A 57,671-nucleotide genomic window follows, 5' to 3' on the forward strand; every position below is an offset into this window, starting at 1 on the left:
CTTCGATTGTTTATCATCGTATTGAAGATCGCATTCAGACAACCTGCTGCGGAAGGAGCTGCAACCTTGAAATATGCGCTGCTAGACCGGGGCGACCGGCTATCCCGCCAATTGGCGGAGCAGTTTCATACCCTTGCCCAGGAGCGCGGGCTCATAAGCGACGAGCAAGCCCCCGATATCGTGTTGTCGATCGGCGGCGACGGAACGCTGCTGCAAGCTTTTCACCGGTTTCGCGACAAAGTGAACAAGGTCGCTTTCGTGGGCGTCCACACCGGACACCTCGGGTTTTACGCCGACTGGCAAAAAAACGAACTGACCGAATTGGTCGAGCTGATGGCGACGACGGAGCCGAAAACCGTCCGCTATCCCCTCATCAAGGTGGAAATCGTCACCGACGGGGGCACCTCGGTGTATATGGCGCTCAACGAATTCACGCTGAAAAGCGTGGACGGAACGCTCGTCGCGCAGATCAACATCAACGACGAACCTTTCGAAATGTTCCGCGGCGACGGCATCGTCGTCTCCACTCCCTCCGGCAGCACCGCGTATAACAAAAGCGTCGGGGGAGCCGTCATCCATCCGCATCTCGAAGCGCTCCAGATCGCGGAAATCGCTTCGATCAACAATCGGGTGTATCGGACGCTCGGCTCTTCGTTCATTTTGCCGAAGCACCATCACTGCGACATCGCCACCGATCCGGAAGAGCCGCTGGCGATCGGCATCGACCACCTGATCATGCAATTTCACGAGGTGCGCTCGATCGTCTGCTCGGTTGCCGACGAAAAAGTGCGTTTCGCCCGTTACCGCCCGTTGCCGTTCTGGAATCGGGTGCGCGAAGCGTTCATCGGGCTCAACCGGGAGGACATGGCGCCGACCCAGAAGCGTCCGCGATAATGCCGGCTCGCGCTCCGATCGGCGAAAGCCGGCTGCCCGTCTTGTCAAAACGATTTCGGATCGGAAGCGATACTGAAAAGCGATATTTTGTATCGTCTCCGATCTGAAAAACGCCTGACGGCGTCCTTGAAAAGCGGGGGGCATGAGGTTGACAGCCGTCACGCGCCGTCGAACCTCAGCGAACGGTTTTCCTTGTACCTTTAACAGGAGTTTAGTGTGATGGCGCCAGAGGAGGCAGCATGCTAGTACTCAACAAATTTCCTGTGGGATGAGCGGGGAGTACGCAGGGTTGAGCGGGGTTTACGCTGGGTTTTGCGAAGCTTGGTTGGATTTTGTCCAATCAAAATCGTTTTTTTCACGAGACGCGTCATTTTCGTTGGATTTTGTCCAATCTGGCGTGGCCTTTTCCTCGTTTTCACCCAAATTCCAAGCTCCTCGTTGGATAAAATCCACTCTAGACAACGGTTTCCCCGTTTTCCGCTCCCTTGATTGGACAAAATCCACTATACATGCAATAAACCTAACGCGAAATCCAGTACCGAGTTGGTTTGTCATTATTATTTCCTTTGACCTAATATTTTACATGTCGTTTGGATGGGGAGAGGAAAAACGAGCAACAGGGGAGGAATCGCAGAAAAAATTGCCAAAAAAAGGTTTGGATCCAAATGGTTTCGTTACGGGACTAGAATCTTCACAACCTCACGTTCATTTTTGCCTCTGCCAGGTTGAATCCGAGGGACGGTCTTGGCTTGTTTTCGCTTTTGCCTTCCCCGACTGGTTCGTTCCGTAGGTTTATTCAAGATGGCGACGAACCGCTTCCACTGGTATTGGCTGTAATGACGCAAATAACGAACAAAGTTAAACAGGGTCAACTTGTTCGGCGTTTGCCGATGCACGAGCTGGCACAACAGATAGCTAATGACGCCCAGATACAACTGAGCCCATACGGCATTCGGATCATGGTTGTGAAAGGTGATCGTCGTCAGGTGTTGCTTGATCCACTTAAAAAACAACTCAATTTGCCATCTGCAGCGATAGACTTCCCCTACGTCCGCGGCGCTAAGATCGAAGCGGTTGGTCAGCAGCCTGTAGGTCCGACCCTTCTCGTCCTGGAACTCCACCAAGCGAAACGGCCGATGGGTTTTCGTCTTCTTGTCGTAGATCGTGACGGTTGCATCCCGCAGGATCGGCGTGTCGGCCTTCACAGGGTGCTCCTGCAATACCGTGAACGTGTTGGTCGTTTTAAGTCGGGCCACAAAGGTAATGCCGTCTTTCGCCCATGCACAAAAGCGCGTGTAATTCACGTAGCCCCGGTCCAAAATGTAGGTCAGATCCTTGCGTGTCACGAGCTCATCAACCGCCATCTGATCAGAGACCCCAACCGTGGACAAGACGATCCGGTCCGGAAAGGGATTTTCTTCGTCCAAGCATAGCAGCCGAGTGTGCATCTTCACCCCCTTGGTTCGATCCTGATAAAAGGCCCAATCGCCAAACACAAACGGAAGAAGGAAACTGCTTGAATCGATAGGGGCCAGTTTACCCAAATGACCAACTCCCTTGGCGCCTGGCATCAGTTGTTGCAGTCGGGAGGCTAATCGATTGAAGATGCACTGCAAGTATTCCAAGGGCAGTTTCGCCAGCTTTCGATTCAGCGTCGAGGCATGAACGGAAGACACGCCAGTCAGTTCTTGAAGATAGGGATCGGTAGCCAAATGGAGCTGAATATCTTCCAAGGTCCTTCGCTGTTGAATTTCCCCCTCGATACATAACAGGATGGCCGCGGTGATCGTCAATTTTTTTGAATAGCGATCCGCTAGAGGAAGTCTTCTTATATGGAGTTTAAGTTCTTTTAAACACTTGCGCATAACCGTTTTTTGGTGTATATTGCCCATGGGTTTGTTCTCCTTTGTAGGGAAATGGGCAATTTTGTCTGCTTCCTCTACAATAGGAGACTTTTTTTATTTTGGCTAGCTTCATGTCAGGTTTTTTGCATACGTAGTGGACAAAATCCAACCTAGGCTCCCTTCGTTTTCCCTCCGCTTGGGCGGCCCCTCTTCTGCCCCTAATTTTCCACCAGACTCTTGAATAAGTCGAAGAACTTAAACTTTCCGATGCGCTGAAAAAGGCTCTTCCGCAGCTTTCGCGGAAGAGCCTTTGAACGTTGAGCATCAGCGTTCGCCGCCGGACGGATTGCCAAGCTCCGGAGGCCGGCGCCCCCCTTCGGGACGCGGAGCGCCGCCGTCATGGCGGGGCCGGTTCGGCTTGCCGCCGTTATTGAAGCCGCTGCCGCGGCGGCGGTTTTTGCCGGACCAGCGGCCGCCCGAACGCGATTGCGAACCGTGCGCCGCCTCGGCCTGGACGGAACCGTCGTGGCCGTTCGCGCCGCTCCGCTCGCGCGGTTCCTTGCTCCCCCCGCCGTTATGGTGCTGCGGGGGCTTATGATGCGGGCCTCCGGACCTTTTGCCCTGTTCGGCCGAAGAGGAGCCGCCGCCGCGCGGGCCGCCGGCTTGCTGGGGCCGGCGGTCGCCGTTGCGGCCGCCGGAGGCGTCGGAAGGACGGGAAAACGTCCTTCCTGAACCGGCTTGTCCGCCGCCATCCTGCCCGGACCTGCGCGAAGCTTCCGACCGTCCGCCGACGGCCGGAGAGCTGCCGCCCGCCGCTTGCGCCTGGGCGGCCGCCCTGCGCTCCGCGCCTTCGGAAACCGCCCTCGCTACCGCCGACGGGCTCGTGCCCGGCACGCGCCCGATCGGCCGGTCCTTCAGCGGCCACCGAAGAATCAGGCCGTTGCCCTGCGCCGAAGCCGCCGCTTGCGAATCGTCATCGCCCTCGGACGATTCGGCGGCTTGTTCCGCCGCGGCGGTCAAATCGGTCACGAGCGACTCGGGCACCGATTTGGGATCGGTTTTCTCGAGCACGAAAAAAGCGCACCCGAAATTGCAATATTCGTTCAAATAATCCGCCAGATTGGAAATGACCGAATCTTTCGGACCTTTAGGGTTCGGTTCGCGAAAAAAACCTTTCAGTCGGAGTTGATTGTAGCCCCAGTCCCCGACGACATAATCGTAACGGTCCAGCACTTCGCTGTACCTTGCGCGAAACGCCTCGGGGTTCCACCCGTTTTTATGATCGTGGACGATCGTATAGGCGCTTCCTTCAGTCAAGTAGATCACGAATGCTTCTCCTCCCGAACGTCCGTCGAGTTGACCCCGTCATCAATCCGACTCCGCTGTAATATCAGCCCTGAGCTTTCGTGGCGGCGGCGGATTGCACTTGCTCGTGGGCATGATACGAGCTGCGAACGAACGGACCGGATTCCACATGGGAAAAGCCTCGCGCGAGGCCTTCTTTCTTCAGCCATGCGAAGTCGTCCGGATGAACGTATCGGTCGACCTCCAGATGGTTCGGGGTCGGCTGCAAATATTGTCCGAGCGTCAAAATATCGCAATCGACCGCTCTCAGGTCGTCCATCGCCTGCAGCACTTCCTCGTTCGTTTCGCCGACGCCGAGCATGATGCTCGATTTGGTCGGAATGTTCGGCGCCATCAGCTTGGCCTGCCGCAAAAGCTCGAGCGAACGGGGATATTTGGCTTTGGCCCGAACCCGGTCGCTCGTTCTCGCTACCGTCTCGATATTATGATTCAAAATATCCGGCTTGGCATCCATGACGGTTTTGAGCGCTTCCCAATTGCCCTGAAAATCGGGGATCAGCACTTCCACGCTGCAAAACGGCAGTCTGGCGCGGATCGCACGGATCGTAGCCGCGAAAATCGAAGCGCCTCCGTCCTTCAGATCGTCGCGCGCGACCGACGTCACGACGCAGTGGCGCAAATTCATCTGCTCCGCGGCTTCCGCCACCCGCTCCGGCTCCTGAAGATCCAGCTCCGTCGGGAGGCCGGTTTTGACGGCGCAAAAGCGGCAGGCGCGCGTGCAAATGTCGCCCAAAATCATAAACGTCGCGGTCCGATTCGCCCAACACTCGTATATATTCGGACAGCGCGCCTCCTCGCATACGGTATGGAGGGTCTTCGTCCTCATCATGTCCTTGATTTCGCGATAATTATCGCCTGTCGTAAGCTTGATGCGCAGCCAATCCGGCTTGCGCGGCTTAGCGCCCGTTGTCATCGGCATTCCCCTCTTTCTGTCCCCTTTATTATAACAGGTTTCACATAAAAACCAACGTTCTGCAAACCATATCCTTATGCGCAAAAGGAGGGGTTTCATGAAACGGAAAAACGTTCATTCGCCGTGCGGGCGCCGCATGTTCGCGAAACTTGCCGCAGTCGCAGCCGCGGGAACGATCGGCTTGTGCGCATTGATCAACGCGAACGATACCGCGGCCGCGCCGAAAGCCGAAGGAACGCCTCCCGAAACCAAAGAAGCAGCGCTTCGCCAGCTTTACGAACGCGTCGGGCTCATGACGGATTTGCCCTGGCATTCCATCGCCGCGATCGATCAGTACGAACGGACGCTGTCCCGGGCTCATCCGAAAAGCCGGCCGTTGCCCGAAAAAGCGCTTGCCGGCATTTATATTCCGGCCGAACAATGGGCCGGCCCTTTGAACCCGGACGCCGAGGACAAGAATCCGCTGTCCATCCGCTTGTTCCGCGGGATCGGCAGGGACGGCTCCGGAGACGGGATCGCGGACCGCGGGGACGCCGCCGACCTCCTCTATTCCGTCGCCGCGCGCATCCGGTCGCAGGGCGGCATATCCGGAGACGACTTTGCCATCGGACTGTGGGAATACTACCACAACACGAGAGCGGTGCAGCGCGTATTGCAATTTTCCCAGCTGTACGAGACGTTCGGAAAACTCGACTTGTCCGATCGCGCCTTCCCGCTGCCCATCGGTTCGGTATACTCCTACAGGAGCACCTGGGGCAACAGCCGCGGCTGGGGCGGGGCGCGGATACACGAAGGAACGGACATTTTCGCCGCCCACGGGATCCCCGTTCGCAGCACGGGCTACGGCATCGTCGAAGTGAAGGGCTGGAACCCGTACGGCGGCTGGCGAATCGGCATCCGCGACCTTGACAATCTGTATCATTATTACGCTCATCTGTCCGGCTTCGATAAAAAAATCAAGATCGGCGATGTCGTGAAAGCGGGCCAGGTCATCGGATGGGTCGGCAGCTCGGGTTACGGCCGCCCGGGAACCTCGGGCAAATTTCCGCCGCATTTGCATTATGGCGTCTACCGCGACCGAGGCCTCGTGGAATGGGCGTTCGACCCCTATCCGCTGCTTCGCAAATGGGAGCGTTCCGAACGGAACGCGCTGAAGGCGCATCGCCGCAAGTAGCTTGATTTGCGCCCGTTAATTCGCGGCCGCGTCCGCTTCGAGCAGACGGACGATATCGCCGCGTTCCGGAATCGACGATTGGGCTCCTTTTCGGCCGACGGCCAGCGCGGCCGCAGCGGAAGCGAAACGCAGCGCCTCGGAAGACGGCGTCCCGTTCGCGCAGGCGGCGGCAAACGCGCCGATAAACGTGTCCCCGGCGGCCGTCGTGTCGACGGGGGTTACGGAAAATGCCGGCGTAAAAAACGATTCTCCCTCGCCCCCCAGGCAAAGCGAGCCTTTCGCGCCGAGCGTTACGATGACGCAGCGGACGCCGCGGCGAAGCAATTCACGCGCCGCCGCTTCGGCATCCTCGCGATTTCCGACCTCGATGCCGGTCAGCGTTTCCGCTTCCGTCTCGTTCACGACGATGACGTCGATCAGCGGATACGCGTCCGCTTCGATCGGCCGGGCCGGAGCCGGATTGTACATGACCTTGGCGCCCAGGCCGCGGCATTGTTCGAGCACGTGGCGGTTGACCGCCCAAGGGATTTCGTTTTGCAGCAGCACCCAATCGGCCGACGCGAGCCGTTCCGCGGGGACGTCTTCGGGCGTCAGGCGGCCGTTGCTTCCGGCGGATAAAATGATTTGATTTTCCCCGCTGCCCGAAACGGTTATGAAAGCCAGGCCGGATGTGCCTTGCTTGACGGCCACCGACTCGGTTCCAACCCCCGAATTCCGCAAGGAAGCGAGCAGTTGTTGACCGAATGTGTCGTCCCCCACCGCGCCGACCATGCGCACGTCCCCGCCGGCTCTGGCGGCGGCCACCGCCTGGTTGGCGCCCTTTCCTCCGGGCAAATAATCGACTCCGCGACCGTGTATCGTTTCCCCGGGCAGCGGAAATTCGTCTACGTGATTGACCAAATCCATATTGATGCTTCCGACTACGAGCACTCGGTTCATAGGCCACCTCTTCTTAAGGTTATCGTTTTCTATGATGGACAAGCGGCCACCGGAATGCAACTGTTTTGTCGCCGGCTGTCCCTCGTTGGATGTTGTCCGATCGGGCGATTCCATTAAAAAATGCCTCTTGCTTCGGCCGAAGCCGAAGCGAGAGGCATTTGCCGCCGCCGGTTGTCCGGGCGGCGCGGCGGCCGGACAACCGGCGGCGGTTCAGCGAACCATCCATCCGCCGTCCACGCACAAGACGTGTCCGTTCATGTAGTCGGACGCGCGGGAAGCGAGCATGACGGCCGGACCGACCAGATCCTGGTCCGTCCCCCAGCGGCCCGCCGGAATCCGCTCCAAAATCTGGCGGCTCCGCACCGGGTCGTTGCGGAGCGCTTCCGTGTTGTCCGTGCTCATGTACCCGGGAGCGATCGCGTTGACCTGTACGTTTTTGGACGCCCACTCGTTGGCGAGCGCTTTCGTCAGCCCCGCCACGGCGTGCTTGCTCGCCGTGTAGCCCGGAACGTTGATGCCGCCCTGGAACGACAGCATCGAAGCGATGTTGACGATTTTGCCGGAGCCCTGCTCGATCATCGCCCGTCCGGCCAGCTGGGACAAGACGAAAACCGAGTTCAGATTGACGTCGAGAACCGCCTGCCAATCTTCGTAGCTGTGCTCGGCGGCCGGCGTGCGCCGGATAATGCCGGCATTGTTCACGAGCACGTCGATTCGGCCGAACGCGCCGAGCGTCTCGTCGATCAGCCCCGGCAGCGCGGCCCGATCGCTCACGTCGGCCGTCAGCGCGACGGCCTTGCGGCCGAGCGCCTCGATCTTGCTTTTCGTTTCTTCCGCCGGCGTGCGGTTCGTCACCAGCGCGACATCGGCGCCGGCGGCGGCAAGACCCACGGCGATCGCGGCGCCCAAGCCGCGGCCCGCTCCGGTGACGACCGCCGCGCGGCCCGTCAAATCAAACAGCTCTTTCAATGTTGACCGAACCTCCCTTGTAGCGCTTTTCGACCTCTTCGGACAATCCCGCGTCCGTGATCAGCAGGTCGATCTCCGCCAGCGATGCGAACGTCAGCAGCGCGGCGCGGTCGAATTTGCTGTGATCGGCGACGCAGTAAATTTCTTTGGCGCTTGCCATGTATGCTTTTTTCAATTCGATCAGCTCGTTCGTGAATACGGTCAGGCCGTATTTTTCGTGCACGCCCGTGGCGGACAGAAACAGCTTCTGCACGTTAAGCCGCGACAGCCAGTCCAGCACGTCGTTTCCGATCAGGACGTTTCGCTGGCGGTAGCCGCCAGGCACGACGAGCCGGATCCGATCCTTGCCGATCAGCTCGTGAATAATGAGCAAATCGTTCGTGATGACCGTCAGCGGCTCGTTGGGCAAACGCTTCGCGATTTCCAGCGTCGTGCTGCCCGCGTCGAGCGCGATGATATCGTCCCGCTTGATGTATTTCAACGCGTGGACGGCGATGCTGATTTTCTCGTCCGGATGCTTCGTGTTCGGAATTTGCAAAGGGAGCAGGGGCTCCGGCTCCTCCGCTGCGGCCACCGCGCCTCCGTGCGTCCTTTTCAGAAGGCCTTTTTCCTCCAGCTTCTCCAAATCCTCGCGAATCGTCTTTTTCGTGACGCCGAATCGTTCGCTCAGATCGGACACCTGGACGGTTCCGGCAGTCTGAAGCAGCTCCAGTATCGACTGTTGACGTGCAGCGGCCAGCATGATGCTCTTGTCCTCCCTTGCCAAACTCCCGCGAGATGAACTCGCGGTGCGCTCCAAAAGCGCGGCTTTCCTATTTTAATTCGCTCGGAGGAACGACGTCCATATCCGTAAACGTATAATTTTCGCCGGCCATCGCCCAAATGAACGTATAATTGCTCGTGCCCACGCCGGAGTGAATGGACCAGGCCGGCGAAATGATCGCCTGCTCGTTCGCGACGACCAGGTGGCGCGTCTCCTGCGGCTGCCCCATCATATGGAACACGCGGGCGTCTTCGGCAAGATCGAAATAGAGATAAGCTTCCATCCGGCGGTCATGGACGTGGGAAGGCATCGTGTTCCAGACGCTTCCCGGCTTCAGCACGGTGATGCCCATCATAAGCTGACAGCTTTGGATGCCGCCTCCGTGAATGATCTGGTTCAATTCGCGTTCGTTGGACGTCTCCTGCGAACCCAGGTAGAGCGTGTTCGCTTCCTGAATCGATACTTTGCGGGCCGGAATGACGGCATGCGCCGGAGCCGAGCAGAAGTACAGCTTCGCCGGGTTCGCCGCATCCTTGCTTGACAGCTTCACGTCGCGAACGCCTTTGCCGACGTACAGCGTATCGAGTCTGCCCAGCTCGTATCGTTCCCCGTCCGCCGTGACGACGGCGTCGCCGTGGCCGATGTTGACGAAGCCGATTTCGCGGCGTTCCAGGAAGTACTCGGTTTTCAATTGATCCCCGGCATCGAGCGCGATCGTTTCGTTGACCGGCTGCGCCCCCCCGATAATGAGTCGATCCTCATGCGAGTACGTCATATGAAGACGGTCCGCCTCGAAAAGCTTCTCGATCAAATAGTGCTTGCGGAGCTGCTCCGTGTCGTAACGCTTCATGTCGTCCGGATGAGTGGAATGGCGAATATCCAAAACGAACGCCTCCTTGTTTGATTTCGTTCGCTTTGAATTATATCACACATTTTAGAACATTTGTGAACGTTTTTTCGATCGATCCGAACGCCGTTAACGAATCGTCAATGCGCGGCGCCCGCTCCCGCGCTCGCCGACCCTTCGGTCGAAGACGGAGCGGGAGGCAGGGAAATGACCGGAGCCTGGGCCGCGCCGCTGCCGACCGGGTTGCCCGAGCCGTCGTAATAGTACATCGGGACGTCGCCGACGACCATCGCGTAGGAAAGCGGAATCTCCGTTTCGATCGGGTTCGATTCCTTGTCGAACGGAATGAGCACGTAAATGTTCGTTTTGATATGAATGTAAACCTCGACGAGCACGTTGTTGATGCCCGCGTTCGTCTGCCGCGTTCTCACCTCGGCCTGAACCGCGCTCGCAGGCTCGAACTTGACGGCGACGCTTGGGCCGATGGACGATATGATGGGGCTCTTGAGCGCATGCCCGATCGGAACCCGCGCGTACAGATGGCTTTGCTCTCGCAGCGCCTGTTCGACGATCCCGATCGTTTGGGCCGTGATGCGCATCTGCTCGTTGTAGTCGATCGCGAAGCCTCTCGTCTCCCCCGATTCGTCCAACTGCCATTTGATCATTCTGCTGCCGTCCGCCTGCGCCGATACATTGTTCTTGATCGCCTGATTGATCGCTTCGGTCGCCATCTGCGTCGTGCGGACTTTGGCCAGAAACATGAGCGGCTCCCGCAGCAGCTTGTCGAGCAGAACGACGGACTGGATGGATGCGAGCACCGCGATCAACAGCATGATGAGCCAAAAATGCCGCCGCTTCATCCGCTTGCGGGGACGGACCGCCCAGCCTTTCGGGCCGTTCGGGGACTTGAACGAAGCGCCGCCTCCCTTCGAAGGGCGGGCGACAAAGCCCCGGCTTCGCGGCACGAGACGATCGGCCGGCCCTTTCCACGTTCGGGGCCGGTTCCCTCCCCATCTGCGGACGGGCGGACTCCACTTCAGCCGCAGCGGCAGCGGCTTCCCCCACCTTTTTCGCAAATGGCCCTCCTCCTTCCGTTCGCTTCTGTCCCGGCAGGAGGGACAGTCCTCCTCATACTTATGCTTTCGGGCATTAAAAAAGAAGGCGCCCGTCCGGACGCCTTCCGTCAGCCGTATATCCTTCGGCTCAAGCTTTGGCCGCTTCGATTTCGATGGCGATTTTCACTTCGTCGCCGATCAGCACGCCGCCCGTTTCGAGCGCCGCGTTGTACGTCAAGCCGTAATCGCTCCGCTTCAGGCTGCCGGTCGCGCTAAAGCCCGCCTTTTCGTTGCCCCACGGGTCTTTGCCGACGCCCTCGAACGTAGCCGAGAACGTTTCCGAGCGGGTGACGCCATGCAGCGTGACGTCGCCCGTAATATCGTATTCGTCGTCGCCCGTGCGAACGATTTTCGTCGCTTTGAACAGCAGCTTCGGGTTCTTCTCGATATCGAAAAAGTCGGCCGATTTCAAGTGGTTGTCGCGGTCCGCGTTGCGGGTGTCGACGCTGGACAAATCGATCGCGAATTCGATGTCCGCCGTCGTCAAATCCGCCGGATCCGCTTCGATGCTGGCTTCGAAGCCGTGGAACGTGCCTTTCACTTTCGCGATCATCATGTGTTTTACCGAAAACCCGATTTCGCTGTGGGATACGTCTACCGTCCATTTTGCCTTTGCCATCTTCCGTTTCCTCCTCATCATTAACTAACTTTTGTATAGTAACATTAACTTGAATATAAACTATCGTCACAAATTTGTCAATGCGATTTTTGCGCTTTTGATTCCTTTTGGGCCCCGAAACAAAAAGACCGCTCCCTGTGGCCGTTGCCGGCCAAACGGTGCGGTCTTTTATCGTCACGATTCGACTTTGAACACGATATCGCCGTTTAGGCAATCGAGGGTGAGCTTTTTGTGCTCGAGAAACCAGACGTCCTTTTGTTCCATATAGAAGGTCAGCTCGCCTGCGGTCACCACGGCTGCCGGATCCATCGGATCGTCCTTCATGATGCCGAAACCGTACGGCTCGGTGCCCCCGCTGACATAACGAACAAATACGCGAATGCGGTCGCCGTGTTTATAGCCCCATTCCTGCTCGAAGCACTGCAAGGCGGACGGCGAAACGGCCATTTCCATTTCAGGCGCACCCCTTTCCTACGTATGAATCCCGCGTGCGGTCATTTCATTATACTGCTCGCTTGGCCGACCAACAAGGCCGCAGGCGGCGCTCGCCAACAAGCGCGTCAAAATCGCGCCATCAAGAAAATTGACAACGAACGAAAAATCATTTAAGATTCGCTTATAGCTTGATCTACAACTTCATACCCGGATGAAGGGGAGTAGCTGTTCAGTAAAGTCGTCATTACGAGATCAAATCTCCGGCTTTATTGGCAATAATCCATTGTTAGCGAGACCTTTGCCGCTGATTGTGAGACGCCTTTTTTGGCGATCTTAACAATTGGAGGCAAAGGTCTTTTTAATGATCATGAGTTGGATGAGGGAGGAAACGAGAAATGGATGTCGGGCTTTTGCTTGAGTATGGGTGGGTTTTGATTATTTTGGTGCTGCTGGAGGGGCTTTTGGCGGCGGACAACGCCCTGGTGCTGGCGATCATGGTCAAGCATCTGGACGAAAAGGAACGGAAAAAGGCTTTGTTCTACGGTTTGTTTGGAGCTTTCGTCTTCCGTTTCGCATCGCTGTTCATCATTTCCCTGCTCGTCGATGTTTGGCAAATCCAGGCCATCGGCGCGTTGTACCTGTTGTTCATTTCGATTCATAACATCGTGAAGTTCATTCGCAAAAAGAATGCGCAGGAAGCGGAAGCGGCGGAAAAAGAAAACCGCAAGCAGGCCGGCTTCTGGATGACCGTCCTCAAAGTCGAGCTTGCGGATATCGCCTTTGCGATCGACTCCATCCTGGCTGCGGTCGCGCTTGCGGTCGCCCTTCCGCCAAGCGGCATCCAGTCGATCGGGGGCATGGACGGCGGCCAGTTTATCGTCGTTTTGGCGGGCGGCATTATCGGACTCGTCATCATGCGGTTTGCCGCCAATTTCTTCGTCAAACTGCTTCACTCCCGTCCCGCGCTTGAACTGGCCGCGTTCGTCATCGTCGGCTGGGTCGGCGTCAAGCTCGCCGTTCATACGCTCGCCCACGACGCGCTGCACGTGCTCCCGCACTCGTTCGTGGAAAGCACCGGCTGGAAAGCGACGTTCTATATCGTGCTCGTGGCGATCGCCGTAACCGGCTGGTTCCTGTCGGGCAAATCGGCGGTTCCGAACGCGCATAAAGGCGACGAAGAACTGAAGGATACGATCAAGGAACAGCAAAAGCTGAGCTAATTCGTTATCGGTACGAGCGAATTCGCTCGCCGGTCCGAGCCGCAACGAATAACCCGCCGTCGGGCCCGTTGCGGCTCGGATGGCTTTGCAAGGAGGAAATCCCGTGTCCGAAACGTCCGAATTCGATCGCCTTCTGACGCAGCTGCCTTTATGGTTGGAAACGAGCAGGAAGCGCGCAGCCGAAGGCAAGGTCGCATCGTATATCCCGGAACTGTCCAAAATGCCCCAGTCCGCTCTCGGCATTGCCGTACTGGACGCGAACGGCCGAACCGCTTCGGCGGGAGACTGCGGCATCCCGTTTACGATGCAGAGCATTTCCAAAGTTTTTACGCTAATTCTCGCGCTAATGGATAATGGCGAAGCGGCCGTTTTCGACAAAGTGGGCATGGAGCCGACCGGCGACAACTTCAATTCGATGCTGAAGCTGGAGCTGGTGCGGCCCGGCATCCCGTTCAACCCGCTGATTAACGCGGGGGCGATCGCGGTGTCGTCGCTGATTGCCGGCGCGGATTCGGAGGAAAAATCATCTCGGATTTTGTCTTTCTTCCGCAAGCTGGCCGGCAACCCTTCGCTCGAACTGGACGAAGATGTTTACCGGTCGGAAGCCGCTACGGCCAACCTCAACCGTTCGATGGCCTATCTCCTAAAGGACAACGGCGTGCTGGAAGGCGGCGTCGACGAGGTGCTCGACGTGTACTTCCGCCATTGCTCGATCAAGGTCGCCTGCGCGGACATCGCCCGTATGGCGCTGGTGCTTGCTTTCGACGGCGCCGACCCGTTCACGGGCGAGAGCTTGATTCCGCGCCGCTACGTGCAGATCGCGAAGACGTTCATGATCACTTGCGGAATGTACAACGCCTCCGGCGAATTCGCCATCCAGGTCGGGCTTCCGGCCAAAAGCGGCGTCTCGGGCGGCATTTTGACGCTCGTTCCCGGACGTTACGGAATCGGCGTCGTCGGTCCGGCGCTCAACCGCAAAGGAAACAGCATCGCGGGCGTCCATCTGATGGAGACGCTGTCCCGGGAATTCGACTGGAGCATGTTTTGACCGATGGCTTTTGCTCTGGAAAACCATTCGAGAGGCGAGCCGACCTGCGACCGACGTCGCGGGTCGGCTCCTTCTGCATTGGCTGGGCTCAGCCGACCCGGCCCTTATTTATCCTTCCATCGCGGCACGGACAGGCTTAATCCTTGCGCTCCGGCCGCTTTCGTATAGGTCCGGTTCGCGATATCCGAGCCGTTGGCGTTCGCTTCGACCGATGCCCACGTTCCTCTCGTAAACTTGTACTGGATCGTCGTCCCGGTCGCCACGTCGAACGTAATGAAATACGTCCCGTCGCCGTTGCGCGTCATCCGGTAATCGCCGTCGGCGGGATTCCAGCCGTTGAACGATCCGGCGATGTACACCGAATCGGAAACGCTGGTGTTGGCCGGAACGCTTAGCGAAATCGTCAGGCTTTGACTGTTCGGATCAGGCGCTCCCGACACGATGCTGCCGCCGTCGAACGTCCAGACCCCTTGCTGGAACGTATAATTTTGGCCCCCATTGTTGTCCCAGACGCCGCTTCCGTTGTTGAACGCGGCCTTCAGGCTGGTCGCCGTTCCGATATCGACCGTAATGACGCTGTAGCCCGCGTGGTTCGGCGAAGGCTCCATCGCAAGGCCCGGAACGGCCGTCCATGCGCCGCCGGCCGGCATGTAATGGAAATACGGCGTCGCATATCCCCGCTTGTAATAAACGGTCGCCTGGTTCGTCGGAGGAGCGGCTCCAGTCGCGGCCGCGACCGCCTCGCTCGCTTCCGATACGTTGCCGGCGGCGTCGTACGCCTTTACGGTATACGAATATTCGGTTGACGCCGCCAGCCCGCTATCCGTATACGTCGTGCCGGCAGCATCGCCGACCTTGGCTCCGTCCCGGTAAATTTCGTACCCGGCGACGCCGATATTGTCCGTCGAAGCGTCCCAGATCAGCGTGATGGAGCTGCCGGTCGCTGCCGACGCCGACACGTTCGACGGAATCGAAGGCGCAACCGAATCCGTCGGATCGGCGATCCAGCCGTTGTCGTACCAGCCCTCCGCAGTCAGGACCAGGCCCGGCTGCTGCCGCCCCGGAATCTGGTTGCCGTTGTTGTCCTTGAAAATGACGCGGGCGCTTTCCGCATCCTCGATCGAATATGCATACCACCCGTTTCCTTCGCTGACCATTGCCGGCGACGTTGTCCAGACCGGTTCCGGGACTTCCGGCGACGTTTCATAATAATACAAATGCGGCGTTCCCCAGTTGGCCGGTTTTTTGAAATGGACCGTCAGGATGCTCCGTTCGGTTTTCGTGAAAACGTATTGTCTCGCATGTTCGGCCAAATCGTTGACCGCGTACAGCCGCAGCGCAACCGAGTCGCCGATCTCCATGCCGGCGCCGATCGCGATCGTCTGCCCGTTTTCAAACGGAATGCCGCCGTCTTTCGGATCGCTCCCGTCCAGCGTGTAGAAGCCCGTTTCGGCATTTCTCACGTTCAGGGTAACTTCCTTCGTTTCGGTGCTGAAGCTGCCGCCGGCGGGAGAGGCCGACACGCGGGCTTCGAGCGTCGGCGGTTCTTCGATGAGGATAACGCCGTTCGCGTGGGCGGCGAAGGTAACCTGGCCTCCCGTGACGACCGCCGATTGACCCGTATAAAAGTCCGTTACCGTCGTCCCGTCCTCGAATGCCGAACCGACGTTGACCGTAGTCGTTCCGCTTGCGCCGACGACGACCGCCACCTTGTCCTCGACGCCGCCGGAATTGTACGTCCGGCTGAACGCGTACGGCGACGATTGCAGCTGCCTGTGGCTTCCCGCCCCGACGGCGATATGCTTGCTGCGGAACTGGCCGAGCTTCTGCCAGTGGGACAAGACGCCCGCATCGATCGAACTCCAGTTCATGTCCGACCGCGTCGGCTGATCCCATGGCGCGGTTACCGGCGGTCTCGCCGTCTCGTCCCCGTAGAAAATCTGCACGCCTCCGGGCAGCATGAGCAGCGAGGTCCCCGCGTTGATCAGATTGCTGCGGTTAAAAAGCGAAGTGTCGTGCGACGAAATATAGCTCAGCATATTAAACGAATCGTCCGAGTTGATGCTGGCGGCGTAATTCGAATAAATCCCCTCCAAATTCGCCAGATTGCCCGCCGAGCCCTGGAACGAGAAGTTGATCATCGAATCGAAGCCGTTGTCGAAGTAGGCGCTTCGGCCAAGTCCGTGTCCCCACGCTTCGCCCGTCATCCAGAAATCGAGATCGTCGAGTTTTTTGTCCGGATGGGCCGCCTTCCAGTCCCGAAGCGCGATGACCGCTTCTTCCTTCAACGCTTTCCACACGTGCATTTCGACATGCTTGGCGGTATCGACGCGGAAACCGTCGATCCCGTACTCCCGGACCCAATCGGTAAGCCAACTGATCAGATGATTGCTGACCGTGCGAGGCTTGCCGGTGCGGGCGAAGAAAGCGTCCAGCTTCGCGTTTTCGGCCGCAAGCTTGGCGCTGCCCCACTTTTCGGCGAGAAACGGAGGAATGCCGACCGTTTGGGAGGATTCGGTTTTGAAATCCGGCAAGCCCGAAAGACACAAGGTCAAATCGGAGCCGCCGCAGCCGGAATACCCCGCGTAGCTTGAGCGGATCCAGTCCGGCCCCCACCAACGGGCCCAGCGGTTCGCGTCGGAGCTGGCGATGTAATCGGCGTACGTATCGTAGTGAGCCGCCGATTCCGGCTGATTATAGTAATAGTTTTGCCAGCCCCCGGCAAGCTCGCCGAAGTCGAACTCGTCCATGTCCTTCATCGTCTCGTAGCCGGCGTGGTTCAGGACGACATCCATGACGACCCGGATGCCATGCTCATGGGCGGTATCGACGAAATCGAGGCAGATCGCAAAACTTTGGATAAGCAGGGCGGTTTGCGCTTCAGTTCTTCGTTTCTCCCTCCTTTCCCTGTAAAAAAAGGCGTATTTGAATTGGAAGCGCATTCAAGATAACGAATCAAGACAAAATCACCCGGGAGTGCCTCGTTTCTTGAACAACTTAAACATAACCAATTTCTTCCGAATTGTACATAGGAAATTTAAAAAAATCGATCTCGGGACCGCGAAGCCCCCCGAACCCGGCTCCTTCCTCCGGCGCCGAGGGACCTCGGCTTTCAGGCCGTTTGCATTGCCGCGGACTTCATCGCCGATTCCGCAACCTCTTTACCCGCGCGGACGAATTCGAGGCAGAGCAGCCTTTTTCGTTATAAAACGCCGTTCGTATCGTTTCGGGGGCCCGTTTGCGGGTTTGGAGACGCGTTTCGAAACTTCTCGCGGTACTCGAACGTCGTCATGCCGACGCTTTTTTTGAAGATGCTGTAAAAATATTTGGTGTTCAGGTAGCCGACCTTTTCGGCGATGTCCTTGGCCGTATATTCGGTCTCGCGCAGCAGGCGTTTGGCCGCTTCCAGCCGGTAATGGAAAATGTAATCGGTCGGCGAGCAGCGGCAGACGTCCCTGAACAATTTGCGCAAATAGCTCGGAGAAAACTGCACGTGCTCCGCCACGATGTCGACCGTCAAATCGCTATTGCCGTAGTTTTGCGCGATAAATGCCTTGGCGGCTTTCATTTGCGCTTCCTTTTTCCGCTGATCGATCTGTTCCCTGGCTGCCAGTTGATCGACAAGCAGGTCCGCGAACAGCCGTTTTTTCTGCTCCAGCGTGTCCAGCCCATGCAAATCCCGGTGAAAGGCGCGCAGATCGAATTCCGCGAACGCCTCCGCCTGCGGCGAGGAATGCGAAAGCCGGCTCAACGATCCGCCCAGCTGCGTCAAAAACAGGCGAACCTCCTGCGCGCTGCCGTCCCGGACCGCTTCGAAAAACGCGTCCAGGCCCGCGACGGCGTGCTCGGGCTGGTTTTGCCGGATCCCCGTCAGCAGCGCCTGCTCCTCCTCGTAGGGAAAAGCGATTCGCGCGAGCTCGCGATCCTCGATATCGTCGTAGGCGACAACCGACCGCGGTCCGAAAAACATCCGATACTCGCTCGCCGTCAAGGCGTTCGAATAGCTTGTCCGGATCGCGCTCGCGCTCGCCGCGACCGTTCCGATTCCGGCGCTCGCGCTGAAGCGGAACAGCTCCTCGATTTGCGCAAGCGTCTCGGTCAGCTTGGCTCGAAGCAGGAGCATCCGGCTTTCCCCGAACGACGGCCCGTTCAGAATGACCGTGACGTGGTCCGGTCCGTTTTCCAGGGCTTCGCAGGCGAAATCCCTGCCCAGCAGTTCGAGCGCGATATTGACCATCGCGAACTTGAAAATCGAAATCCGGTGCGCCCTGCGGTCCGGTTCGAACTCGCGGAAATCGTCGAAGCGGATGACCGCGACCGCAAAGCGCCCGTCCGAAAATCCGATCCCGAACCGCTCGAACAGGGCCGGAAAATGTTCCGGGGTCGAGAAATCGTTATGCAGAAGCTTGTAAAGGATATACTTTTTAGCCGTGTCTTCGATTTCTTTGGCCACGGCGCCGGGAGGCCGTGAGCCGGAGAGGGGGGCCGCGCCGTTTGCCGCGGATACCGGATCGCCGCTGTCGGACAACATGAACATCCACTCCCCTCTCCGTCAGCCCAGCGTGCTGAGCATCTCTCGCGTAATCTCGTATTTCAGCGGCTCGCCGGCCAGAAACGCCCTGCATTCCTCGCACATGTACTCGCCCATCCGGGCGACTTCGCCGGCGAAGCTTCCGGAAATGCGGGCCGTCACAAAAGCGTTCTCGAGCGAAAACAGCGGATGATCGGCCGGAAGCGGCTCCGGGTCGGTTACGTCCAGCACGGCGGTAATCGTCTCGTTCTCCTTCAGGACCGCGACCAGATCGTCCGTAACGATCTGGGGGCCGTTGCCGGTATTGATGAACGTCGTATAGTCGTTCATCTGGCTCAGATAGTCGTAGTTGACGATGCCCGCCGTCTGTTCGTTGTCCGCCAGGTGGTTGGAAATGACGTGGCACGTGCTGAAAATGATGTCCAGCGGCGCTTTCGTCACGCCCAGCCGCTTCGCTTCCTCCGCCGACAGAAACGGATCGAACACGAACACGTCCATGTCGAACGGCTTCAGCAGCTCGATGACCTTCCGGCCGATTCTTCCGGCGCCGAGCAATCCGACGCGGGCGTTGAAATTGCCTTCGTACCGGTCCGTATAGCTTCGCGCCGCGTGGTAGCCCAGCTTCTTGTACCTTTGGGGGGCGCGCAGAGCGCCTTTGTTGGCCAGCAAAATATGGGCGAGCGTGAATTCGGCGACGGGCACCGCGTTGGCGGCCTGGGAGCTGAAGACGCGGACGCCGCAATCGAAGAAGGGACGGGCGAAATATTTGACGGAGCCGGCCGCGTAAAACACGGCCTTAAGCCGGGGAAAATACTCGCGAATTTCCCGCTCCGAGAGCGTCCCGAAGCCCCAGGTCGAAAAGATCAGCTCCGTTCGGGCAAGCAGGGGCGCATTTTCCTCCAGCCGGTTTTTGTCGACGATGGACGGACTGATGTCGATGATTTCCGACAGCTTTTCCATCGTGTATTCGTTGAAGATGCTGTAAAATTTGGACGAATCGAACGAAGGACTGGATTTGGCCGCCAAAAAAATTCCTTTCATCCTAGCCCTCCTCACCGAACGCATAATCGGGCCGACCCCGGGACGCGTTCGCGTCTTTTCCGGAAATCGGCCCCTTATTCGCCATTATAAAACATTTTGTTCCGTTTATCACCCGTTACCAGATAAGAAAATGCTTCTCCTTCAGCCTGAGCAGCGCCTCGATGAAGAAATAGTCGCCGTAAATGATCGGCACCCCGTAGTCCCCGTGCCTGCCGTGGTAGGACCCCGTTCCGTTCCCTACGATGGCGTCCTCGTCGACGTTCCAGTTGCAGAACCGCCGGTCCGTCGCCTGCAAAATTTGCACCGCCGCGTTCGCGTACAGCGGCTTCTCGAGCTCGGATACGGCTTCGGCGAGCTGCAGCATGCCGCAGGCGGCGCAAACGCCCGCCGTCGTATCGTAGCAGATCGGCTCGGCCGGAGCGCGGAAGTCCACCAGCGGAACGTAACCGGTCGTCGCGACGTTCGCGATGAAGTAGTGGGCGATTTTTTTCGCGGCTTGCAAATAGCGATCGTCGCCCGTATGGCGGTGGCTCAGGGCGAAACCGTACAGCGCCCACGCCTGCCCGCGCGACCAGGACGAGCCGGACTCGTAGCCTTGTCCGCCCGGCAGCTCCAGCAGCTCGCCGTTTTCGGGATTCAGGATCGCGATGTGGTTGCACGAGCCGTCCGGGCGCACGATTTTCTCCAGCGTCGTGTCCGCGTGATCCTTGGCGATATAAACGAAGCGCGGATCGTTCGTTTCTCTCGCGGCCCAGTACAGCAGCGGAATGTTCATCATGCAGTCGACGATCATCCAGCCGGCGCGGTCCTCGTTCCAGGCCCGAATAAACTTGCCGCGGGGATTGTAGCGCCCCGCCAGCACGTTGGCCGCGTGCAGCCCTCTCGTCTTCGACGTTTCGCTGCCGGTGAGGCGGTAATTGGCGACGGCGGAGTGCAGCCACATGAAGCCGACGTCGTGATGCAGGCCTTCGAATCCTTCGAGCGCCGCATCGAGCCGGCGCTCGACGCCTTCCGCCGCCGCCTTGTACTTCTCCTCCTTCGTCGCGTTGTACATCTGCCACAGCATGCCCGGCCAGAAGCCGTTCGTCCACCAGTAAATGTCGGTTTCGCCCTTGTCTTCCGCGTACTTGCCGTCGACCGGGATGTACGGGATGCGGTCGCCGACCCGCTCGACTTCCGCGGACATTTTGGCTTTCGTCTTCTCCCACGTTTCGTCCAGCCACGTGCCGAGCTGCGACTTCATTTCCACGCTCATGATTTTTACCCCGCATTCTTCCGAATTTGGCTGCTTCCTTCAACGCCACTATAAGCCGCCGCTCGGACGCCGGGCAAGGAGCAAAAATCAAGCCGCGCGGAAAAAGCGAATTTTAAACCCGCTGGCGGTTCGATCCGTTATCAGGAATCGATCCGCATCATCATCTCTTCCAGAATGCGGATGCGGGACAGCGACGCGCGCAGCAGGCCGATGCCGATTTCCGGATACAGCCGGACGAGTCGCGTCACCTCCTGCCGCCGCAGCGACAGCACGCTCGCTTCGCCGAAAAAAGCCTGCGCCGTCACCGTGGACGGCGATTCCTCCAGCGCGGACGCGGCGCCGCACACTTCGCCCGGGCCGAGCACGCCCAGCGTCGCTTCCCAGCCGGCCGCGGACACGCTTTTCAGCTCCACGTTGCCGGCGACAATGACGTACATCGCGTCGTTGCGCTCGCCTCTCTTGAGGAGCAGCTCCCCGTCCGCGAACGTCCGTTCCTCGGCCGCTTTCGCAATGAGCCCGAGCTCCTCCAAGGAAAGGTTCGCAAAGAAAGGCACCTTTTTCAAATAGACGACTTTGCCCAGCCGACCCAACATTTGATTCGCGTCCGTCATGCCGTTTCTCCCCTCTTCCCGCAAAGAAGCCTCGCGACCGATTTCCCGCCACCAGTCGTCCTTCGAACCGGCCGCCTCGGCGATCAGCTCGAGAGCCTGCCCGTCCTCCAGCGTTCCGGAAAAGCCGCGTTCCCTCTGCAGCACCGCGGCAAGCCGCTGCGACAGCCTTCGCTCGCCGAGCCCTTCCGCCAACACCTCCAGCCCGCTGCTTTGCATTTCCTCGTCGTCGCTTTCCGCCGCCCGCCGGACGGAGCCCGCTACCCGTTCGTCCGTCAGCCGCTCCAGCACCCGCCAAACGGCGTCCATGACGGAGCCGTGCAGCTCCGCCTGCCGCAGCGCCGCCAGCTCGGCCAAATCCGGATGCCCGGCCGCTTCCAGCGCCGCCGGATAACGAGCGGCGGATTCCTGCTCGGTCACCTTCTCCGCCGCAAGCCCGGCCAGCCAGCCCCGAACCTCCTCGTCCGGAAGAAGTCCGGAGAGGGCGGATACGGCCGCCTGCCATGTCTTGGGCTGGGCCTCGGCCAAGCTCCTCTTCAGCGGTTCGACGGCCGGCTCGCCCATGTCCGCGAGCGCCTTCACCGTCGTCCGGTACAGCTCCTGATCGGCCGTCGGCAGCCGATCCAGCATGAGCGGGAGCGCTTCGACCCGCCGAAGCTCGCCGAGGCATCGCGTCGCCGCCACCCGAACCGACGGATGCTCGTCGCGCAGCAGTTCGAGCATTTGCGGCGCAAATCGGTCGAGCCCAAGCTCCCCGACGACCCGGCAGATCGGGACCGCCGGCTCTCCGCCCTCGCGCAGCATGCGCCCGACGGTTTCGTAGCAAGCCGCGTAGCTTTTCTCGCTTTTCAGCAAATACAGCGCCTTGACCGCTTCGGCGACGACCTCCGGCGACGGGTCCGACAGCTTCGAACGCAAGAAATGGAACGCCCTCTCGGGCATATGCCGCATCTGCGCCAGCTTCCGGACGGCTTCCGCGCGCACGTCGGGGTCTTCGTCCTCGAATATCGGCACCGCCTTGGCCATCGTTTCCAGGTTCGCCCGGGACAAATCCAGCGCCCGAAGCGCCGCAAGCCGAACCCTGACGCTTTCGTCGCCCAGCCTGTCCGCGATTTCCCTTGCGTATCGGGAATCGGAAACGGCGCCTAGCACATCGAGCGCGATTTCCCGGGCTTCCTCCCGCGGATCGTCCAGCATGGCGCGGACGGCGGCCATCGCCCTCGCGTTGCCGGCCAGCTCGCGCAGCGACTCGGCAAGCTCCCGCTCCTCCGAGCTGATCGTTTGCACGCTATGTACCAGCGCCTTGACGTACAGCTGCCTGACGCCCCAGGCCAGTCCCAGCAGCGCCGCGGCCAGACCCGCTCCCGCGAGCGCCACGGCGGCAAAGCTCCACCCGAAGCCGCCATGCAGCAGTTGCAACCCTACGCCGAGAACGAGGCCGAGGAACGACGCCATTCCCTGGGCGGCATACCGGAAGCCGTCCCGCTCGCGCAGCGGCAGCGTCTTGTAAAAAATCTGGTACGACGGCTCCGCCGAGTAATAGACGAGCACGTTAAGCAGCATATAGACGCCCGCGGCCGCCGCCATTTCGAACGGCGTGTCGAACAAGGCGAAAGCCGCGGCGAAAAAGACGGCGAACAATGCCGAAATGCCGATCAGCATGCCGCTCGCTCCGAACCGGGCCGTCAGCTTTCCGGACACCAGCTGAAGCAGAAAGGCCAGAACGAACAGCAAGGTGGAGACGAGCCCGAACATCCTGCCGTATTCCGCTTCGTCCGGATAATGCGCGTGAGCCGTGTTGATAAACATATATTCGGCCAGAAAAAACAGCGCCGGCATGATCGTCATGATGCCCAGCACGCCGAGCAGAAACGGCGATCGAAGCGTGCCGCGAAAATAGCGCATGGAGGAGGAACGCGCCCCGTCCTTGTCCGCCTCGGCGGCCGCCGTTTCGCTCAGGGCGAGCGGCACGATAAATTGCGCGATCGCCTTGCGGTAATGAAAGGAAATGGCCAGAAGAAGCAAGGGTCCGGCCGCATAAACGACGTCGGCTCCCAGCGGACTGACGAGCTGCGTGACGATGCCGCCGAAAATGCCGCCGAGCGTCGCCGCCGAAACGATGACGGGCATGACCCGCTTCGCCTGCTGCGTCGGACAGATGTCGACCGCAAGCCCCCACAGCATCATCGTCTGCTGCCGCACCGCAAAGTTCGACGTAATGAACAGGATCGCGTAATAAAAGGGAACGTCGATCCCCGTCCCCCGCAAAAAAAGCAGCGCCGCCGCGTTCGCCAGCACGATGGCCGTAATGGCGGCGTACTGCAAGCGCATGAACGCCGGCTTGGACATGCGGCCGGCGAGTGCGCCCATGCCCCACGCTTCGATCGGCAGCAGCACGGCTTCGGCCATATACACGTATGGAAGAAACGAACCGCCCAGCCGCTGGTTGAACAGCGTCATCAGCCCGTTGTAATTCAGAACCTCGGCAATCTCGCATAAGAGAAAAATGGGCGCGATCAGCGCCAGCTTGCGCCAGTCGTCCGCCCGAAGCCCCATCCGTTCCCCTAATCGCTGCAAATTCATCATCGCTCTCTTCGTTCGGCAGTTCCGCTCTATACCGCCAACGTTCCGTTCCAGCCGGCCGAAGTGCCTTTTTGGTAATATTCGTCGCAAAGATAGAAATACAGCTTGGCCGCCTTGTCGAGGCGGTTTTGCTTGAGCACCTCCACGAACGTTTCGCGCGCGTCGTAAAAACGCCCTTCCTGGCAAAGCGCAAGTCCCCGTTCGAACAACGCCTTCGTCCGGTCTTTCGCTTTGCGCATCTCTTCCGGATCTCCCTCGTAAACGTCGATCAGCTCGATCGCTTCCTCCATGCCTTCCGGCCGGATTCGGCCGAGCCGCCGGTGGCGGTAACGCTCGGGATCGCGCAGCTGTCCGAAAAACTCCCGCGTGACGAGAACGGATGCCCCGAGCGTGTCGGACATTTGCTCCAGCAGCGCCGTCCGCTGCACGTCGTCGGAAATGACGTTGCCTTCCCAGCGCATTTCCTCCCCGATGATGCCCATCATGAGCGGGCCCCGGTGAATGGCGATGCCGATATCCACCGGCGCGTAGCCCGAGCTTTTCCGATGTTCGTTATAGGCGGAAAGCTCCTGCCGGATGGCGATCGCCGAGCGGATCGCCGCCTCGACGTGGCCGGGAAACAACGACATGAAGCCCGCCCCGGAGTATTTGCTGACCAGGCCGTCCTCCTTGCGGACGAGCGGTCCGAATCTCCGCAGGAACGAATTCATGAAATTGAAGTTTTCCTTCGGCGTCAGCGTGCTCGACAGCTGGCGAAAGCCCCGGATGTTGGCGACGAGAACGGACATATTCTGCTGCACCTGGTCGCCGAGGCGGATGTCGAGAATGCCCTTTTTGCCGAGGGCGCGGAAAAACTGCTGCGGCACGAACCGGTAAGAAGCCTCGCTGAACGCGGTAATGTCGGCGATATATTGCCGGATGTACCGGCCCATCCGGTTGAATTGCTCGCCGAGGTCGCCGACCTCGTCCCGGCTCCTGATGTTCACTTCGACGTCCCAATTCCCGTTCGCCATTTCCAGCACCTTGCGGCGAAGCTTGCGGATCGACGACAAAAGCACGAAATTGAGCAGCAAAATGACGGCAAGCAGCACCGAGGTCATAATGACGATATTTTCGATTATGCTTTGGTAGATTTTTTGGTTTTCCTGGTAAAGCACGCTCAGGTCGCGGCCCGTTTCGTAAATGCCCACGATGTTCCCGGCGCTGTTATAAACGGGGCCCTGCGCGTAAATCCACTGGCCTTCGGCATCCTTCCATCTTCCGCCAAGCACGGTGCCCTGCGTCCGCACCGCCTCGTTCTCCTCGCTGTCTTCGGCGGGCCGGAACATGTTGACGCCGTCGTCGTCGTCCATGATGATGTAGGCCTTTTCCCCTTCGAACTTGTACAGCGTGCTGTAGAGGCCTTTGCGCTGTTCCGCTTCCTGGCCGTCGAACAGGAAGTTCATTCTGTCGCGGATCGCGTTGTAATCCTCGTTGCCGTAGTCTTCGGGAGATTGGAGCCTTTCGAGGCGGTCTCCGTCGATCAGCTGCTGCCCGTTGCGGGCAAGCAGGAGCAGCTCGTTCTGCATCTGATCCTCCATGCGGGCCGCGAAGCTGTTGTAGATAAAGTTGGAAAGCAGGATCATGCAGACAAGGACGACGGGGACGATGACGAGCAGCTGTTTTAAAAACAGCGGGAAGCGTCTCCGGAACAGATGCACGTACGCAAGCCGCGCCGCAACGGCGAGAAACGCGGTTCCCATCGCGAACGCGATCCACAGAAGCCAATGGTTTCGAACGTCCGCGCCCGACAGAACGGTGCTCCGCAAATCGCCGGCCGCGTTCATCCGTCCGTCGAGCAGCAGCAAGCGGTCGCTAAGCACGACCGTATAGCCCCCGTCCGGCGAAGCTTTCACATCCATGAGCTCGAAGCCTTCCGAATCGGGCGCCAGCCGCCTGACGGCCGCGTCGTCCAGCAGCACCTGCAAGCTTGCGGGATTGCCGGGCTCCATCGCCGTCACCGCGTTCAGCAGCCGATCGATAAAAAGCAGGCGTCCGGAGGCGTCGAGCGACAAGTTTTCGGGGAAATTTTTGCGCGTGCGTTCCATCGTCTGCAACGGATACAGCAGCTCGCTCGTTCCTTCGGCGGAAACCCGGTAGATCGAGCCGCGCTTGGTCGTATAATAGATTTGGCCGGGAGCCGTTCCGGTCGCTTCCGAGAGATAGCGATTGTCCGGCAGCGTGAACGAAAAGACGTCCGAGACCGCTCCCCCGTCCAGAGGGGCGCGTTTCAGAACGGCGCTGTCGATCCCCGTTTCGAAAAAGTAGACGAAGCCGTCCCGGACCTGCAACCCCTTAAGCTGGCCGACGCGCTTGCTCGTCCCGTCTCCGGGCTTGCTGTACAGCGCATGGGCCAAACGTCCCGAAGCGTCGTAGCGGACGATCCGTTCTTCCGCCACGTACAGCCCGTAATCGTCAAGCGCCGTCACGAGCGCGACGATGCCCCCCGAGCCGTCGGCGATCGCTTCGGTAAAGTCGTTGCGGACTTCGCTCCCGTTCCGGATCCGATATTCCAGCGAGCCTTCGGTATCGAAGCGGGAAATCTCCTGCTTCGAGGCGCCGATGGCGATAAGCGCCCCGTCCGGCGAAGCCGCCGCGGCCGAAAGATTGGACAGAGGCTGGCGGTCCTCCCACGGCGGCGTTTGCCAGGCGTTATTTTGCGCGAGTCCCCAAGCGGACAGCCCCGCGGTCGCGAGGGCGACGATCAGCAGCAATACGGCGAACCTTTTCATCGTTACGTTCCAACTCCCGCGTTTTCGAATCGGCACCGGCTTCCGGATCCGCAGGAAAGGGCGGTAAGCCGTTAGGCCCAGGCAAATTCTGCTATTCTCATCCTACTATACTTTTCGACAGAACACACTCATTTTCCTATCTAAATTACAATTTAAGGTATATAATATAGGATAAAAAATGAAATCGATTTTTCTCGACAATTTTCCGTGAAACGAGGGTTTTGCGCATGGGCCAATTCGTCTGCAGCGGTGCCGCGCTCCAATGCTCCTTCGGCGCCGCTCCCGGCATCCTGAACGTGCTTCCCGCCAATCGGACGCTGACCTCGATGCCGCTCGCCAACATTATGGACAACAAGCCGATGGTCAACATTTCTCCTTTCGGCATGTGTTCCTCCATGGCCAACCCGGCAGTCGCCGCGGCGACCGCCGCCAAATTCGGAACGTTGACTCCGGTCCCTTGCACGCCGGTCACGGCCGCGCCTTGGGCGCCCGGTTCCCCGACCGTCCTGGTTGCGAACATGCCGGCGTTGAACAACCAGTCGAAGTGCATGTGCAGCTTCGGAGGCGTCATCCAAATCGCGCAGCCCGGTCAAATGACCATACAGGTGCCTTGAAATGATCGAACAAATCATCAAGCCGCTTATCAAGCCGTTCCAACGCACCGTCATGAAGCCGATCCGGCTGGCCGGGAGACTGCCGAAGCTCCTTCTCCGCTGGCTTGTCGGCTGGGCTCGCAGAATTCTCGGCTCCGGCCTCCGTTCCCTTGCGGACTACTGGAGGATCGGAAGCTACTACATCGCGAAAAAGCTCGTCGTCCTGATCGCGCTGATCGCGCTCGTCATCGCCTATTTCGGCTTCATTAATCCTCCGAAATTCGTCGACAAATGGTTCGGCCGCACCCCCGTCTTTGCGGCGGAGAAGGCCGCGGCGGCCGCTTTTTCCGGAACGGCCAAGGTGAAGGACGCGGAAGGCAACGTCATTTATGCCGGAGGGCTCAAAGACGGCCTCTACTCCGGAGAAGGCAAGCTTTACGACGCGGCCGGCAAGCTTCTGTACGCCGGAAGCTTCGACAAAGGGCTCAAGTCCGGACAGGGCGACCTGTACGATGCGGAAGGAAAGCTGCTCTACCGCGGAGGGTTTGCCAACGATTTGTACGACGGAGACGGACTTTTGTACAACCCGGACGGCAGCCTTTTGTACGAGGGGACGTTTGCCGGCGGGCTGTATGACGGCAACGGCACGCTGTACGCCGCCAAAGACGCCGTCAAATATGCCGGCGCGTTCGTCAAGGGCGCGTACGAAGGAGAAGGCAAGCTTTACGACGATGCCGGCAGGATCGTTTACGAGGGCGCGTTTGCGGGCGGCGTCTACGAAGGCGCGGGCAAGCTTTACGCGGCGGACGGAACGCTGCGGTACGAAGGCGCGTTCGCGGGCGGCGTCCTGTCCGGCGAAGGTACGGAGTACTACCCGTCGGGGGTCGCGAAGTACAAAGGGAGCTGCCAGCTCGGACAATACCATGGGGCGGGCACGCTAATGAACGATAAGGGCATCGCCGTCTATGCCGGCAACTTTTCCGGCGGCTTGAAGGATGGCGAGGGCCAGGCCTTCGGCGACGACGGCGTTCCGTTGTACCAGGGCTCGTTTCGCTCGGACCGCTACGAAGGAGCCGGCAGCCTGCTCGACGGGGACGGGGCCGTCGTGTACAAAGGTTATTTCCGCGATGGCGCGCTGTACCCGCAGGGGTTCATGGGGCTTACGCTTGCCAAGCTGAAAGATCTGCTCGGCGAGCCGGATGCTCCGGCCGGAGCGGACGCGGCGGCGGGCGGAGAGGATGCCGGCGACGGAGGTGCCGGCGAATCCGGCGGCGGCGATGCTGCCGGAGGCGATTCCGGCGGCAGCGCAGCCGGAAATGCCGCTAACGGCAATGCTGCCGGAGGCGCGGAAGGCGGCGATGGCAGCGGAGCCAACGGCGGCGGATCGCAGGTGGACGGAGAAACGTCAGGCGGCGAGAGAGGCGACGCTTCCGCGGGCCCGGAGGGGGGTTCGGACGTGGACGCGCAACCCGGGTCGGCTGCGGGAACGCAAGACGGCGCGGGCGAGGACAACCAAGGCGGGATCGACGGCTCGACGCCGCCGATCGGAGCCGCGGCATCGGGCCCGGCCCGTGCCGCCGCTGCCGGCGGGGCTTCCGCCCCGGCGGAAAGCGAAGCTTCCGCGGGCCCGGGCGCTGCAGATCCCGCGGAACAGGCCGGCGTAACCGGCGGGAAAACGCAAACGGCGCCCGAACCGCAAGCTTCGGGAACGGACGCGGAAGGTGCTTCCCCGGATGCCGGCGCGGAGTCGGGCGGCGCGGACGAAGACGCTTCCGTCGCGGAAGCCGATCCGAACGCCGGAACGCTGCCGTCAAACCAAGAATTGACCTACGGCGCTTACCAATATTCTTTCGAGCTCGAAGCGGATCCGGACAATCCCGAATCGTTTCTCGTCGCCGAAGTGCGGATTTGGAACCGGACGGTACTGCTGGATTTGGCAGGCCAACTGTCCGCCGCCGGCAACAAAGGTACCCGCATGTCCGCGGACGATGGGCGGTACGAAATGTGGCACAAATGGAACGACCAGTGGGTCATTGTTCTGTACAACAAGGACAAACCCGTCCGCGCCACCGTTCGCGCCGTCAGTACGGAATAACAAAAACCGCCGGTACGAATGTCCGGCAAAGTCAGTGACGCAGAAGTGTTTTGCCGGGAGCGGCAATGGACGACGCTATTTCGGCGTTGTCCTTTCTTTTTGCATTTTCTTAAAAACGGGATATTTAAATGAGTAGAGCCAAAAGAGGAAAGACTGGGGCTAGAGCTAGTGAAATATAAAAGTCCTATACAGGCTTAATAGGATCGGTTGTAATTGTTCGCTTTGACCGTTCTATTTGAAGTCTGATTGCCGCCTGTTCTTTAACCGTATACTCAACGTCATGCTTCAGGCCTTCCATATCTTCCTGAATGGCCGTCAATTTTCCGGACATATGGCTCAGAACGGCTATGATGTCTTCATTCTGATTGGATTCCATACGATCAAGCTGCATCTTTATTTGTCTTACACCCTCTTTGAGCGGCAACAATTCATCCTTTAATTGTTGTACGTCCCCTTTGAGCGGCAACAAATCACCCTTTATTTGTCGCACGTCCTCTTTGAGCGGCAACAAATCACCCTTTATTTGTCGCACGTCCTCTTTGAGCGGCAACAAATCACCCTTTATTTGTCGCACGTCCTCTTTGAGCGGCAACAAATCACCCTTTATTTGTCGCACGTCCTCTTTGAGCGGGCGCAACTCTTCTTGGAGAACAAACTGCAACGCCTGGATAACAGATTGGTCCATGTTTTGGCCTCCATTGATCAGTTGTGTTCATTTTATCACAGGTTCATTTTTGGGGGGCGTTTTCTTACAAAATCATTCCGTTCAAATTAATTATGTTAATTCAAGTTTACCAAACATATGTTCCCTTTTCAAGAGTTCGAATGTTAGATCTCGCTGCCCATCTCATCGCCGCCCAAGGTTCGTTTACTTCAAAAAAAGAACCCCGAAGCGGCATGTCCGCTCCGGGGCAACGCTTTATCTTGCGCAACAACTACTCCGCTTCCTCCCGCGCGGCCGCGGCCTCCGCCATCGCTTCCGCGACTTCGGCTTCAGCCGCAGGACCGGCTTCGCCTTCCTGCAGCTTCTTGAACGCCCACCAGCGGACGCGGAGCGATTCCGCTTCGGTCGCCTCGGCCAGCTTCATGCCGATACGGAAGCTTCCGCTGTCCGGGTACACGATCGTGCCGAACCGGACGTTCGGCACATCCGCCTCGTAATCCGTCCCCTTGAAGACGTCCAAAGAGTCGTAATAGACGCGGGTTTTCCGGTCTCCGCGCTCTTCCAGGCCGACGACGATCGATACTTGTCCCTGCCCGAGACCGTGCGCGATTTCGTCGGTGACGAAGTTTCGCCGTCCCCGGGAGAAAAACCTTCCTCCCGTTTTCGCGGCGGCGTCCAGCGGCACCTCCAGCACGCCCGTGGCGATCTCGTCGTTGATCGCCTGAGGCTTCGGGATGCCGAGCTTGAATTCGAACGCGTTGCGTTCCGGATGGAACGACACGCCCAGCTCCGGCTTCGCCCCGAAATCGACGTCGTACGCCTCGGCTTCGGCGTAAAACCGGTTGAGCGAACCCGTCCGCCCCATCCGGCCGAGCTTTTGCGAAAGCGTGGCGTTCGGAACGTACTCCCCGAACGGAACCCGTTCGACCTGCTCGATCAGATAGGTCGGCCCGACCTGAAGCAGGCCGATTTTGGCCAGACACACTTCGCGTTCCGACGAGCCTTCGGCGGCCTGGTCCAGCGAACGCTCGTACCAATCCTTCAGCACGCGCTCCATTGCCGGATTCGAGAGAATTTCGACCGAATGCGACACGCCCCCGTCCAAGGCGATCCGATTGTCGCCGATGTAAAGCTCCACGTTTTCCGGCAAAAGCGCGAGTTTTCCGAACGTTCCCGGTTTGTCCTGCACCTTGACGCTGTACGTAATCGTATATTCCGTCTCCTGGGCCTCCCCCGGCTCCAGGAACGAAACCCGGTTGCCGTCGTAGCCGAGCGGGTCGAAGCCCTCCGCCTCGTAGGCGAACGACAGGCTGACGCGCGGCGTCTGAAGCGTTTTTTCGACGACGAGGGCGACGTCCACGACATCGCCGGGGTTGACGTACTTCGGCATCCGCTGCAGCACGCGCACGTTCGCGTCCTGATACAAAATCGCGACATCCTCCAGCAGCCGCACGAATTCGAAGGATCGCGGATCCGGCGCTTCCTCCCGGACGAACAGCCTGTACGATTCCAGCAGCCGGTTGTACTCGCTCACTTCCTCCCCGCGAACCGAAGAATTGCCGACGGAGTGAACGGGCTCGCGGCCTTTTTCGTCGTAGGCGACGTACAAATAAACGTTTTTCTTGTATTCGTTGTTGGTGAACCCGTCGACCATGGACAGCTTCAGCGTGACGGGAGCCGGAATGACGATTTCGCGCCCGATGTAATCGATCGCGAGCCCCATTTCCACCGTAATCGTCTTGTCGTCGACCGCGACGACCTGCATGCCGGCGACGACGCCGCTTCCGAACAGCAGACGATTGAGCAGCCGGCGCTTGTCGTTCAAATACTTTTGCTCCGATTCGAAGTCCCGGACCGTCAGCAGCTTGCCGTAAAAATACCGGTTTCGTTCAAACGGAAACATCCTCGCCTTCTTCAACTCGAACCCCTCCTGACCTGCATCAAATTTGCGCCCGAAGGCGGGTCATTCCAACTCCGAATCCATCTCCAGCCGCGTGTGGGCGTCCAGCCTGCGGTTCAAGTCGAGATCGACAAGCAGCGTGTCGTTCGGCATCGCCTTGCCCGCGTTCATCGTAAACAGGGACGGCTCGGTCAGCACCGTATTCATGCCGAGATACGTGTACAAGTCCAGATACATCCACGGCTGGAGCCAGACGAGCCGCGCTTCGGTATGCGCCGGCTTGAAATCCTCGATAAGCTGGAGCAAAAGCGTCTTCTCTTTTTCGCTCGGGGCCTGATTCGGATGAAGCAGCACCGTGAACGTAAACGGATCGTCGCCGTACAGCCGGTCCACCAGCCATCTGAACTCGGCCTTCTCGCGCAGCTGTTTATATTGAAAAGATTCCACGACGATAGGCGTCAATCCCGTGAAAATCTCGACCGCCTTCTCGATGCCGCGCTTGGTCCCCCGGTAGCGGTACAGCTCCGGCGCGAACCGGATCAATCTTCTGACCCATTCGTCGTTCCAGTTGTCGTCGACCTCCATGCCCAGCCAGGAAGCGAGCCAGCGAAGCATCGCCCCTTCGGCCCTTTCCCTGTCGAAATGGCCGGCCATCCCGTCGATCTGCTCCTCGACGCTGTCGAACAGCGTGCCGAACAGGGACAAATAGCGCTCGAGGAAGTCCCGGCTCTCCTCCTCTTCCTGGTAAACCGCGGGCAAATAAGAGATTAACGTGTCCCGGGGAAAATAAACCCGCATTTTCCGCAGGATGGGCGTAAGCCGCTCGCTGCCGAGCCACTCGATCTGCAGCCACAAATACCGCCCCTTCGCTTCCCGAAACAACGCGTCGGACGGGTTGACGATCGGCTCGGACCAGTAAGGCGCGAGCGCCGCCCTTTTTTCGTCGAGCGATAAGTCCTCCCGCCCGAGCCAGTCGTCCACGTTCCGCAGCGTCCCCTGCAGGACGAGCTCCGGGGAATCGGAGGCAAAATAGCGCACCCGCAGCTGAGTCCCGTCCGGGATCGCCGCATCCAGCGTGAACTTGTGCCAGACGGTTTCGCTTTCCGCGCTGTCCAGCGCCCGGGACAGCCATGCGCCCTCCGGTGCGCCCGCGCCTTCCCGGTTCAGCATTTGGGGCTGCAGATCCAGCATCGTAATCGTGCCGTTTTCCCTGTTCAAAATGTACATCCGGTCGGAGGCGTCGATCGTCAGGCCGTCGGTTTTGCCCCGAAAGCCCGCCACCCGGCCGACGAGCTCTCCGTTTTCGCCGAAATGGAGGATGAAGCGATCGTCCTCGCCTTCCGGACCGATCACCCTGGAATCCCCGACATAAATTTGCCGGCGCGTGTCGACGCCGATGCCGGCAAACGAGAACGGCGGCAGCAGCATCCGGGTATGCAGCGCGCCTTCGGGCCCGAAGGCGAACAGCACGCAGCCCGCGCTGTCGAACACGTACGCGTCGCCCCCCGGAGAAACCGCCAAATAGGAGATGCCCGGCTCGCCCGTTCCGTCTTCCTTGATCTTGGCGGAAAACCGGCTGTCGGCGAACGCCGCGTCCACCGTTCCGGCCAGCGTCAGGCGGATGAGCGTCAGCGGCAGGCGTTCCCGCGTTTCGCCGGAACCGGAAGGCTCAAGCGACGGAGTGAGCGCGTACACGAACCGGTCGTCGCTCGCCAGCGCGAGCGGCTCGAAATAGCGCCCGTCGAGCGAGTTTCCGCTCCGGCTCCATTTGACCTGGCCGTTGGCCATGTCGTAAGCGGTCAGGGACGGCTCCCCTTCCGGATCGGCCACCAGCAGCGTGTCCCCCGAAACGGAAAGCTGCGATGCGGCGGAAAACAGCCCGTGTCTCGGCACGAAAAGCCGCTCGTGGTGGCGGCTGCGCCGGTCGTACACCCACAAGTCCCCGCTCTCGTCAAGCAGCACGAGCCTGCCCAGCGGACCTACGGCAAACGCGGCGATGCCGCCTACGCCCTCCAGCGTTTCCAGGTGCAGCGTATCGATAATTCCGTATTTTTGCCCGCTTTGCAGCCGCACGCCGTCTTCGCCGGCATCCAGATTGACAAGCCAGCCTCTCTTCCGCCAGTGCTCCTTCCGGTTCAGCGAGAAAAAAGTCGCGCCGCTCTCCAAGCTCTCCCCTCCTTTGCTGCGTAATCGAAACCGCCGCCGGTGCCGGGTCCGAAGGACGGCCCCGCTTCAGGCCGCCTTTCCGCTTCGCTCCCGGCCGGCGGGCGGCATGGCTCACACTTGCGTCCGGCTGATCAGCTCGATCCGATGCTCGCCGGAATAGACCAGTCCGTTCGGCGGCAGCAGCACGTCGCCCGACGCCGACTTGACCGCGTGGCGGCCGGCCGCCTCCAACCATAGATCCTGTACGTAGGCGACTCCTTGCACCCGGCTGATGGCGCTGTAAATATCGCCTCTGTACACGGTCTTTCCGAACGGCCAGCCTTCCTCCGGATCGCGAATCCCGACCGGCCGGAGCAGCCGGTTCAGCGTCTCGACGATTCGCTTGCTCTCGCCGGCAAACTGGGGTTCGACGACGACCATCGCATGCACCGCCACCTGTACGTATTCGGGGGCGATGACGCGGACCTCCGTCGTCAACAGTCTCCGCTCCTCCAGATGACCCGCGATCGTCCGCAAATAGCCGGCGCTCGGCATCGGCGTCGCCGCTTCGTTGTCCGGAACGGCGACGACCGTCACCGCTCCCGGCGCGGGGAGCGAGCTGCCGGGCGCATAGCCGGGAATGACGTGCACCCTGGCGACTTTGAGCCCCGGAGTCGCGCGGGTAATCGCGGCGTAATCGCCGTCGGTAACGGCCCGAAACGGCAAGTGCCGCTCAAGCTGCACCCGCTCGACGCATTCGTTCAAGGTCTCCGCCTCGACGCCCCCGTAGCCGTACCCGGCATTCGTCACCGTCATTCCCGCCGCCCGCTGGGTCGGCGATTCCCAGCCGGTCAGCAGGTGCGGCTGAATATTGCCCCGCTCCCCTCCGCCGAGCACGCAAACGATCAGGCACAGGTTCGGCTCGCCGCAAACGGCGGGAATCGCGCCGCTCTCGTCGTTGCCGAAGCGAATCTCGCCTTTTTCCCGATCGTACACGAAGTGGCGGTCAAGCGGACCGGACCGGTCGAAATCGTCGACCGGCGTCCAGTCCTCCCACAGCCATTCTCCATGCCCTTCGCCGGGAATGCCGACCTGCAGCCTGAATTCATCCTTGCGCCTAGGGACGAGCTCGTGCAGTTCGAATTTCTGGTTCGGAAGCCCGTTGCTTCTGCCGATCCATCTCCGGCCGCCGAACGAAGCTTCCGAATGGATCCGGCGCACGTTGCCTTTGCCCGCAGGCGGAATTTTTCCGCGGACGCCGTCGCCGAACCGGACGACCCGCGAGCCGTCCGCGCGCGTCTCCACGACGAATCGGCACTCCTCGGGTCCGGCCCCTTCAAAGCTCGCCGCCTCGCGCCATTCGCGCCAGACGCCGTCCTCCTCGCGCACCTGAACGCGCAAATCGCCGCAGCGGCCGAGGTACGTATCCGCCTCAAGGCCCCAATTGCGAAGCCCCGGCGAGTTGAAGTCGAGCGCTTCGCTTTTCGTATCGCGGTGAACCGCGACCGCCGTGTTGAGCAGAAGGCCGTCGATGCGGGGCGGCGATTCGTAGCCCGGCTCCTCCAGCGTGCAGCAAATCCAGTAGCGCGGGCGGTCGTTCGCCGGATGAACGATGACCGGCAGCAGCTGCGATTCGAAAAAAAACGTGATGCGGCCGCTGTAGGTCATATGCACCGTGGCGTCCTCGTACGTTTCGAGCGGCAGCCAGCCGGCCTGCCGCGTGCGCTCGTCCAGGCCGTAGGCTTTCCAGGACACTCTCGCGGACGGGACGACGCGGTCGCCGCCGGAAGGAGGCGAACCCGCCAGCTTGACGGACATCGTCACGAGCTGGCCCGGCAGCGGCTCGGCATCGAGCGCCACATACAGTCGGCTCCCCCGCTCCGCCCCGCTTCCGAAGGCGAAGTACGCGATGTCGCCTTGCGTATTGGCGGCCGTCACATCGCTCGCTTCCCGTTCCGTGCGGGTGACGACCCGCTCGATGGCAAGCGGCAGCAACCGCACCTGATCCGCCGTTTCGAACGTTTCATCCCGCGCCCGCAGCTTCGTTCCCTTCGGCAGCGTCACGGGCGTCCGAATCGAGCCGAACGAGGCCTCCACAACGGCGGACGCCGCCTCCCTCGGCGCCTCGCCGAGCAGATCGAGAAACTTTCTCCGGTTGCGTTCCGGAATCCGGCTCAAATAATACTGCTGCATTTCGGTCAGCCAGGCGAACAATTCCAGCATCGTCATGCCGGGGTCGTGCGCGTTCTCGTCGGTCCAATCCGGCAGCCGCCGGGGGATGGATCGCCTCGCCTCCTGCAAAATGCCTTCGTACGTCCGGTCGTCGAGCGGAATGCGGGGCAGCATCGGCCGTCCTCCTTTCATGCGGATCTAACAGAATTCGCGATTCAAGCCATCGTTACGTTCAGCCGGTGACGGCCGCCCATGACGATGCCGTGGGGAAAACGCTTCAGGTCGTCGGGCGGAATTTCCCTCGTTTCGCCGTTTTCGGCAACGCGGGCGGTCAACACCAGCTTGTCGACCGACTGCACTCCGCGCACCGAATGGAGCAATCCGTAAAACGCGGAAGCGTGCACCGTCTCCCCGATTTCCCAGCCTCGTCCGTCCAGTTGGCCCGTCATCGTGTCCAAAAACGAGTCCAGCCGGCCCGAGCAATCTATTTCGACCGGGACGATCAGGTCGGCGGAGGAGACGTAGACCGTCGCGGAGACGGAAATTTCGATAAGCGCCGGCGCCAGCACCGAAAACCGGCCGGCGCTCCCGACCAGATTCGGAAGCTTCTCCTTGAGCGCCCGTTCCACCGTCCGTTTGATTTCGGGAAAATGGGCGATTCCGTTCCTGCCGCCGTCGGGCAGGACGACGACGGCCACCCGGCCCGAGTCCTTCCGAAGCAGCGCATTCCGGTTCGGCAAGCAGCGGACTTTGGCGACGGACGGCTCGGCCTCGCGCACGATCCACTCCACGTCCGACGCGGAGACCGCGCGGTTCTGGTGCTTGAGCTGCTGCGGACCTCTGCGAACCGCCTGCTCCAGCCGCTCCGCGTCCCCGCCGCCGACCGCCGAAAACGGATTGGCGATGCCGCTGACGAACGCGATCGGCTGCATCATGCCGGTCACCTGGCCGCTCCCGACGTTGCCTCTCGCCCCTTCGGTCACCTGGTAGGTGACGCGGATTTTGCCGGCCCCCTTGTTCGGGGGGGCCGCGCCCTTCGTTCCGTCGCCGAACCGGATGCGGCCGGTCGCCGATTCGATCGCGTAATGGCGATCGAACGAACGCGAGCCGACGAGCGAGGCCCTTTCCTCCCAGCGGACCCATACCCGGCCGATTTGCCCGTCGCTGTCCCGGATGACCTCGTATCCGTCCTCGTCCATGTCCGCCAGCGCCTGCTCGCCGACAAATCCGGTCTCGTCGACCCATACTTCCTGGCTCACGACCGGAGCCCGCGAAAGAACGTAGCCGTCCTTCGCCGCCTCGGGCAGTTCGTCGCGAATCGTCCGTCGCTGAACGACGGTTACGGCGTTCCGGTCCAGTCTGGCGACGGCCGGACACGAAGCATCCGGTTCGCCGTACCGGCCGTCCCGGTTGACCGAACGGAGCCATACCCGTTCCCGGCCGAACAGGGGGAACGCCTCCATCTGCGCGGGACCAGCGAATTGCACGGCGCCGGACTGGGTAAACCCGTTCGTCTCGTCGCTCGTCCGCAGCGGCGTCCATGACCGGGCGCCCCCGGCGTCCCGAATGAGCGCCTCCCATTCGACAAAGGGCGGCTCCCCGTCCCCCGGGCTGCGGCGTCCGAGCGAAAAGTGAAGCCGAATCGGCCCCTTGGCCGGGGGAAGATCGAAGCCCCAATAGACGGCGGGGGCCGGACAATCGATCGGCGCGAACGCCTTGAAGACGTCTCCGCCCTGCCGGACCGTCGCGGTCCGGTCAACCCATTCCGCGTTGTTCAACGTCAGCGCCTCCCACGGCTTCAGCCGCGTTTCCGCCGAATAACGATAGGAGAACGACGTTTTTTCCAGCCAGGGAGACATATATTCGACCATCGGGTCCGTGATCGGATCCATCGACAGCACCCGAACCCGCAGCCACAAATCCTCGTTTCCGTTGACGTACGTCGGCGCCCAGTCCTCCGGGCAAACGAACTCCACGAAACGAAGGGCGGCCTCCTCTTCGGGAAGCTCCGCGAACATCGATTCGTAAACTCCGCTGTCCGGGACGCGGACCCAGCCTTCGCCGTTCCAATACTCCCACTGCACCCGCCGGATGGCGACGCGCTGCGGCGGCTTGGGCTCGAATTCCGACGTCCGCATGATCATCCGCCAGCGGATTTCCGGATCGGGAGCGTTCCTCAGCACGTTCCCGACGTTTCGCGCCAGGAACGTCATCCGCAGTCGGCTGCCCTTTTTGCTGAAGGCTTCCGGGCACGCGACATGAAACACCGAATAGGGGACGAAATGCTCCCCGAACGGGTGAAACCCCGATTTTTCCAGCTCCAGATCGTTATAATACAGCGCCGCCGGCAAAATGCCGCCGGGATCGCGCTTGACGTCGTGGGAAGCCCGCAGCGCCACTTGGTCGAAGGCGGGCATCGCGGTCAGGGCCGGGGAGGCGGTTTCGTCCTCCGGCCGTTTCCGGACGCGGCAGCGAATCCACCTTCCTTCCGTTCCGTTAACCGTCGCGGGCTCGAGCGGTCCCGCCGTCGTCTTCCAGAGCGTCGTCTCCTGCCGCTCCCACGTCACCCGGTCGAACGGAACCCATTGTCCCTCCCGGTACCAGGACCATTCCAGCCAATCGGACCGGGCCATCGCTTCCGCCAGCTCCGGCTCGGCATACCTTCTTTCGGCGTTGTGCCAGACCAGCGTCACTTGAGCCGGACGATCGAGCAAAAACAGCTCGTCATGACGAAAGTAAAGGGCATGCTCCTGCAGATCGTCCCCATTGACGGAAAAGAGCGGGTAACCGTCCGGGTCCGGCGCCTCCGGGAACGCCTCGGCGCCGTCCGCGATCCGGACGATCCGATCGCGCCCGGGATGGACGTTCACCCAATCGGTCAGCCGGGCGGGCGTCACGAGCAGCGCCGTCTCCGTCTCGAACGGGATCGCTTCCCCGTCGTCCGGGCTGGGCGCCGTCAGCAGCGTTCCCTGGGGAATGTACACAGGTTCCCGGAATCCTTCGTTCAGCGAGAAAACGACCGTCGTTCTCGCCGGCCGGGCGGGCCGCAGCCGGACCTCGAGCATATCCAAAAACGAGATCAGGTTGCCGAGCGGCACGCGATTGAGCCGCTTCAGGTTTTCCTGCAGCATCTCCGCCGCCAGAAAAAACAGCGCGGTCCCCGCATCCGGATCGTCGGGGGAAAACCGCCATTCCGGCGTATAATGAGGCGCCATCGCCTTCATCTGCTCGACGAACGCGGCCATGTCTCTTCCGTCGATCGTCGGAGGCCGAAGGGCTCCGCCTTGCCAGGCTTCAGATTTCATCGCGCTCGTCTCTCCCGATTATTTCGTCCCCTCCTCCAAATAGAAGGGGTATACTTGGTTGAATAAATTGTTGGTCGATCTGACCGTATACTGTACATGCAGCTGAAGACGGCCGGGGTCGGACGGATCGACCTTCGCCTTGACGCCGACGTTTTTGACGCGCGGCTCCCACACCGTAATGGCCCGCTGGGCGTCGCTTTCGAGCAGCCGGAGCGTCGTGGCGTCCATTGTGCCGAAGACGTAATCCCGCAGGCCGCAGCCGAAATCCGGGCGCATGAGGCGCTCTCCTTTGGACGTCATCAAAATGATCCGGATCGCCTCGGCGATATCGTCTTCCCCTTCGGACAGCAGCATCCGGCCCGTCGTGGCGTCCGCCCGCACCGGAAACCGCCAGCCTTTGCCGAGAAACGGCGTTGACATCCGGTTTTCCCCCTTTTCGCCGCCGTCCTCGAACCGCTCGCGCGAGTCCGCGAAACGGCTGGCGCTAGTTGATTTTCACGAGCGAGCCTTTGATATTGACGATCCCGTCCGCCTTCAAATCGAGCGTCGCCCCCGCCTTGATGGACATTTGGGCCGAGGCCTCGAGACTCACCTGCGTCGCTTTCAAGCTGACCGAATTGTTTGTGTCGATGGTGATCTGTCCTTGATTGTTGAGCGTAATTTTGGTCGTGCCCGCCTTGATTTCGATCGAATTGGCGGTGGCGCCCTTCAGGGTGACGGACTGCTGGTCGTTCTTCGTCGCGAGCGTGACGGATTCGGCCTGATCCGCGATTTCGAGCTTTAAGCCCTTGTTCGTCTTAAGCGTGATTTTCCCGTCCTCGGCCGTATCCTGAAAAACGATTTCGTGCCCCGCTCTCGTGCGAATTTTGCGGATATCGTTTTTTGGGTGCTTGGCGGGCGGCTTGCGGGATTCGTTCCACAGGCCGCCGATCACGTAGGGCTGATCCAGATATCCGAGATGAAAAGCGACCAGCACTTCGTCCCCCACTTCGGGAATGAACAGCGTTCCCATGTCGGAACCGGTCATCAGCGAAACGAGCGGCGCCCAATCGGTTTCGTGCTCGTTTTCGCGAATCGGGAACTTCAGCTTGACCCGCCCGAGTCCGTCCGGGTCGTCGATATTGGTTACGGTCGCCACCATGACGCCGTTTACCGTGCCTTCTTCCGAGGCGTCCCTGTCCCATTCGCCGGATACGTTGAACATCATATGGCGTTCCCCTTTACGGTAAAGCTCGTGGTATAACCGCCGGAATCGATCGCATGCGTAACGCTTGCGAGCAGCATCGGCTGGTTGAATTTCGGCCCGAGGCCTTCCAGCTTGACGAAACGTCCCGCCCGCAGCTCGGGAAGGCCGATGCACTGGCCTTGGCCGGTAACCAGGTCCATGCCGCGCTCGCTCATCAGGGAGTCGGCCAATTTTTGCGCGGCCATCGGAGTCGCCACGTTGCGGTACACGTTTTCGATCAGATGCCTCGACAAGGCGTTCATCACGTCGGGCCCCGCGCGGCCGTTCGTGCCGATGATTCTCATCGGCCGGGAAGCGCCCGAAAATTTCGCGTTCGTTTTCCGGTTTACGCCGTGAACGACGACCTGGCTGACCTGCTTCGTAATGTCCACTTCGGCGGTGTAGCTGCTCAAATTTTTGCCGTACATGAGCGTCAGCACCGGATCCGAGTTTGCCGCGGATTCCCGGAAATAGAGCGTTTGGCCGACCACGAAAAATTCGAAAAATTCGTCCTCCGCCAGCTTTTTCAGAAAATGAAAGTCGCTTTTGCGGAATTGCTCGATCGTCTTGTGCGTCTCCGTCGTTTCCTTGACCTGCAGCTGCAGCCCGTATTTGCCGCCGATCTCCTTGACGACGTCGCTTACTTTGACATCGTGCCACTCCTTCGACTGGACGCTGCGCATCATCAGCATCGACCGGTCCATCCCCGTCACCGATACCGTAGGCTGGCTCTGTTCCGGATAGTCGAGGGTGATGCCGGTGATGATGCCGTCGAACAGCGTAACCAGCTTGTCGGTGTAGCCCATTTTGACTTGCAGGGATTTGCCGACCTCGATCAGCGAGCCGACCCACCGGAACTCGCGGCTGACGGCGTTATAGGCGTTTTCGATCCGGAATTGGCAGTGATCCGCCCGTGTCTCCGTCGTCGTGTCGACCCTTACGCCGGAAACGGCGGCCTGCAGCAGGTTCAGCTTCTGGCCCTCGATAGAAATTTCGAAGGCCGGCGCGAAAAAGCCGCGGTACGTTTCCTCAAGCTCCGCGAACGTATACGTCTTGTTGTCGATCATGCTGCCGCGCCCCCCTATTCCAGCCTCGGAACGATGAGCTTGCGCCCGACCGGCAGCTTGCGCGGATTGTCGATGCCGTTGGCTTCCGCGATCGCCCGCCACATGCCGGGGTCCTCGTACTCCTCGGCCGCGATCGTCCACAAGTGCTCTCCTTGCCGGAGCGTCCTTTGCTTCGTCCGGTCCGCCGACTGCCGGGGCGTTTCCTGATATTGCTCGGTCATGCCCTTGACCGCCCGAAACGTGACGTTCAGCGTCGCGCGTACCGGAATCCCCGACTCGAGAAACATCGTGAAGCGCTGCGAAACCTTTTCCACGACTCCGGTAAAATCCAGCGTCCCCCAGACGAACCGGCACGTCGGCGGCGCATGCAGATCGCTGTCCACCGCGAGCAGGCCGGTAATCTGATCCGTGAAGCGCCGCACGTCGCGCGTCTCGTAGCCGGGGTCGTCCCCTTCCTCCGGCAACCGCTCGAACGTGTCGAAAAACAGGTCCATCGTCAGCGATTCCGCTTCCCCGCTAATGAACTGCGCGATCGGCGACTGCAGGCCCGGTATCGTCTTCCAGGCGAAGCTGTTGCCCGTCTGCAGGCTGTATTCGTTCGGATTGAAAAGCACTTTGATGTTTTTCGGCTCTTCGTTCCGGTACACTTCGATTTCCGCTTTTACCGGTCCCATATCGCTTAACTCCTTGTCAATATCCGCGAAGCCGCTGCTCCAGCTTCATTCGCTTCATCAGCGCTTTGTACACCTGGTCCGCCAGCTTGTCCGGATGCAGCTGCGGCATTTGGCTCAGCGCCTGCTGCAGCTGCTTCTCGTCGATCGCCGGCGGCGCTTCGACGACGACTTCCCGCGGCGCGGCCGGCGCGGCGGGAGCGGGCTCCGGCCGCCGCATTTCGAGCGCGGCCGGCGGGGGGGGCGCCCCGCTTGCCGGGGGGCCGCCGAATGCGGGGCCGCCGCCCGGGGCGGCTGCGGCCGCGATCGCCGCGGCCGGGCGGACCGGCGGCGGGGCGAGCGACCGCCCGATCAGCGGCGGCCGCGCTCTGGCTCGCCGGCCGCGTTCGGCGGCCGGGAATGCGCCGGCGGCTCCGGCGCCGGAATCGGTCCCGGTCGCGGCGGGGCCGTTCCCGCGTTCGGCGGCGACCGGGACCCCGGAGAGCCCGGGAAACGGCGAGCCGCCAAGCTCCCGATGGCCGCCGTCAGCCGAACTGCCGCGCTTCCGGAATCCGAGCATGCTCCGGCCCTCCGTTTCCGAGGCTCCGCTCATGCTCGGGATTCCCGTTGCCCGGGATATGGCCGAAGGCCCGTTTCCCGCTTCCCGGAGCCCGATCGCGCTCCGGCTTCTCATGTCCCGGGCGACGGCCGGATTCAGAACTCCCATGTTCCGGAATCCGCCCGTATCCCGGCTTCCCGCTTCCCGCAGGCCGGCCAAGTTCCGGCTTCTCATTTCTCGAACGCCGGCCATGTTCAGAACTCCCGCGTTCCGGAATCCGCCCGTATCCCGGCTTCCCGCGTTCCGAAGCCCGGTGAAGTTCCGGTTGGCCGGCAGCCGGAACATCGTCCTGCTCCGGACATCCCCCGTCCAGCCGGCGTCCGCCATCGATCCGCTTCGCTTCCGGGACCCGGTCATGCTCGGACCCCGTCGTTCCCGGGAATCGGCTTCGGATCGCCATGCCCGCCATGCCGTATTTCCCGAAAGGGAGCGGCTCGGGTAAAATTTGGGCGCGCGGCCGGCGATCCCATGCGGGTTCGGCGCCGAGCCGGGTGCCGGTCGGCCTTTCCGGCCCGCCGACGTTTTTTGCGCGATTCGCTGGGCAAACGCGAGCCGGCCCCCGCCCGGCAAACCGCGCTCGAGCCTCAGCCTCGGCGCCTGCGTTCGGAGCCGCTCTTCCCCTTCCGAAGGCGCCGTGCCGGCTTCGGATCCGTTCGGGCCTTCCCCCTTCGAATTGCCGCCGGCCGCCTTCGCCTCATGAACTTGACGGCGAGGGGCGACGGTTCGCGCGGCAAGTCCGGTTTCCGCCCCGGTTTCAATCCCGTTTTCCTGCATCGCCGCTCGGTCTTCGGTCCCATTCGAACCGGCTTCGGCGCTCGGGCCTCGAAGCGGTGAAAGCGATCCTTCCGTCTGCGCAGCCGAATCCGTCCCGCTCGTCCGGGTTCCCGCGACGCGGCCGCCATCCGGAAACGGCGCGTCCGGTTGCGTTCCCGCTCCGAAAGCGCGCCGCCCGAACGCGAAGCGCTCGGCGGCCGGTGCCAGACGGCCGATCAGTTGCATCGGCTTGCCGCCGACGACCGCCCGCCGCCAGCCCGCTTTCGCGGGGTTCCCGGCCGCCGGCGGCATGCCGCTGGCAGCCGGAGAAGCCGACGGTCGGCCGCTTTCCGTCGGTTCTTCGGCCAGCCGCCGGCCGTTTCCGCCCGATTGCCGCCTTCCGACATCGTTCGGTTTTACCGTTTGATGCCGGCCGGCTTGCGGACGGCCGCTTCCCCGGAAAGCCGGCAAGCCGGTTTCGCCCGGCATTCCGGCCGGACGGCCGGGGTCGCTCTCGGATGACGCCCTCGACCCGGTTCCGCCCAGTCTCTCAGCTTCTCTTAGCAGCCTCAAACCGGTTCCGCCCAATTGCCGCAAAGCGAAGCGGCTCGCCCGTTCCGACGGCGCGAAACGCGTCATCGGCCCGAGCGCCGTTCGGGGCGGCGGCATCCCCGGATTCGGTGTCCGCCCGGCGGCGGAAAATACGAGCCGTCCTTTCCTCGCGGGCGACGGCATCTTTCCGGCCGTCGCCGACGCGTCCGCCGCGGCGCCCGCGCTTGCCGTTCCCGAACCGGCTCCCGAGCCGTTCGGCCGGACGGCGGACTCCCGCCGAACTGCGCCGCGGTCCCGCCCGGGAGCGCTCAAGGAAGAGAGCCCGCTTAGTTGCGAAATCCGGGCGATCATCCTTGCCGGAGCAGGGACGTCGGCCTTGACGAAGGGACGATCCGATCCGGGAGCCCCGGCAAGGAGCCATCGGGCGTTCGCCCTTTCTTCATTGCCTTGCCGCCTATTCGGAAACGACAGGTTGACGCTCGTGCCCGGACGGATGACCACCCGATCCGGCTGCCTTGCGAACGTCAGCTTCCCGGATCCCGAATAAAGGAAAGATCGGGCGCGCGAACGCGGCCGGCCTTCAATTTCAACCCCTTCGTCGCCTCGCGCCGCGGAGAGCCGTCTTTCGGCGGTTGCCGCTTCGGAGAAGCCGGAACGCGCGTCGCCGGACGGCCGACTGCGTTCGCCCCCGCTCCCGTCTTCCGCGGATGCCGGAAAAAGACCTTCCGAATCCGGCGAATTCCCCGTCCTTTTCGACGCGTTCCCGCCATCGGCCGGGTTTCCTTCTTCTCCCGGCGTTCCCGCTCTTTTTCCGGACCTGTCGCCGTCTTTCTCACGGTCCGTTGTTCCCTCTTTCGCCGCGCCTCTGCCGGATGCCTTTTCGAGTCGGGCATTTCGCTCGGGGCGGCCCTGCCGTTCCGGCGAAACGGATCTCGGCCTCCCGGAAGCATTCGATTCCTCTCTCGGCTCCCGCGATTGCGGAGGCGGCGCGGCCGGCGTTTCAGCCGCCGGCGACATCGCCGACGGTGAGTTCCCGGACGAAACCCCAGACGAAGACGATGACGACGCTGAAAATGTTGACGATGCAGCTGTAGCCGACGGGTCCGCCGCCGCAAACGCCCGACGTCCGCCGGTCCGTTCCGGTTCCTTCGCGGAATCCGCCGAAGAATCCGAATAAGTCCGCTCCGCCCCCCGGCGGTCGTCCGCCGGCATCCTTCCGGTTGTCCTCCGAACTTCAAGCGGTCCGTCGAAAATCGCGCGCTTCAGCAGCGCCTTGCGAAGCTTGACCGGCCCTTCGGCAGAAGCGGACGGCTCGATTCCGTCCGCCGGCCGCAACGAATCTTCGCCGCGGCGTGCGAGGGCTCCGGTTTTTTTTCTCGCTAACAGCGGCCACGCGGCTTTGCGAAAAAGCGCCCCGGCAAACTCGGACAACGCCTTGCCGCCCCGCCGCTCGCGCCCGGCTTCGAAAGCGCGCGCCGCGGGCGTCGCCCGCTCGGCTTCCGATTTCGGGCCGGAACCGGAAGAAGGATCGCGCGCCGTCCGGCTGCCAGTCGGCGATAGCTGCCCATTGGGCGCGAACGCTCGGCCGTCCGAAGACGGCCGGCTTTCTCCCGGCGCACGGCCTTCTTGCGGCGTCGGCCTTCCTAACGCCGGTCTGCCTCGCGGCGCCGGTCCTCCGCGAGGTTCTCGGCTGCCTTGCGAGGCCCCGCCTTTTTCGGCCTTTTTCCGGGTGACCGTCCCTGCCTCAACGCCCAAGCCCGAACGGAACGGTTCATCCCGCATATCTGCCAGGTAAACCGCCTCCTCGGCGACATCGCCCTTCTCGCCGACCGGCGAGCGCATCGCGAACTCCCGCAGCAGCCGCTGCTCGCGAATCATGCGATCGGCTTCGCGAATGACGAAAACGTTCCGGTTGACGATCCGGACGTTTTCCACGATTCGCTCTTTTTCCCGGACGATCGTTCTCTCGACGACCCGATCCCTCTCCACCACCCGTTCGCGCACTTCGACCGCTTTTTCCCGTGTTGCCGGTTGCGCCAGTGGCTGAATGCGAACGCGGATGACGGGGCGTTCTTCCGTTTTCTTTCGTTTCGGCCGGGCGGCCATGCGGAACGTCAAATTCGCCGGGCCTACGGACCGGCGCGCGAGCGGACCGTATTTTCCGAGAAGAGACGCCGCGAAATATTCATGCCTTGTCATCCCCCGAACATGCTTCCGCACGCGCTGTTCAAACCGCTGCATGGCTGACCTCCCTCCCGAATCGTTCAAAAAAAGGACGAGAACATTTGTAGTCCGCTGGATAGACTTCTTGGGCCGCGAACCCGCTACAGCCACGCCATGTAGTCCGCTGGATGGACTTCTTGGGACGCGAACCCGCGGCGACGCCACCTCTCGCGAACGCTATCCGCCGGGCAGGCTTGGTCGGCGCTAACTCATCGTCATGGCGGGGGCCTCGAATCGCTATACAGCCTCGCACCCCTATCTACGTCCGGTTAATCAGCTTGATGCCGTTATGGACAAGCTCCACCGTCTCGATCGCCATGTCGCTCGACAAGGCGTTCATGCTCGGACCTACCCATTTGACCGGATAGGCGTCGAAAAAATTCCAACGGCAAAATTCGATGCTGTCGTTCAGGGTCCCTCTCCACTGGTCGGCCTTGCCGTTCCAGCGGCTGTCTCCCTCTTTGTACGAGCTTTTGTATAAAATGATCGACCCGCTTTTTCGCCTGCGCACCGTCGCCCCCTGGGCCGATTCGTTGTACCATTCCCAGAGCTCGGGAGACGAGGTCAGGCCTTTTCTCAACACGATGCGCGGATGGCGGATGCCTTTCGGGAGCCGGTGAACGAAGCCGTTCATTCCGCCTTCGCGGTATTCCTCGATTTCCGTTTCCGCTTCCAGCCCCTGCACTTCGGAAAAGCCCGCCACCTCCAATCCTTCCAGCTCGATGCCGAAGCGGATCGCTCCCCCGTGCAGCACTTGATTGTTCATTCGCGTCGGCTGTGCGCCTTCACCTCTTTCCGAACACGTCGAACGGATTGTCGCGCCTGTCCGAGTCCTCGTTGAGCTTCCGGTTCATTTTCGAAATTTCGTCGCACCATCTGCGGCGCTCCCGGTGGTCCATGTTCATGATGTCGTCATGGGGCCAATGGAAATAATAGGCGATGAAGCCGACTTCCTCGTAGATCCGGTCGATCGGATACGCTACGAGAGGCCCTCCGTTACGGATAAAAAATCGACTTCCACCTCGAACTCGTGATCGCATTTCGGACAAGCGGCGTGCAGCTTCGGCGGCTCGATGTCGTTGATGTGACGGTACAGATTTTGCAAATAGGCCAGATCCGCCGTAAACAGCTTCTCGATGATTTTCGTGTCGATATGCTTGACGTCCCCGAGCCGGGTCACGACCCGGGCCAGCAAAATGATCGTCAAATAGCCCGCGTTCTGCTGGACTCTCGGGTCCCGCATCGGCAAAATTTCGTCGGCCGCCGTGGCGAGGCGCATGACGCCCCTCCGATGCAGCGTGCCGTGCTCGTCGACGTAGCCGCGCGGGAGCTCGAACTCGTATTCCGTCTGAAAGGCCATGTTGCCGGTTCCTCCCCCATCTTTCGTGTAATGCGGCGCTTCCGCGCATCGCGATATCCCGCCGATGAAAAAACGCGAACGGAAAAAATGCCCGTCTGACGCAAAGAAGGCTGTGCCTCAAGCGGAAAACCCCTCAGGACAGCCCCTTCGCCGCCCCTTGCGGGACGATGTTTTATTGGGTGCGCGTCATGCCCTCGTGCGCAAGCTCGAGCAGCTCGATCGCCACTTCCGAGCCCTGCCCGTTGAAATTCGGCGCCGTGTAGCGAACCGGCCACGCTTCGATGACTTGCCAGGTGGCGACGTCCGTGCCTTCCTCGTCGATGGCGATAATCGTAACGGTCTTGCGTTCGATCGTGCCGTTTACGCAATCCTGAATCCATTCGTAAAGCTCGATGGAATCGGTCGCGCCCCATTTGAGGCTGATGTTGCCGTAGCGCGCGAGGCCGGGAAGCTTGCGCGGAGTGATCACTTCGTTGCCCTCGCGGTACTGGATGACGTCGAACGAAGCGTCAAAGCCGCTCACTTCGCTGAAGCCGGCCTGCTGGAGCCCTTCGATCTCCACCCTGAATCGAAAATTGCGATACGGATCCGTACGTTCTGCCGACATGAGTATCCCCTTCCGTTCATCGGGCGGCGCGTCTTGCGCGCCGCCTTGGATTTATTCGCGATTCGGAAGGCGGGACTTGCGCCCGTCCCTTCCGATTGTTCGAGCGGTCATTCGTTATTCCGTGCCGGTTCTTTGCGTGATGCGGAAGATGACGAACTCCGCCGGCTTCACCGGAGCGACACCGATGACGCAAATGAGGCGGCCGTTGTCGATATCGTCCTGGGTCATCGTCGATCGTCCGATGTCGATGTAGAACGCCTCCGACGGGCTGTTGCCCATCAGCGCCCCCGACCGCCAGACGCGGGTCAGGAAGGCGTCGATCGTCCGCTGGACGCGAGCCCACAGCTGCTCGTTGTTCGGCTCGAACACGACCCAGTTGGTGCCGCTCTTGATCGATTCCTCCAGGAAAATGAACAAGCGGCGAACGTTGATGTATTTCCAGAGCGAGTTGGAGGATACCGTCCGCGCGCCCCATACGCGAATGCCTTGCCCCGTAAACGAACGGATCAGATTGACGCCGGCCGGATTGAGGATATCCTGTTCTCCCTTGTTGTACTGGACGTCAAGGCCGACGACGCCCCGAAGCACTTCGTTGGCCGGCGCTTTTTGCACGCCGCGGACGGTGTCGGAACGCGAGTAAATGCCGGCCATCGTGCCCGACGGCGGAACGAAAATGTTGCGCTTGTCCAGCGGGTCGAAAACCGAAACCCACGGATTGTAAAGCGCCGCGTAGCTGGAATCGAACAGCGCGCGGTGCGTCAGCACGTCCGCCACCTTCGTCTTGTCGCGCGGGATGTCCAAAATCGCGAAGCGGCTGCCCAGATTTTCGCAATGGGCGACCAGCGACAGCTGGACGTTCGCGTCGGTTACCCCCGGCACGGCGATAATGCTGACGACGTCGTTGTCGATAAACGACTGGATGCCGGTCCGGCGACCCGGACCGCGGTCCTCGCCGATGAAGTCGGATGCCGCGACGCTCGCGACGGAGCCGTCGCTGCCCCCGGTCAGAACGAACGCGATTTTGCCTTCCGTTTCGCCGGTTACCGTCTCGAAAGGGGCGACCGCTTCGCCGGACGCGGCGGTTGCCTGAATCGCAACGAGATTGGAGCGGCCGGCGACCTTGTCGACATAGCTCGGAGCTTCGGGATTGAGCGAAACCTTCTCGAACGTCTCCAGCTCGTCGCCGTATGCGATTTGAAGCGTAAACTCGCTCGTGGCGAGCAGCTTCGTCGGCAGCAGCGCGGAGTCGACGACGTCGCCCTCAAGCGGCTCCGCCAGCTCGATGACGTTGTCCTGCACGCTGACGATCCGGTTCCACTGCTTCTCCGCGCCGTCGTAAAACGAAACGACGTCCCCGGCGTAAAAGCCGGAAGCGTTTTTGACGCGGTAGCGCTTGTCCGTCACTTCGTAGATTTGCGTCTTTGCCTTGCTGTCGGGCGTTACGGTCACGTTGATCAGATTGCCCCAAGCTCCCGGGTTTTTCGCCGTGATCGAAAGCGCTTCGGCGACGCGTCCTTCGGCCGCCGCCGGCTTGGCGTCGGAAGGCGCCACCCGCATGACATAGCAGCGGGAGCCTCCGTTCGTGAAAAACTGGTCGACCGCGTACGCCAAAAAACGATAGCTGCCGAACGCGCTCTCCGACAAATAGGAACCGAACGCGCGGTGAAAATCGGCCGGGCTCGTAATCAGCAGCGGCAGGCCTTCGACCGGTCCGCGTTGGGCAAGGCCGATGAATCCGGCCGTGCTCGTGCTGACTCCCTCCAGCGGCTTCGCTCCGCTTTCAAACTCCTCCACATATACCCCAGGCGACAAATAATCGGCCATGATCCCCGGTTTTCCCCCTTTGATTCGCGTCATGCCTCCGGCTTGCCGCCGTCGCCAATCCGGGAAAACCAGTTCCTCCTCTCCAGGTTTGGGTTTATCAAATCGTCGACCCGGCGCCGTCGCAAGGAGGGCGGCCGGAATCGACGTAACGCACGTTTAGTGAAGCGCAAGCCGAAGGTTCAGGGCCAAACGAACGGCCCGAGCAGGGCCACGCGGCCGCCTTCGGCCGTCCAAACCGCGGAGACGGTTCGGCCCCCGTATCGGAGCTCGGCCCGAATCCGGCAGGCGGCGGGAAGCGTCCCCCGAAACGGCAGAACGACGGTGCCGTCCCGATCGCTGCGGGTCATGACGCCGGGCAGCAGCCGGGCACCCCGCTCCCAGGATCGCTCCAGGGGCGAAACGAGCGAGAGCGCGAATTCGTTCCCGCCGCAGTCCCGCACCTTGCTCCATTCCGCGGCTTCCCCGTCCCGCCCGCGCAGGACGATCGTGTCGCCCTCCGCAAAGCGGCCGTTCCCGGTTACGTACCGAAGGGCGCTTGCGCCCTTTGGCGCTTCTTCCTCCGCTACTCTCCCTCTGACCGCGCTCTCTTCGTCGACATAGGCGGAAACCGAGACGCCGGCCAGCGGCGTTCCGAGCTTGTCCGTTATCCGGAAGACGAGCCCGGTTCCCGCGGGGGGAGCCGGATGCAGGCGGTTCGGAAGCAAGCAGGCCAAGACGATCGGGGCCGCGGGCGGCAGGAGCGACAGATCGGCCGTCTCGCTGAATTCCAAGTATGTAGAAGATCGAATGACGATCGTGCACCGCCTCGGCTCGACATCGACGAACGCAAAGCTCCCGTCCGAGGTGCGGATCGGCTTCCGGTCCGTTTCCGCCAGGCTTACGCGCACGCTCGGGCTTGCCGCCGCCTTTCCCGTCCAAACGTCGATCGGGCGGACGACCAGCGAGCACCGGGTGACGGAGGTCGATTCGGCCGGCGCCATCTCAGATTTCCCCCTTGTCCCGCAGGGTGATCTTGCGCTCGACGACGCGCGAAACGGGCTTCGAACGGTTCGACTCCAGCAGGACGGGACCTACGCGATACAACAGCGAAAGCTTGTAGGGCGTGTCTCCGAATTGCCAATGGCGCATCGCCTGATCGGGATCCAGCGTGACCGCCGTTATGCGGAGCTCCTCCTCGTTGTCCGCAAGCGTCCCTTCCAGGTAGGGCGGCCGTAAAATCGAGTTGTCGTAGAGCACCTGCATCGCCCTTCCGAGAAGACGGTGCTCGTCCAGCGTCCGCGTCTGCAGATCTGCGGTCGAATGGGCCGTCAGCAGAAAATGCAAGTCGACCGCAAGCGGCGGATACCGCATGACGCCCCCCTGCAGCTGCATGTCGCTGCGCCTGGCTTCGCCGTTTTCCCGGATGGAGCACAGAAACAGAGTCAGCGCGAGATCGCCTTTATCCACCGGGGAAGCGATTCCGATCAGATCGGGGCGCGGAACCGGATCGGGCGTCATCTGCTCCCGCAGCAGCTTCAGCACGCTGGCGCCCACGTCCGCGAAGACGGTATAGCTTCCGATACGAATCGCCTCCCTTCGACAAAGAGCTCTAAAATCAGCCATTTTTTGCACTTTTTTCTCATTATAGCTTCAACAAATATCGTTGACTATCGAATTTATTCCGCATTTGTAACCTAAGTTACAATTGCGAGACTTAGGCCTGATGATAGGGCGCAAAAGCTTCCTTGACCAAAATTTTCCCCATCTTTCGAAGCTCCTGGCCGGCCGCGCGGACGAAATGGGACATGCCGATCGGCGCCCCTTCCCCCGCCGCGAGAAAAGCGGCCGCTAGCGCGATGTTTTTGATGTGTCCGCCCGAAACGTCGAGCCGGGAGGCGAGAAACGCCAGATCCAGATCGTCGGACAAGGGAGCCTCGGCGGGCAGATGGGCGCGGAATATCCGCTCGCGGTCGGCCGCGTCCGGAAACGGAAACTTGACGACGACGCTCATGCGGCGGAGAAGCGCTTCGTCCATGTTCTGAAGCAGGTTGGTCGCGAGAATCGTCACCCCGCCGTACGCTTCGATCCGCTGGAGCAAATAAGCGCCCTCCATATTGGCGTACCGGTCGTGGGCGTCCTTGACCTCGGTTCGCTTGCCGAACAGGGCGTCGCCTTCGTCGAAAAACAGGATGGCTCCGCTTTGTTCGGCTTCGTCGAACAGCTCCTTGAGCCGCTGCTCGGTTTCCCCGATGTACTTGCTGACGATGCGGGAAAGATCGATCCGGTACAGCTCGAGTCCCAGCTCGCCGGCGACGATTTCCGCGGCCATCGTTTTGCCGGTTCCGGGCGGCCCCGAGAACAGCAGGTGCACGCCGGTTCCGTACGGGAGCTTGCGCCCGAACCCCCAGCGGTTCAGCACCGTCTCGCGGTGCACGTACCGGTCGCACGCTTCCCGGATCAAGGATAGGGGCTCCTCGGCAAGCACGAGGTCGTCCCAGGACCTTCGCGGCTCGATCCGGTCCGCGAGCTGGCCGAGCCGGTGGCGGAACTGCTTGCGGGCGGCCGCCTCCAATTCCCCTCGCGAAGGCTCCCGCTCGCCCCGGCTCGCGGCGATCCCGGCGGCTTCCCGCCACGCCTGGCCGATCTGGCCGGGCGTGAACCGGTACTTGTCGCCGAGCTCCGCCGCCAGCCGTTCGAATTCGCGGTCCGCCCGCTCCTCGTCCGTCCCGGCCGCGCCTCGCTCCGCGTCGCCGCCTTCCGCCGCATCGGACCAAGCCGCCTTGTGCGCCTCCCGAGCCGCCTTCCACGCGGCCGCCCGATCGCCCGCTTCCGGCACCCCGACCTCGGCTTCGAGCAGAAACGCGCCGGCCGGAACCGGCAATCCCTCCCGCCGCCTGCGCTCGGGGCCGATCCAGCCGACGAGCGGCCGCCACGCGAATTCTGCGTAATCCTCGAGCGCGGCGGTCCACTCGTGCCGGGCGGCGACGCTTTCGGCCGCCGGCCCCTTCTCTTCCTCGACGACGAGCATCGCGTCGGTAAAGGCGGCCTCGCGCACGATTCGCAGCAGCTCGGCCGCGAGGCGGTCCGGCTCGGCGGGAAGCAGCGCGAGCCGGACGAGAAGCAGCCGCTGGCCGCGGGCGGCGGCAAGCTTGCGCAGGCGAAGCAGCTTGCCGCCGCCTTCCGGCCCCCACAGGTGAACGAACGGGAACCCGGGCAGACGGCGCGCTTCCGCCAAAGGCCGCAGCAGCCCGAAGGCCGGATCTCCCTCCTCCGGGAACGGCGGCGGCTCCTCGCCGTCGAACGGGCGGACCGCTTCGCCGAGGCGCGAATCGATTCGCTCGCTCCCGAGCAAAAAGCTGAGCGTCCGGGCATCGAGCCGGAGCGGCTCCTTCAGCCGCGAGCGCGAATACCCCGCCTCGGGAGCGGTCGGCTCCAGCAGCAGCCGGCGCAGCACGCCCTCGCCGCCCAGGCTTCTCCGGGCGATTCGCCGCTCCTCCTCGCCGTCGCACAGCAGGCGGTATGCCAGATCCGGCGTCGGGTAGCGGCACGTGGCGTCATCGTTCAAATAAGCGAACCATTTCTCGTATTTTCGGTCCCATTCGGCCGCAAGGCACAGCACGAGGCAGCGGCACTCCCAGACGGACAGCCCGAGCAGGACGGCCATCCGGGCGAGCGGCAAATCGGCGCCGGCTTTCAACCCGTTTCGAACGGCCCGGCCGATCCTCCTTTCCTCTTCCCGGCGATAGGCCGCGTACGCCCTCCATTCCCGGGAATCGTCCGGCGGGCGGCCGTCCTCGAGCAGTTCGTCCTCCGTTACGACAAGCCCTCTCGCGCCGGCCAGCGGGTCGGCCAGCGGATCTCCGCCCGCCAGCGCCAGGAGCGTCCTCATTCCGATATCCAGACAGGACAGCTCGTCCGCCAGATGCTCGGCCGCGTCCCCGTATTGAACGTTTTCCTCGGTCATCTCCGCCTCCCAGGCATCAGCGCCTCATCAGACTGAGCACGGCGATATCGTCGGACTGAGGGGCGCCGTCCGCGAACATGAACACGTTCATGAGCAGCGCGTCGATGACTTCTGCGCTCGACATGCCCGGCGTCCCTTCGAGAAATTGCCGGAGACGCTCTCCGCCGTACTGCTCCTGCCTGCCGTTCTCCGCTTCCGTAATGCCGTCGGTATAGAGCAGCAGCCGGTCGCCCGGCGAAAGCGCGAACGTCGAATTGTGATACGGAACGTCGGGCATGGCGGCAAGCGGCAGGCTTTTCTTCAATTTGTAGGGCAGTACTTCCCCGTCCTTGCGGATGATGTAAGGCGTGCAGTGCCCTCCCTCGCTCATGACCACTTCGCCCGTGCCGCAGTGGAAAATGCCGCAGACGATCGTGGCGAACAGAAGCGGGTTGTCCCGGTTCAGCTCCTCGTTGACCATCTCGAGAAGTTCGCCCGGCGTAATGCCGGGTCCGATCTTCCCCTTGAGCAGCGTCAGCGTGACGGCCATGAACAAGGCGGCGGGAATGCCCTTGTCCGATACGTCTCCGAGCGTGAAAAAGAGGTGGTCGTCGTCAATTTTGAAAAAATTGTAAAAATCCCCGCCAACCTCCTTCGCGGACTTCAGCAAGGCGCACACGTCGTAAGGCTCCTGGGCGGAAGGCATCGTGCGCGGGAGGAAGCTCATTTGAATGCCGCCCGCGATCTGCAGCTCGCTCTCGAGACGCTCCTTGATCGCGCTCGTCGTTTGCAGCTGCTTCATCGAAATTTCCAGCTTTTCGTACAGTCTGGAATTTTCGAGGGCGACGGCCATCGGCTTCGCCACCCGCTCCAGAAGCAGACGGTCGCGCTGCGTGAAGCGCTTGCCCTTCGTCTTGTTCATCACCTGGAGCACGCCGCCGACTTCCCCGCGGTTGACGATCGGCACCGTCAGCAGGTTGCGCGTCCGGATTCCGGTTCGCTCCGCGACCCGGTCCGACCATCTCGGATCGCCGCCGGCATCGTTCACGATTTCGCTCTTGCCCGTCGTCGCGACGTGGCCGGCGATTCCTTCGTCCGCGGCAAGCCGGATTTCCCGAATTTCGTCCTCCTTGTCCCCGAGAGCGATTTCGAAATACAGCTCGTTCGTATCGCGGTCGAGCAGAAGGACGGACGCCCCTTCGACGGGGAGCACTTTTTTGGCGCGTTCCATGATGAGGGCCATCTGCTCCCTGCGGCTTAGCGTCGAGTTCAACTGCATGCTGATATCGAACAAAGACAAAGCGCCGCGGATTTTCCCGCGATAATAAACCGAAGCGCCCCAAACGCCCGCGCCCGCGGCGAGAGCGGCGGAAACCCCAAGCCACCAGCCGTTCACGAACTCACCTCCCTTCGCCTCCCGGGACGGATTACTCCGTTTGCAGCCGGGCTTCCGCTTCCTCGACGGTCGGGACCGTCTCGAGGATGCTCAGAAAGCCCGACATTTCGAATACCTCGGCCACCTGCTCGCTCATCCCGGCGCAGATGAGCTGGCCCTGAAGGGCGCGGATTTTTTTGGCGGCGACCAGGACGACCCTGAGCCCCGCGCTGCTTATGTAGGGCATCTCCGTAAAGTCGAAAACGAATCGGCAGCGTTCCTGGCTGGCCAATTTGAGAAAGGCGGCTTCCGCCTCCGCGGCGTGATTGCCGTCCAGACGTCCCTGTACCGCAAAGACGGTCACGCCGCCCCGATCCGTCGTGGCGATGTTCATACTTGTTTCCCTCCGTTTTAAACCTTTTTGACGAGTACCAGGCGATTGCCGGACGAAGTGCGCTCGTACGAAACGTCGTCCATCAGCTTCTTGACGAAATGAATGCCCAGTCCGCCGACGGCGCGCTCCTCAAGCGAAGGTTCGAGATCGGGCGCGCCGGCTTCGAGCGGATTGAACGGAATCGCGTCGTCCTCCAGGACGATTTCGACAAACGCCCGGGCCGGGGATACCGACAGCCGGATCGAGTGCTCGCCCCCCTCGGGATACCCGTAGGATATCGTGTTGGTGAGCAGTTCCTCGCAAGCAAGCGTCAAGTGAAGGCAGAGACGATCGGACCATCCGGAACGTTCGCCCAATTGCTCAAAAAAACGATGCAAAGCTTCCAACTCATCCATCGAATTCCGCAATTCCAGGATGAATTCGCCGCGGGAATCGTCCCGATCCCGATCGTTCGGCCCGGCCATGACGCCCCTCCGTTTCGATTCGCCATTTTTCGCGATTTTTCTACCTGTCTCTTTCATACTACATGAGCCATGCGCGGAGGAAAACAAGGAATTCAAAAAAAACGGGACGTCTCAAGTAATTTTTCTTAAATGAATCGGTAGCGCGCCAACGCATGCCGGATGCCGTCCTCGTGCGCGGCGTACGTGACGAACTCCGCCGCCCGCTTCAGCTCCTCCGACGCGTTGCCCATCGCGATGCCGTGTCCTGCGGACAGCAGCATGTCCACGTCGTTGAACCCGTCGCCAAACGCGAACGAACGCTCTTTCGGAATGCCGGTTTGCTCCAGGATCCAGCGGATGCCCCGGGATTTTCCCGCCTCTCGGGAAATGAGATTGGCCAGGTACTCATGAGACCAGTTCATCAAGTAATCCGCCAGATGCTCCCTCATGCCTTCCGCTTCTTCTTTGGTGACGTACAGATGTCCCTGATACAGCGAGTAGCTCTCCTCGAACCGCTCCCGCACGGCCGGCAGCGGACAGGCGAAATCTCGCCATACCGCCGCTACCCGTTCGTTGACATGATCGACGATCTCGCCATAGGCGCAATATCCGCCATAGGCGAAACGGTGCTTCTTCGCCATTTCCATGATTCGATTTAACGAAGGCAAGGAGATGAAACGCTCGAAAATTTTCGTTTCGTTGCGGAAAATAACCTGACCGTTAAGGAAGATGATCGTTTCGCAGGGGAGAGCCAGCTCGCGCCGGATGAATTCCATCGATTCCGGCCCTCTGCCCGTCGCGATGACCGTCTCGTGGCCGCGGGCCTGAAGCTCGCGAAGGGCCTCGCGC

General features: G+C 61.2%; 46 protein-coding genes (1 of these 46 only partly in view). 7 read left to right on the plus strand and 39 right to left on the minus strand.

Features of this window, described 5'->3' with window-relative positions:
• The first annotated feature begins 66 nt into the window (after nt 1-66).
• Nucleotides 67-894, plus strand: coding sequence for an NAD kinase (locus B7E11_RS10505; protein ID WP_080834129.1), 828 nt, complete (start codon nt 67-69; stop codon nt 892-894).
• 300 nt (nt 895-1,194) lie between these two features.
• Here B7E11_RS10505 and B7E11_RS30625 read toward each other — a convergent pair whose 3' ends face one another.
• From B7E11_RS30625 to lipA, 4 genes are all read right to left on the minus strand, one after another.
• Nucleotides 1,195-1,317 carry a hypothetical protein gene (locus B7E11_RS30625; RefSeq protein ID WP_275901468.1) on the minus strand — a complete coding sequence of 41 codons (123 nt, stop codon included), beginning with the start codon at nt 1,315-1,317 and terminating at the stop codon, nt 1,195-1,197.
• A gap of 251 nt (nt 1,318-1,568) precedes the next feature.
• On the minus strand, nt 1,569-2,786 hold the full coding sequence (locus B7E11_RS10510) for an IS4 family transposase (protein WP_080834131.1): 1,218 nt from the start codon (nt 2,784-2,786) through the stop codon (nt 1,569-1,571).
• A gap of 276 nt (nt 2,787-3,062) precedes the next feature.
• Complete coding sequence (locus B7E11_RS29965) at nt 3,063-4,064, minus strand: YutD-like domain-containing protein (RefSeq protein ID WP_213084134.1); 1,002 nt, start codon at nt 4,062-4,064, stop codon at nt 3,063-3,065.
• A gap of 64 nt (nt 4,065-4,128) precedes the next feature.
• Entirely contained in the window at nt 4,129-5,016 is an 888-nt protein-coding gene (gene lipA, locus B7E11_RS10520) for a lipoyl synthase (RefSeq protein ID WP_080834133.1), read from the minus strand.
• A 97-nt stretch (nt 5,017-5,113) separates the two neighbouring features.
• Here lipA and B7E11_RS10525 point away from each other — a divergent pair, with 97 nt between their 5' ends.
• A complete protein-coding gene (locus B7E11_RS10525) occupies nt 5,114-6,190 on the plus strand; it encodes a M23 family metallopeptidase (protein WP_080834135.1) in 1,077 nt (358 codons plus the stop codon).
• 15 nt (nt 6,191-6,205) lie between these two features.
• Here the strand turns inward: B7E11_RS10525 and rbsK are convergent, their stop codons facing one another.
• The 7 genes from rbsK to B7E11_RS10560 form a co-directional block, all read right to left on the minus strand.
• A complete protein-coding gene (gene rbsK, locus B7E11_RS10530) occupies nt 6,206-7,129 on the minus strand; it encodes a ribokinase (protein WP_080834137.1) in 924 nt (307 codons plus the stop codon).
• A 210-nt stretch (nt 7,130-7,339) separates the two neighbouring features.
• Nucleotides 7,340-8,098 carry a 2-dehydro-3-deoxy-D-gluconate 5-dehydrogenase KduD gene (kduD, locus tag B7E11_RS10535; protein WP_080834139.1) on the minus strand — a complete coding sequence of 253 codons (759 nt, stop codon included), beginning with the start codon at nt 8,096-8,098 and terminating at the stop codon, nt 7,340-7,342.
• Entirely contained in the window at nt 8,082-8,840 is a 759-nt protein-coding gene (locus tag B7E11_RS10540; RefSeq protein ID WP_080834141.1) for a DeoR/GlpR family DNA-binding transcription regulator, read from the minus strand. The genes kduD and B7E11_RS10540 overlap by 17 nt, the downstream gene beginning before the upstream one ends.
• Before the next feature lie 70 nt (nt 8,841-8,910).
• Nucleotides 8,911-9,744 carry a 5-dehydro-4-deoxy-D-glucuronate isomerase gene (kduI, locus tag B7E11_RS10545; RefSeq protein ID WP_080834143.1) on the minus strand — a complete coding sequence of 278 codons (834 nt, stop codon included), beginning with the start codon at nt 9,742-9,744 and terminating at the stop codon, nt 8,911-8,913.
• 104 nt (nt 9,745-9,848) lie between these two features.
• Nucleotides 9,849-10,784, minus strand: coding sequence for a sporulation protein YunB (gene yunB, locus B7E11_RS10550; RefSeq protein WP_245809675.1), 936 nt, complete (start codon nt 10,782-10,784; stop codon nt 9,849-9,851).
• A 127-nt stretch (nt 10,785-10,911) separates the two neighbouring features.
• Nucleotides 10,912-11,442: a YceI family protein gene (locus B7E11_RS10555; protein WP_080834145.1), complete on the minus strand. Its 531-nt coding sequence runs from the start codon at nt 11,440-11,442 to the stop codon at nt 10,912-10,914.
• 174 nt (nt 11,443-11,616) lie between these two features.
• Complete coding sequence (locus B7E11_RS10560) at nt 11,617-11,895, minus strand: HesB/YadR/YfhF family protein (protein WP_080834148.1); 279 nt, start codon at nt 11,893-11,895, stop codon at nt 11,617-11,619.
• Between the two features lie 377 nt (nt 11,896-12,272).
• Here B7E11_RS10560 and B7E11_RS10565 point away from each other — a divergent pair, with 377 nt between their 5' ends.
• Both B7E11_RS10565 and glsA read left to right on the plus strand, forming a co-directional pair.
• Nucleotides 12,273-13,097 (plus strand): TerC family protein, encoded by an 825-nt coding sequence (locus tag B7E11_RS10565; RefSeq protein WP_080834151.1) that lies wholly within the window; start codon nt 12,273-12,275, stop codon nt 13,095-13,097.
• A 103-nt stretch (nt 13,098-13,200) separates the two neighbouring features.
• A complete protein-coding gene (gene glsA / locus B7E11_RS10570; protein ID WP_080834153.1) occupies nt 13,201-14,145 on the plus strand; it encodes a glutaminase A in 945 nt (314 codons plus the stop codon).
• A gap of 104 nt (nt 14,146-14,249) precedes the next feature.
• Here the strand turns inward: glsA and B7E11_RS10575 are convergent, their stop codons facing one another.
• Nucleotides 14,250-16,940, minus strand: coding sequence for a carbohydrate binding domain-containing protein (locus tag B7E11_RS10575; RefSeq protein WP_176220688.1), 2,691 nt, complete (start codon nt 16,938-16,940; stop codon nt 14,250-14,252).
• 21 nt (nt 16,941-16,961) lie between these two features.
• Here B7E11_RS10575 and B7E11_RS30630 point away from each other — a divergent pair, with 21 nt between their 5' ends.
• Nucleotides 16,962-17,096 carry a hypothetical protein gene (locus B7E11_RS30630; RefSeq protein ID WP_281256491.1) on the plus strand — a complete coding sequence of 45 codons (135 nt, stop codon included), beginning with the start codon at nt 16,962-16,964 and terminating at the stop codon, nt 17,094-17,096.
• A gap of 251 nt (nt 17,097-17,347) precedes the next feature.
• Here B7E11_RS30630 and B7E11_RS10580 read toward each other — a convergent pair whose 3' ends face one another.
• The 5 genes from B7E11_RS10580 to B7E11_RS10600 form a co-directional block, all read right to left on the minus strand.
• A complete protein-coding gene (locus B7E11_RS10580) occupies nt 17,348-18,682 on the minus strand; it encodes a helix-turn-helix domain-containing protein (protein WP_080834157.1) in 1,335 nt (444 codons plus the stop codon).
• A 15-nt stretch (nt 18,683-18,697) separates the two neighbouring features.
• Nucleotides 18,698-19,717, minus strand: a complete 1,020-nt coding sequence (locus B7E11_RS10585; protein WP_176220689.1) for a hydroxyacid dehydrogenase — start codon at nt 19,715-19,717, stop codon at nt 18,698-18,700.
• Between the two features lie 115 nt (nt 19,718-19,832).
• Nucleotides 19,833-20,972, minus strand: a complete 1,140-nt coding sequence (locus tag B7E11_RS10590; RefSeq protein ID WP_080834161.1) for a glycoside hydrolase family 88 protein — start codon at nt 20,970-20,972, stop codon at nt 19,833-19,835.
• 140 nt (nt 20,973-21,112) lie between these two features.
• Nucleotides 21,113-24,163 carry a HEAT repeat domain-containing protein gene (locus B7E11_RS10595; protein WP_176220690.1) on the minus strand — a complete coding sequence of 1,017 codons (3,051 nt, stop codon included), beginning with the start codon at nt 24,161-24,163 and terminating at the stop codon, nt 21,113-21,115.
• A gap of 29 nt (nt 24,164-24,192) precedes the next feature.
• Nucleotides 24,193-26,934 (minus strand): adenylate/guanylate cyclase domain-containing protein, encoded by a 2,742-nt coding sequence (locus tag B7E11_RS10600; protein ID WP_080834168.1) that lies wholly within the window; start codon nt 26,932-26,934, stop codon nt 24,193-24,195.
• A gap of 227 nt (nt 26,935-27,161) precedes the next feature.
• Between B7E11_RS10600 and B7E11_RS10605 the strand changes: the two genes are divergently transcribed.
• Both B7E11_RS10605 and B7E11_RS10610 read left to right on the plus strand, forming a co-directional pair.
• Entirely contained in the window at nt 27,162-27,548 is a 387-nt protein-coding gene (locus tag B7E11_RS10605; RefSeq protein ID WP_080834170.1) for a DUF4280 domain-containing protein, read from the plus strand.
• Between the two features lies 1 nt (nt 27,549).
• Nucleotides 27,550-29,622: a hypothetical protein gene (locus B7E11_RS10610; RefSeq protein WP_080834172.1), complete on the plus strand. Its 2,073-nt coding sequence runs from the start codon at nt 27,550-27,552 to the stop codon at nt 29,620-29,622.
• A gap of 184 nt (nt 29,623-29,806) precedes the next feature.
• Here the strand turns inward: B7E11_RS10610 and B7E11_RS10615 are convergent, their stop codons facing one another.
• The 22 genes from B7E11_RS10615 to B7E11_RS10720 all read right to left on the minus strand — a co-directional run.
• On the minus strand, nt 29,807-30,307 hold the full coding sequence (locus B7E11_RS10615) for a hypothetical protein (protein ID WP_080834173.1): 501 nt from the start codon (nt 30,305-30,307) through the stop codon (nt 29,807-29,809).
• Nucleotides 30,308-30,557: 250 nt separating this feature from the next.
• A complete protein-coding gene (locus B7E11_RS10620) occupies nt 30,558-32,204 on the minus strand; it encodes a hypothetical protein (RefSeq protein ID WP_080834176.1) in 1,647 nt (548 codons plus the stop codon).
• 45 nt (nt 32,205-32,249) lie between these two features.
• Nucleotides 32,250-34,352: a phage tail protein gene (locus tag B7E11_RS10625; RefSeq protein ID WP_080834178.1), complete on the minus strand. Its 2,103-nt coding sequence runs from the start codon at nt 34,350-34,352 to the stop codon at nt 32,250-32,252.
• A gap of 111 nt (nt 34,353-34,463) precedes the next feature.
• Nucleotides 34,464-36,677 carry a putative baseplate assembly protein gene (locus B7E11_RS10630; RefSeq protein WP_139787144.1) on the minus strand — a complete coding sequence of 738 codons (2,214 nt, stop codon included), beginning with the start codon at nt 36,675-36,677 and terminating at the stop codon, nt 34,464-34,466.
• 41 nt (nt 36,678-36,718) lie between these two features.
• Nucleotides 36,719-39,808: a baseplate J/gp47 family protein gene (locus B7E11_RS10635; protein WP_080834180.1), complete on the minus strand. Its 3,090-nt coding sequence runs from the start codon at nt 39,806-39,808 to the stop codon at nt 36,719-36,721.
• Nucleotides 39,809-39,826: 18 nt separating this feature from the next.
• Complete coding sequence (locus tag B7E11_RS10640; protein WP_080834182.1) at nt 39,827-40,228, minus strand: GPW/gp25 family protein; 402 nt, start codon at nt 40,226-40,228, stop codon at nt 39,827-39,829.
• A gap of 64 nt (nt 40,229-40,292) precedes the next feature.
• A complete protein-coding gene (locus tag B7E11_RS10645; RefSeq protein ID WP_080834185.1) occupies nt 40,293-41,015 on the minus strand; it encodes a phage baseplate assembly protein V in 723 nt (240 codons plus the stop codon).
• Nucleotides 41,012-42,100, minus strand: coding sequence for a phage late control D family protein (locus B7E11_RS10650; protein WP_080834188.1), 1,089 nt, complete (start codon nt 42,098-42,100; stop codon nt 41,012-41,014). Before B7E11_RS10650 ends, B7E11_RS10645 begins: the two co-directional genes overlap by 4 nt.
• Before the next feature lie 14 nt (nt 42,101-42,114).
• A complete protein-coding gene (locus tag B7E11_RS10655; protein WP_080834191.1) occupies nt 42,115-42,774 on the minus strand; it encodes a CIS tube protein in 660 nt (219 codons plus the stop codon).
• 16 nt (nt 42,775-42,790) lie between these two features.
• Nucleotides 42,791-46,915 carry a hypothetical protein gene (locus tag B7E11_RS10660; protein WP_080834193.1) on the minus strand — a complete coding sequence of 1,375 codons (4,125 nt, stop codon included), beginning with the start codon at nt 46,913-46,915 and terminating at the stop codon, nt 42,791-42,793.
• A gap of 241 nt (nt 46,916-47,156) precedes the next feature.
• The gene (locus B7E11_RS10665) at nt 47,157-47,663 is read right to left on the minus strand and encodes a phage tail protein (protein WP_080834195.1); all 507 of its coding nucleotides are present in this window, start codon (nt 47,661-47,663) and stop codon (nt 47,157-47,159) included.
• A gap of 19 nt (nt 47,664-47,682) precedes the next feature.
• Nucleotides 47,683-47,937 (minus strand): DUF6760 family protein, encoded by a 255-nt coding sequence (locus B7E11_RS30785; protein ID WP_139787145.1) that lies wholly within the window; start codon nt 47,935-47,937, stop codon nt 47,683-47,685.
• Nucleotides 47,877-48,257, minus strand: a complete 381-nt coding sequence (locus B7E11_RS10675) for a hypothetical protein (protein WP_080834197.1) — start codon at nt 48,255-48,257, stop codon at nt 47,877-47,879. Before B7E11_RS10675 ends, B7E11_RS30785 begins: the two co-directional genes overlap by 61 nt.
• 172 nt (nt 48,258-48,429) lie before the next feature.
• Entirely contained in the window at nt 48,430-48,864 is a 435-nt protein-coding gene (locus B7E11_RS10680) for a phage tail protein (protein ID WP_080834199.1), read from the minus strand.
• Between the two features lie 114 nt (nt 48,865-48,978).
• Nucleotides 48,979-50,688 (minus strand): phage tail sheath subtilisin-like domain-containing protein, encoded by a 1,710-nt coding sequence (locus B7E11_RS10685; RefSeq protein ID WP_080835447.1) that lies wholly within the window; start codon nt 50,686-50,688, stop codon nt 48,979-48,981.
• 179 nt (nt 50,689-50,867) lie between these two features.
• Nucleotides 50,868-51,668, minus strand: coding sequence for a hypothetical protein (locus B7E11_RS10690; protein WP_080834201.1), 801 nt, complete (start codon nt 51,666-51,668; stop codon nt 50,868-50,870).
• A 1-nt stretch (nt 51,669) separates the two neighbouring features.
• Entirely contained in the window at nt 51,670-52,290 is a 621-nt protein-coding gene (locus B7E11_RS10695; protein ID WP_080834202.1) for a Pvc16 family protein, read from the minus strand.
• 91 nt (nt 52,291-52,381) lie between these two features.
• Nucleotides 52,382-54,631, minus strand: a complete 2,250-nt coding sequence (locus B7E11_RS10700; RefSeq protein WP_080834205.1) for an ATP-binding protein — start codon at nt 54,629-54,631, stop codon at nt 52,382-52,384.
• A gap of 16 nt (nt 54,632-54,647) precedes the next feature.
• Nucleotides 54,648-56,006 carry a PP2C family protein-serine/threonine phosphatase gene (locus tag B7E11_RS10705; RefSeq protein WP_080834207.1) on the minus strand — a complete coding sequence of 453 codons (1,359 nt, stop codon included), beginning with the start codon at nt 56,004-56,006 and terminating at the stop codon, nt 54,648-54,650.
• Nucleotides 56,007-56,037: 31 nt separating this feature from the next.
• Entirely contained in the window at nt 56,038-56,379 is a 342-nt protein-coding gene (locus B7E11_RS10710; protein ID WP_080834209.1) for an STAS domain-containing protein, read from the minus strand.
• A 17-nt stretch (nt 56,380-56,396) separates the two neighbouring features.
• Entirely contained in the window at nt 56,397-56,843 is a 447-nt protein-coding gene (locus B7E11_RS10715; RefSeq protein ID WP_176220691.1) for an ATP-binding protein, read from the minus strand.
• A 125-nt stretch (nt 56,844-56,968) separates the two neighbouring features.
• Nucleotides 56,969-57,671, minus strand: the 3' portion of a protein-coding gene (locus B7E11_RS10720) for an HAD family hydrolase (protein ID WP_080834214.1). The gene runs 77 nt beyond the window's last position; 703 of the gene's 780 nt are visible here — the last part of the coding sequence; the start codon falls outside the window, past its right edge — the gene reads right to left on this strand; it ends in the stop codon at nt 56,969-56,971.

The sequence above is a fragment of the Cohnella massiliensis genome, from assembly GCF_900169535.1.
GTDB classification, from domain to species: domain Bacteria; phylum Bacillota; class Bacilli; order Paenibacillales; family Paenibacillaceae; genus Cohnella; species Cohnella algarum.

Coding starts and splice junctions, on each gene's coding strand:
- rbsK (WP_080834137.1), bottom strand. CDS start 7,129: ATGAACCGAGTGCTCGTAGTCGGAAGCATCAATATGGATTTGGTCAAT.
- lipA (WP_080834133.1), bottom strand. CDS start 5,016: ATGACAACGGGCGCTAAGCCGCGCAAGCCGGATTGGCTGCGCATCAAG.
- B7E11_RS10590 (WP_080834161.1), bottom strand. CDS start 20,972: ATGAGCGTGGAAATGAAGTCGCAGCTCGGCACGTGGCTGGACGAAACG.
- B7E11_RS10615 (WP_080834173.1), bottom strand. CDS start 30,307: ATGGACCAATCTGTTATCCAGGCGTTGCAGTTTGTTCTCCAAGAAGAG.
- B7E11_RS10695 (WP_080834202.1), bottom strand. CDS start 52,290: ATGGCTGATTTTAGAGCTCTTTGTCGAAGGGAGGCGATTCGTATCGGA.
- B7E11_RS30630 (WP_281256491.1), top strand. CDS start 16,962: ATGGGCGGTATCGACGAAATCGAGGCAGATCGCAAAACTTTGGATAAG.
- B7E11_RS10565 (WP_080834151.1), top strand. CDS start 12,273: ATGGATGTCGGGCTTTTGCTTGAGTATGGGTGGGTTTTGATTATTTTG.
- B7E11_RS10600 (WP_080834168.1), bottom strand. CDS start 26,934: ATGAAAAGGTTCGCCGTATTGCTGCTGATCGTCGCCCTCGCGACCGCG.
- B7E11_RS10510 (WP_080834131.1), bottom strand. CDS start 2,786: ATGGGCAATATACACCAAAAAACGGTTATGCGCAAGTGTTTAAAAGAA.
- B7E11_RS10560 (WP_080834148.1), bottom strand. CDS start 11,895: ATGGAAATGGCCGTTTCGCCGTCCGCCTTGCAGTGCTTCGAGCAGGAA.
- B7E11_RS10715 (WP_176220691.1), bottom strand. CDS start 56,843: ATGGCCGGGCCGAACGATCGGGATCGGGACGATTCCCGCGGCGAATTC.
- B7E11_RS10605 (WP_080834170.1), top strand. CDS start 27,162: ATGGGCCAATTCGTCTGCAGCGGTGCCGCGCTCCAATGCTCCTTCGGC.
- B7E11_RS10540 (WP_080834141.1), bottom strand. CDS start 8,840: ATGCTGGCCGCTGCACGTCAACAGTCGATACTGGAGCTGCTTCAGACT.
- B7E11_RS10645 (WP_080834185.1), bottom strand. CDS start 41,015: ATGATGTTCAACGTATCCGGCGAATGGGACAGGGACGCCTCGGAAGAA.
- B7E11_RS10710 (WP_080834209.1), bottom strand. CDS start 56,379: ATGAACATCGCCACGACGGATCGGGGCGGCGTGACCGTCTTTGCGGTA.
- B7E11_RS10635 (WP_080834180.1), bottom strand. CDS start 39,808: ATGAAATCTGAAGCCTGGCAAGGCGGAGCCCTTCGGCCTCCGACGATC.
- B7E11_RS10585 (WP_176220689.1), bottom strand. CDS start 19,717: ATGAAAGGAATTTTTTTGGCGGCCAAATCCAGTCCTTCGTTCGATTCG.
- B7E11_RS10630 (WP_139787144.1), bottom strand. CDS start 36,677: ATGCTGCCCCGCATTCCGCTCGACGACCGGACGTACGAAGGCATTTTG.
- B7E11_RS10525 (WP_080834135.1), top strand. CDS start 5,114: ATGAAACGGAAAAACGTTCATTCGCCGTGCGGGCGCCGCATGTTCGCG.
- B7E11_RS10640 (WP_080834182.1), bottom strand. CDS start 40,228: ATGTCAACGCCGTTTCTCGGCAAAGGCTGGCGGTTTCCGGTGCGGGCG.
- B7E11_RS10665 (WP_080834195.1), bottom strand. CDS start 47,663: ATGAACAATCAAGTGCTGCACGGGGGAGCGATCCGCTTCGGCATCGAG.
- B7E11_RS10655 (WP_080834191.1), bottom strand. CDS start 42,774: ATGGGACCGGTAAAAGCGGAAATCGAAGTGTACCGGAACGAAGAGCCG.
- B7E11_RS10575 (WP_176220688.1), bottom strand. CDS start 16,940: ATGGATGTCGTCCTGAACCACGCCGGCTACGAGACGATGAAGGACATG.
- B7E11_RS10675 (WP_080834197.1), bottom strand. CDS start 48,257: ATGGCCTTTCAGACGGAATACGAGTTCGAGCTCCCGCGCGGCTACGTC.
- B7E11_RS10680 (WP_080834199.1), bottom strand. CDS start 48,864: ATGTCGGCAGAACGTACGGATCCGTATCGCAATTTTCGATTCAGGGTG.
- B7E11_RS10580 (WP_080834157.1), bottom strand. CDS start 18,682: ATGTTCATGTTGTCCGACAGCGGCGATCCGGTATCCGCGGCAAACGGC.
- B7E11_RS30785 (WP_139787145.1), bottom strand. CDS start 47,937: ATGCGATCACGAGTTCGAGGTGGAAGTCGATTTTTTATCCGTAACGGA.
- B7E11_RS10685 (WP_080835447.1), bottom strand. CDS start 50,688: ATGGCCGATTATTTGTCGCCTGGGGTATATGTGGAGGAGTTTGAAAGC.
- B7E11_RS10555 (WP_080834145.1), bottom strand. CDS start 11,442: ATGGCAAAGGCAAAATGGACGGTAGACGTATCCCACAGCGAAATCGGG.
- B7E11_RS10690 (WP_080834201.1), bottom strand. CDS start 51,668: ATGGCGCCGGCCGAATCGACCTCCGTCACCCGGTGCTCGCTGGTCGTC.
- B7E11_RS10700 (WP_080834205.1), bottom strand. CDS start 54,631: ATGACCGAGGAAAACGTTCAATACGGGGACGCGGCCGAGCATCTGGCG.
- B7E11_RS10610 (WP_080834172.1), top strand. CDS start 27,550: ATGATCGAACAAATCATCAAGCCGCTTATCAAGCCGTTCCAACGCACC.
- B7E11_RS10650 (WP_080834188.1), bottom strand. CDS start 42,100: ATGATCGACAACAAGACGTATACGTTCGCGGAGCTTGAGGAAACGTAC.
- B7E11_RS10660 (WP_080834193.1), bottom strand. CDS start 46,915: ATGCAGCGGTTTGAACAGCGCGTGCGGAAGCATGTTCGGGGGATGACA.
- B7E11_RS10595 (WP_176220690.1), bottom strand. CDS start 24,163: ATGAATTTGCAGCGATTAGGGGAACGGATGGGGCTTCGGGCGGACGAC.